Origin of the sequence: Noviherbaspirillum aridicola (assembly GCF_019656455.1) — a bacterium.
Lineage (GTDB): Bacteria > Pseudomonadota > Gammaproteobacteria > Burkholderiales > Burkholderiaceae_D > Noviherbaspirillum > Noviherbaspirillum aridicola.
On sequence record NZ_BPMK01000016.1, the window covers coordinates 1 to 57,671 of the forward strand.

Here is a 57,671-nt window from a genome sequence, read left to right on the forward strand (position 1 = left end):
TCCCGAACAGGACCGTGAAACGACTCCGCGCCGATGATAGTGCTGCAACCAGTGTGAAAGTAGGTCATCGTCAGGCTCTTACCCCAGAAAAGCCCCGACTCAACCGAGTCGGGGCTTTTTGCTTTGCAGCGACGATTTGCAGCCACGGCTGGCGGGGTGCGCGGGAAGGCGTTCGAGGATGTCCTTCAGATACGCATGCACGTCGTGCCCGTTGAGCCGGGCCGAGTGGATCAGGCTCATCACCGCCACGGCACGTTGTCCCGCACCCAAGCTGCCGGCGAACAGCCAGTTGTTGCGGCCGATGGCAATCGGACGGATCTGGTTTTCGACCCAATTGTTATCGATCGGGATGGCTCCGTCGCCGAGATAGCGCGTCAGCGCATCCCAGCGTCCCAGGCTGTAGTCGATGGCTTTGGCCGTCGCACTGCCGTCCGGCACCCGTTGCCGTTGTGCCAGCAGCCATACATGCAAGGTATCGGCTGCCGGACGCCCCTTTTGCTGCCGGAGGTCTCGCCGGGCAGCCGGGTCCCACTCCCGCGCTTCACGCTCGACGTCATACAGTGCGCCAAACAGCCTGAGCGCCTCGCCGGCGAGATGGCTGCTGTGGTTGGCCCACAGTTCGTGGAACTTGCGCCGGGCATACGCCAGGCAGCCGGCTTCGGTCACGCCCCTCTTGAACAGCGCCTTGTAACCACTGTAATCGTCGCAGACCAGCGTGCCGCGCAAGTCGCCCAGGAAGGCGTCGGCGTGACGGCCGCCCCGGCTATCGGCGAAGTCGAAGACCACGCCCTGGATGGCACTGTAGGCCGTGCTGCAATAGCTTCACAGGAAGGCCCGATGGTTCTTGCCGTTGCCCGGTTTGAGCATCGCGACCGGCGTCTCGTCGGCGTGCAGGACCGGCTGTGCCAGCAGCGCTGCGTGCAAGGCATCGACCAGGGGTTGCAGGTGGACGCCGCAGGCGCCGACCCACTGCGCGAGCGTGGAGCGACGATGGAATCCGATCACCGCAACCAGCCCTGCAGCCATGTCGCGCACTCCGCCGCAGCCGTTCCTGGCTTCGCGGCCTCGCATGTCTTCTCTTTGCCGTCGGGCGCGCCGGACCACGGATTTGATCACGTCAAGATCGTGGCGTGACGGGGGCGTGCCTGGCATCTGATCCTGCATCGGATCCATCCTCAGGGGCTGACAAAACTTCAGCGAGCCAAGTCCACTGGAGAAGCTGTCGGCCTGACCTGAAGTTGACGCGTCGCAAGAGTCTATTTGTAACTAAGCTTTATCTTGACCCGACCCCAGCAAAGAAGTCGGCACTAGTACTGCCATCGACGCCGTTCGCCCGCCGCATTCCTGCAGCTGGAATTTCTCCCTTCAAATACAACGTAAACCTCGGAGTTCAGCCTATGAATGCGCGCGTCCTCATCGTCGCCTCGGAAGCCATCCCTTTGATAAAGACCGGCGGCCTGGCGGATGTGATTACTGCTCTCGCACGAGCGCTGCGCGCTGAGGGCATTGATGCGAGCGTGATGATCCCCGCCTATCCGGCGGCGGTAGCGCGCGCAGGGAAGCTGAGAGAAGCGGCGAGGATCGATGACCTTCCTGGCGGCCCGGGGACGCTTCTGACGGGCGTGATTCCCGACACGGATGTGCCCGTGGTGATGCTGCATAACAGTTCCTTCGAGCGGCGTAGCGCCAATCCATACGTTGACACCGACGGGAATGAATTTGCTGATAATGCCGTGAGCTTTGCTGCGCTTGCCCATGCAGCGGTGGCAATCTGCGCGGGCGAGACGACGTTGCCTGTGCCGAACGTCGTACATGCGAATGACTGGCATGCAGGACTGATTCCGACGCTCCTCAAGCTCAAGGGCGTGAGCAACGTGGCGAGCCTTCTCACGATTCACAACCTCGCCTTCCAGGGCAATTACGCGATGGCGATCGCGCAGAGCATTGGGATACCGGAGGAATTGCTGCATGCCGATGGCCTTGAGTTCTGGGGGAGGCTCAGTTATCTGAAGGGCGGGCTTCTCCATGCGGATCGCATCTCGACCGTGAGTCAGTCGTATGCGGAAGAAATCCTGACCCCGCGCTTCGGCCACGGCATGGAAGGAATACTGAATGCACGACGGGAGGACCTGAGGGCGATTCCAAACGGGGTGGACACCAATTTCTGGAATCCGACCGCGGACAGCCTGATTGCTCGTACCTTTGAGCGTGACGACATGCGAGGCAAGAGCGCCTGCAAGCGCGAGCTGCAGCAGCTGTTCGGCTTGCCGCACGAGCCCTTCGCGCCACTGCTTGCCATCGGCAGCCGGATAACGCATCAGAAGATGGCGGACGTGGCCTTGCGGGCTTTGCCGAACGTACTCGAGAAATTTCCGCGCGCGCAGGTCATCATCCTTGGTTGCGGTGAACGGTCATATGAAGACGGATTCCTTGGTCTGGCAGAGGCGTTTCCGGGCAGGGTGGCGGCGCATATCGGCTACGACGAGCGTCGGGCACACGCGCTGCACGCAGGTGCCGACATGCTGCTTCACGGTACGAGGTTCGAGCCGTTCGGGCTGACACCGCTCTATTCGATGCGTTACGGCACGGTCCCGATCGCGTCGCGGGTCGGAGGCATGATTGATTCAATTGTCGATGCGGGCGCGGATGGGCCGCTAGCGCCGGGCGCGCGAGGAATTCTGTTTGACGGCGAAGAGCCCGAGGACATGGTGCGCGCGATTGCGCGGGCATTTGAACTCTACGCGCGACCCGTGGACTGGCACGCGATGCAGCGCGAAGCGATGTCGGCCGATTTTTCGTGGGAGGGGCCCGCCAGGCGCTACATCAGCGTCTACTCGGAAATCTCGCCGGCGTTCTCGACACGCGAGACGCCTCGCGCCCCGGCAGCGGAAGTTGTCCCGGCGCCGCTGTATCTGACCGCCTGAGCTGACTTCATGCGATGCACGCCGCCGCAACGCCAGCGCGGTGGCCTGTGCGCGTCCCGTCCCGCTCGAAACAACACACGGCATATGAAAAATGTAAATGTTAGTCACGGATAGATCGAATTCATCCGAACGAAGTCTGATCCAAACGGGTAGATGACCTGGCAATGCAAAGCCACGTACGGCGCGGCATGACGCAAGATCGAATTTTTTGATGCTGAGTCTGCAAAGACTTGCGTGCGCGAGAAGCCGTCATTGATCTGTTTCCGTAGCGACTCATCTGTTTGAGATTATTCAACCTCCGCTGCGGCCACACGTGGTCTCCTAGGCACCAGTCATTACCTGTATGAATAGTTTAATTCTTCGAGGCCAAACGAATATGAAAGCAATGATTCTTGCCGCTGGAAAAGGCACCCGAGTGCGACCGCTGACCTATGATCTGCCGAAGCCCATGATCCCGATCCTCGGCAAACCCGTTATGGCGTACATCGTCGAACACCTCGCGGCATGCGGCGTGAAGGACATCATGGTGAATGTCAGCTGGCTGCATGAAAAGATCGAGAGCTATTTCGGTGAAGGCCGCCGCTTTGGCGTGCGCATCGGCTACTCCTTCGAGGGCTACGTCGACGGCAGCGGAGAAGTCGTCGCCGAAGCCCTTGGCTCGGCGGGCGGCATGAAGAAGATCCAGGAGTTCGGCCGCTTCTTCGACGAGACGACGATCGTGCTGTGCGGCGATGCCATCATCGACCTCGACATCCAGGCTGCGGTGGCGGAGCATAAGCGCAAGGGCGCCATGGCCAGCGTCATTACGCGCGAGGTGCCCTGGGACAAGGTCTCCGACTATGGCGTGGTCGTCGCCGACGGCGACGGCAAGATCCAGAAGTTCCAGGAGAAACCCAAGCAGGAGGAAGCCCTGTCCAATCTGGTGTCGACCGGCATCTACATCTTCGAACCCGAGGCGATCGATCTGATTCCTTCCGGGCAGGTGTTCGATATCGGGTCGCAGCTGTTCCCGCTGATGGCGGAGAAGGGCCTGCCCTTCTACGCGCAGAAGCATGAGTTCCAATGGCTGGATATCGGCAGCGTCACGGATTACTGGAGCGTGTTGCAGAGCGTGCTGACCGGAGAAGTCCCGGGGATGGAAGTGCCCGGCGCGCAGATCCGCGACGGCGTGTGGGTGGGTCTGAACACGCGCATCGAATGGGAGGGCACGACCATCGAAGGACCGGTGTACATCGGCGCGGGCTGCCACATCGAAGCGGGAAGCAGGATCGTCGGGCCGACGTGGATCGGGCACGGCAGCCATGTCTGCGCCGGCGCGGAAGTGCACCGCAGCGTCCTGTTCGAATACACGCGCGTCCTGCCGGGCACGAAGCTGGAGGAGGCGATTGTCTGCGGCGACTACAGCGTCGACCGCAAGGGGAACATGGTGCGTATCGACGAGGACGATGACATCGGCCTCAACAATGCGCGCGACCGTCGCATCCTGCCGCGCACCGACGACGAGGACGCTGTCGTGCTGCAGGGGCGTCGTACGAGCGTGGCCGCGGAGCAGGGCACGTACTCCTATTCGCGCTGATCCGAAGGCGATGTGACAGAGGCGCGGAAGTCCGCGCCTTTTTCATTTTGCCAGCGCCGGCAGCACGTGTTCCGCGAATTGCGCGATGAATGAAGCCTGGTCGCGGTGCACGTTGTGCAGGTACAGCCTTTCAAATCCTAGTTCCATATCCGATGCGAGCCAGTCGACATGCTGCTGCAAGCTGGACGAGATCCTGATGCCCGTCGCCACATCCGCTGGCCGGAGGCGGGCCGCGGCGCGTGCGAAATCCTGCGGGCTATCGAGGTCGGAAAGCTCGTCGCTCTGCAGTCCGGCCTGCGGCCATTCGCGGCATGCGGCCTGCAATGCTTCCTCCTCCGACCCGGCACAGCTGAGCGCGACCTGCAGATACATCGGCTTGCCCTCGCCGCCGCCGCTGCGAAAGGCATCCACGACTTTTCTGAGACTGTCGGGATCCTGGGCCACGGTCACCATGCCGTCGGCCCAGCCGCCCATCCAGCGCGCGGTTTCCGGACTGAGGCAGGCGCCGATGATGAGCGGCGCAGTGGCAGGCAAGGAGTAGAGACGGGCGTTGCGTACGCTGACCATGCCCTCATGGCTGACGGTCTCGCCGGACCAGAGCGCGCGCATGACGTCCACGCATTCCCTGAGGCGCTGATTGCGCTGCGCCTTGTCGGGCCAGGGTGCGCCCGTGATGCTTTCATTGAGCGCTTCGCCGCTGCCGACCGCCAGCCAGAAACGACCGGGGAACATGCCGGCGAGCGTGGCCGCCGCCTGCGCGATGATGGCGGGATGGTAGCGCTGCCCGGGCGCGCACACCGTGCCGAAGGAAAGCGGCGAGGCCTGCATGGCGGCGCCGAGCCACGACCAGGCGAAGCCGCTGTTTCCCTGTTGTTCGGTCCACGGATGGAAATGGTCGGAGCACATGGCGGCGCCGAAGCCGGCCTCGGTCGCGAGCTGCAGGTGCCGCAGCAACTGGGAGGGCGGGTATTGTTCGTGGGAACAGTGGTAGCCGATCAGGGCCATCGCGAATCTCCGTCTGGGGTGCAAAAAACGATAGACAGCGATTCGCGCGAAACATCCGGCGTCGCGGGAGGACTCGTTGACGGCGGGCAGCCGGCAGAGCTGCCCGCCGGCGCATCAGCCTTCGAGCAGGCAGTAGCCGCTGACGCCGAGCGTGAGCGTCTCGCGTGCGAGGTCCAGGTGCTGCGACAGAAGGGACGAGGCCCAGCCCAGGTTGGGCAGGCGTTTCGGCGACGTATCCATGTTGAAGAAGCAGGTGATGCTGCCATCCCGGTGCCGCCGTGTGAAGGCGAGCACGCCCTCGGGGGCATCGAGCAGGCTGATCGTGCCCTGCGTCAGTTCGGGGCGTTCCCTGCGCAGCGCGATCATGGCGCGAGTGAAGTGGAGCATCGACGCGGGGTCGCTCTCCTGCTCGCTGACGTTCATGTCGATGTGCCTGGTGTCGACGGGAAGCCAGGGTTCGGCGCGGCTGAAGCCACCGTGAACCTCGCCGTTCCAGGGCATCGGCGTGCGGCAGCCGTCGCGGCCCTTGAATTTCGGCCAGAAGGAAATGCCGAAGGGATCCTGGATGCGCTCGAACGGCACGTCGGCCTGCGGCAGGCCGAGCTCCTCGCCCTGGTACATGCAGATGTCGCCGCGCATGCAGAACATCAGCGCAAGCGATTGCTTTGCGGTGTCCAGCATGTCGCGGCCGTTCTGCCAGCGGCTCGCCACGCGCGGCTTGTCGTGGTTGCTCATCGCATAGCAGGGCATGCCCGGAGGATGAATGCTGTCCTCGAGCGTCCGTATCACGTTGCTGACGTATTTCGCACTGCTGTCGGGCTGCATCAGCGCGAAACTGTAGGCGGAGTGAAGCCGGCCGGCATGGGTGTACTGGCCCATCAGCTTGAGTGCGTCGTGGCCGCCGACCTCGGCCAGGCTGAAGGCCTTGTAGGCGTCGAGCAGGCGCCGGATTTTTTCCAGGAAGGGCAGCATTTCGGGCCGCGCCTGGTCGTAGACGTGCAGCTGGAAACCGTAGGGATGCAGGGCGGCGCTGGTGTCCTCGCGCGGCGGGTTGTTGCGCAGCAGCTGGTCCTGGAAGATGTGGTTGCAGGCGTCGAAGCGAAAGCCGGACACGCCGAGATCGAGCCAGTATTCCATTTCCCTGAGCACCGCCTCCTGCACCCGCGGATTGTGCATGTTGAGGTCGGGCTGGCTGGAGAAGAAGGAGTGGAAATAGTACTGCCGGCGTTCGGCATCCCAGCGCCATGCGGGGCCGCCGAAGACGGAGACCCAGTTGTTGGGCGGACTGCCGTCGGGCCTGGGATCGGCCCACAGATACCAGTCCGACTTGTCATTCTGCCGGGCACGGCTTTGCTTGAACCAGGTGTGTTCCTCGGAGGTGTGCGAGATCACCATGTCGACGATGACGCCGAGGCCGAGCTGCTTCGCGCGGCGCATCAGGCTCCTGAAATCGTCCATCGTGCCGAAGATCGGGTCGACCGCGCGGTAGTCGGAGACGTCGTAGCCGAAGTCTTTCATCGGCGACTTGAAGAAGGGACTGATCCAGATGGCGTCGACGCCGAGGTGCTTGATGTAGTCGAGCTTCTGTTCGATGCCGGCGAGGTCGCCGATGCCGTCGTCATTGGAATCGAAGAAGCTGCGCGGGTATACCTGGTAAATGATCATGACTGTGTCTCGCGTGTTGTGCCCGGTCGCGCCCATTCTATTTCCGGAGATCACGAACCGGTTGCGGATAGAGCGGGACAAACACCGCTTTGTTCCTCACGAGCAACGAAAACACGGAGGCGGGTTGTCAGGCTGGAAGCGGTGCCGAGGATGAGGCGCCGCAAACTTGTGCTTTCTGCATTCCCGGCAGCGAACAAATCGTCATGGCGGATGCTCTATCCGGAATGTCAACCCGGCGCGAGCCCGGGGTTCTTACCGAATCAACACATCCAGCGAAGAAGATCAGAAGATGGATAAAGCGACGCCGTATCTTCCCCGAATCTGCTCACTCGACCCGACCCTCATTCCGTCCGCACTGGACGCCGCGCTGCGGCGCTGCGCGGAAATGGGCTTCGACCATGTCCTGCTCGTCGGCGGGGACGATGAGGCCATTGCGCGCGCAGGGAGCGCGTGCCGCACGCACGGCCTGCAGCTGCTGGTCGACTTCGATCCCGGCGCGGCGGGCAATGACCGTGCGCTGGTAGCGCGCCAGGCGGAATGGTTCGAGCATCCCGGCATGCACGACGACCTGCCCGATCCGCGACGGCGGCCGCTGCAGCATGTGCGGCGGCGCCTGCGCTATGAGCGACCCGAGGTGCTCGATGCGGTCCTGGCCCACTGGTCGCAGCGTCTGCAGTCATGGATAGCGAATGGCGTGGCGGGTTTTCGCTGCCTGCGGATCGCGGAAGCGCCCGCCATGTTCTGGCGACGACTGATCGAGCAGCACCGCGACGCGCGCTTCCTCGCCTGGACGCCGGGCTGCACGCCGGAACAGATCCAGGCGCTCGCCGGCTGCGGATTCGATGCCAGTTTTTCTTCGTCCGCATGGTGGGACTACCGGTCGCGCTGGCTGGCGGACGAGCATGAGCGGCTCGCCGCACTCGCGCCGCCGATCGCCTTTCCCGATTCGCCGGACGAGCCGGTGGTCGAGCGCATCGCGGGCAACGAAAACACCGATGCGCGCTGCCGCATCTATCGGCGAGCACTGATGCTGGCGGCGGCGACCGGCAACGGCATCCTGGTGCCGTTCGGTTTCGAGCAGGGGCTGCCGAGGGGACGGCCGGACGAGGGGGCGTCGCCGGCCTTCGATCTCGGCCGGGAAGTGGCGCAGGCCAATGCCCTCGTCGCCGACAATGCCCGCTTCCATTGCGGCGCGCTGCGCATACTGAACGGCGCCGACTCGGGCGTGGGCATACTGCTGAGGCAGAGCCGGGAGGGCGATGCGCTGCTGCTGGTGGCGAACGCGGACATTGCGCGCAGCTGCGGCGTCAACGAACCCGAACTGCTGCGGCGGGCCGACGGCTATATCCGCACCCGCCGCCTGTGGCCCGGCCAGGATGGCGCCGCGCTGCATGACGTGGCGCTGGAGCCGGCCGATCTGCAGCTCTTCATCGCGCAGCGTCAGCCGCCGGTCCTGCTGCCGCCAGGACGCGGCAAGCAGGCGGTCACCGCCGCGGCGCGCTGCCCGCGCATCGCGATCGAAACCATCACCCCGGCGGTCGACGGCGGCCAGTTTCCCGCCAAGCGCACCGTGGGCGAGACCGTGCAGGTGGAAGCGGACGTGTTCACCGACGGCCACGACAAGCTGGCGGTGGCCCTGCTGTGGCGCGCGGCCGACGAGGCGGAGTGGAAGGAGGTGCGCATGCACCCGCTGGGCAACGACCGGTGGGGTGCGATCATGCCGCTGAACCGCATCGGCCGCCACCTGTTCGCGGTGGAAGCCTGGCGCGACGTGTTTGCGACCTACCGGGACGAGCTGGAGAAAAAGACGACGGCAGGGCTGAACGTGTCGCTCGAGCTGGAAGAGGGACGGCTGATGGTGGAAGCCGCGGCGGCGCATGCCCAGGAACAGGACATGGCGGTCGCCGAAACCCTCAGGACACTGGCGAAGACGCTCAAGGCCAGCCGCGAAAAAAGCAAGGCTGCCGCGCGCGATGCCGAGCGGGTGGCGGCACTGCTGTCGGAGCCGACCGCCGAGGCGATGCGGCTGGCGGACGCGCGCCCTTTCGCAGTGCGCAGCGAGGCCCTGCGCATCGACGTCGAGCGCACCGCGGCACGGTTCTCGAGCTGGTATGAACTGTTCCCGCGGTCGCAGAGCGGCGACCCGCGCCGTCACGGCACCTTCGCCGACGTCATCGCGCGCCTGCCGGCGATACGCGAGATGGGATTCGACACGCTGTACTTCCCGCCGATTCATCCCATCGGCAGGAAGCATCGCAAGGGACGCAACAACAGCCTGGAGGCGGGGCCGGACGATCCGGGCAGCCCCTATGCGATCGGATCGGACGAGGGCGGGCATGATGCGATCCATCCCGAGCTCGGCACGATCGAGGATTTTCGCCGGCTGCGCGACGAGGCCGCGCGGCACGGACTGGAGCTGGCGCTGGATTTCGCGATCCAGTGCTCGCCCGACCATCCCTGGCTGAAGCAGCATCCGGAATGGTTCGCCTGGCGGCCCGACGGATCGATACGCTATGCGGAAAACCCGCCGAAGAAATACCAGGACATCGTCAACGTGGATTTCTATGCGGAGGGCGCCATTCCTTCGCTGTGGATGGCGCTGCGGGACGCGGTGCTGTTCTGGGTGAAGGAGGGCGTGCGCGTGTTCCGGGTCGACAACCCGCACACCAAGCCGCTCCCCTTCTGGGAGTGGATGATCGGCGACATCCGCGCGCGCTATCCGGATACCATCTTCCTGTCCGAAGCCTTCACCCGTCCGCGCATGATGTACCGGCTGGCCAAGATCGGCTATTCGCAGTCGTACACCTACTTCACCTGGCGCCATACCAAGGAGGAGTTCACCGACTACATGACGGAGCTGACCACGACCGAGGTGCGCGAATACTTCCGGCCGCATTTCTTCGTCAACACGCCCGACATCAATCCGTATTTCCTGCAGCGGTCCGGCCGCCCGGGCTTTCTGATACGGGCCGCGCTGGCGACGACGCTGTCAGGCCTGTGGGGCATGTACAGCGGCTTCGAGCTGTGCGAGGGCACGCCGGTGCCCGGCAAGGAAGAGTACCTGGACTCGGAAAAATACGAGATCCGCGCCTGGGACTGGCAGCGGCCGGGCAACATCATCGCCGAGATCAGCCGCCTCAACCGCATCCGCAAGGAGAACCCGGCGCTGCAGACGCACCTCGGCATCCGCTTCCTCAATGCGAGCGACGGCAACATCCTGTTCTTCATGAAGTCCACCGGGCCGGCCGACAGCTGCCAGCGCTTCGGCGACAACGTGGTGCTGGTGGCGATCAATCTCGATCCTTTCACCGCGCACGAGACGGACCTGGAAGTGCCGCTGTGGGAATTCGGACTGCCTGACGACGGCGAGCTGGAGGTCGAGGACCTGATCGGCGGCGCTCATCTGCACTGGCATGGCAAGCACCAGCACCTGCGGCTGGATCCGTTCGCCTGTCCGTACGCCATCTGGCGGGTGAGGCACAAGGGAGCATGAGGGAGCACGACATGGACAGGCGCAAGACCGCACGACAAACAACGAGCCCGCAAGCAATGCGTTTTTCAGACGATCCGCACTGGTACAAGGACGCAGTCATCTACCAGCTGCATGTGAAATCCTTCTTCGACGCCAACAACGACGGGATCGGCGACTTTGCCGGGCTGATCGATAAACTGGACTACATCGCCGATCTCGGCGTGAACACCATCTGGCTGCTGCCTTTCTATCCGTCACCCCGGCGCGACGACGGCTACGACATCGCGGAGTACCGCGGCGTGCATCCGGACTACGGCACGATGGCCGACGCCAAGCGTTTCATCGCCGAGGCGCACCGGCGGGGCCTGCGCGTGATCACCGAGCTGGTGGTCAACCATACCTCCGACCAGCATCCCTGGTTCCAGCGGGCGCGCAAGGCCAAGCCCGGCTCGGCCGCGCGCGACTTCTACGTGTGGTCCGACAATGACGAGGCTTATGCGGGTACGCGCATCATCTTCTGCGACACCGAGAAATCCAACTGGACCTGGGACCCGGTGGCCAATGCGTTTTTCTGGCACCGCTTCTACTCCCACCAGCCCGACCTGAACTTCGACAACCCGCAGGTGCTCAAGGCGGTGCTGAGCGTGATGGCGTTCTGGCTGGACCTCGGGGTCGACGGCCTGCGTCTCGACGCGGTGCCTTACCTGATCGAGCGCGAAGGCACGAGCAACGAGAATCTGCCCGAGACCCATGCCATCCTCAAGCGCATCCGCGCCGAGCTCGATGGCGCCTATCCCGGCCGGATGCTGCTGGCCGAAGCCAACATGTGGCCGGAGGACGTGCTGCAGTATTTCGGCGACAACGACGAATGCCAGATGGCCTTCCACTTCCCGCTGATGCCGCGAATGTACATGGCGCTGGCGCAGGAAGACCGTTTTCCGGTGGTCGACATTCTGCGGCAGACGCCGGAGATCCCGGCCGACTGCCAGTGGGCGATCTTCCTGCGCAACCACGACGAGCTGACGCTGGAGATGGTGACCGACCGCGAGCGCGACTACCTGTGGGACTACTATGCGTCGGAGAAGCGCGCGCGCATCAATCTCGGCATCCGCCGCCGCCTGCTGCCGCTGCTCGAACGCGACCGCCGGCGCGCCGAACTCCTCAACAGCTTCCTGCTGTCCATGCCGGGCACGCCGGTCATCTATTACGGCGACGAGATCGGCATGGGCGACAACATCCATCTCGGCGACCGCGACGGGGTGCGCACGCCGATGCAATGGACGCCGGACCGCAATGGCGGATTCTCGCGGGCCGATCCGGCGCGCCTGGTGCTGCCTCCGATCATGGACCCGGTGTACGGTTTCCAGGCGGTGAACGTCGAGGCGCAGAGCAACGACCCGTATTCGATGCTGAACTGGACCAAGCGCATGCTGGCGGTGCGCAAGCAGCATTGCGCGTTCAGCCGCGGCAGCATGACGCTGCTGTACCCGGCCAACCGCCGCATCCTCGCCTATCTGCGCGAATTCCAGCCACCCGAAGGCGACGGCACCGAGACCATACTCTGCGTCGCCAATGTCTCGCGCTCGGCGCAGGCGGTGGAGCTCGACCTGTCGGCCTACGCCGGCCGGGTGCCGGTGGAGATGGTGGGCGGCTCGGCCTTCCCGCCGATCGGCCAGCTGCCCTATCTGCTGACGCTGCCGCCCTACGGTTTCTACTGGTTCCTGCTGGCCTCGGAGGCGCGCATGCCCGCCTGGCATTCGCCGTCGCCGGAGCCGCTGCCGGAACTCAACACCCTGGTGCTGCGGCAGAACGTGGCCGAGGTGCTGCAGCCGCCGCGGCGCACGGTGCTGGAACGCGAGGCGCTGCCCGCCTATCTGCCGAAGCGCCGCTGGTATGCGGCCAAGCAGCAGACGCTGCAGTCGGTGCGCATCGGTCTGGCGACGCTGCTGCCCGGCGCCCAGGTGCGTCCGAACGTGCTGCCGAGCATGCTGGCCGAGATCGAGACGGTGACCGAGGCCGGCACCGACCGCTATCTGCTGCCGCTGGGCTTCATCCGCGAGGAAGACATCGTCACCGCGCTGCCGCAGCAGCTGGCGCTGGCGCGCGTGCGCCGCGGCCGCAACGTCGGCCTGCTCACCGATGCATTCGTGCTCGATTCCTTCGCGTATGCGGTGCTGGAGCTGCTGCGCGCGCGCGCCGTGGTGCCGACCGAGGATGGCGAGGTGCATTTCATCCCGACGCCCGCGCTGGATGCGATCGATGTCGGCGCCGAGCCGGCGATCCGGCGCATGTCCGCCGAGCAGTCGAACAGCTCCATGGTGCTGGCCGATGCGATGGTGCTGAAGGTGATCCGGCGCATCCTGCCCGGCGTGCATCCGGAGGCGGAGATGGGTCGCTACCTGACTTCGCTCGGCTATGCGAACGCGCCGGCGATGCTGGGCGAGGTCACCCGCATCGGCGGCGATGGCAGCCGCCATACGATGATCATGCTGCAGCAGTTCATCCACAACCAGGGCGACGCATGGCAGTGGGTGCTCGATACCGCGACCCGCGCGATACAGCATGCGGCGGTGGAGGGATCGGCGACCTCCGAGCTGAGCAACGAGATTTCCGAGCCGAAGGAAGAGCTGCGCCATCTCGCGGTCAATCTGGGCAAGCGACTGGGCGAGCTGCACGTGGCGCTCGCCACGCCGACCGACGACCCGGACTTCGCGCCCGAGCAGGCGGCCGAGACCGATGTGCAGGCATGGATCGACGGCGCGCGCGCGCAGCTCGAAGCGGCCTTCGAGGTGCTGCGCGGACGCGGCGAATGGCCGAGCGAGGCCGAGGCGCGCCGCGCGGCGCGGCTGGTGGAGCAGCGCGAACGTATCCTGTCGACGCTCGAGAGGATGGCGCGCGCGGGCATCGGCACGCTGCGCATCCGCATCCACGGCGACTTCCACCTCGGCCAGGTGCTGGTGGCGCACGGCGATGTCTACATCGTCGACTTCGAGGGCGAGCCGGCCAAGCCGCTCGAGCAGCGCCGCGGCAAGAGCAGCGCGCTGCGCGACGTCGCCGGCCTGCTGCGCTCGTTCGACTACGCGGCCGCGTTCGCCGCGCGCAGCGGCCCGGAAGACCTGAGCGAGACGGCCGAACTGCGCAAGCAGGAACTGCTGCAGCATTTCGCGCCGTCGTGCCAGTCGGCCTTCCTCGAGGCCTACCGCGCGGCGGTCGCCGGCAGCCCGCTGCAGGCCGGCGCCGAGGCCGAGCAGGGCCTGCTGCAGCTGTTCGTGCTGGAGAAGGCGGCCTATGAAGTGTGCTATGAAGCGGCCAACCGGCCGAGCTGGCTGCCGGTGCCGATGAACGGCATGGCCAAGATCGCGGAAGAACTGCTGCAGGACCGGGCGCAGTCGTAAACAACAACAGGAGCACAGGGGAATGAGCGAACTCACCGATGAACTGATCGGGGTCGATGAAGCGGCGATCGCCGCTGTCGTCAACGGACGGCTGGAAGATCCTTTTGCCTTCCTCGGTCCGCACCGGGTCGGCGACCGCATGCTGGTGCGCACCTTTCAGCCGGGCGCGCGCGCGGTGGACGTGGTGGCGCGCGCCGACCGGGACGGCGAAGGCCGGGTGATCGAATCGCTGTACAACGTCAACCAGACCGGCCTGTTCGTCAGCGCCGCGCCCATGCTCGGCGCGGTCGAGGAATACGCGCTGCGCATCTTCTGGCCGGACGCCGACGGCGGCGAGCATGTGCAGTACACCGAAGACCCGTACGGGTTCGGCCTGCTGCTCGGCGATCTCGACATGCATCTGCTGGCGGAGGGCAATCACCTGGAACTGGCGCGCTGCCTCGGCGCCAATCCGATGACCATCGATGGCGTGGCCGGCACCCGTTTCGCCATCTGGGCGCCGAATGCGCGCCGGGTATCGGTGGTCGGCGACTTCAACATGTGGGACGGCCGCCGCCATCCGATGCGCAAGCGGGTGGAGGCCGGCGTGTGGGAGCTGTTCATTCCGCGCGTGGGCAGCGGCACCCGCTACATGTACGAGATCGTCGGTCCGGACGGCAACGTGCTGCCGCTCAAGGCAGACCCGGTCGCGCGCGCCACCGAGGCGCCGCCGTCGACGGTTTCGCTGGTGGCGTCCGACGTGCCGTTCCGCTGGACCGACGAGTCCTGGATGCAGGGCCGCGCGGCGCGCCACCGGCCGGACGCGCCGCTGTCCATCTACGAGGTGCATGCCGGCTCCTGGCTGCGCGTGCCGGAGGAGGACAACCGCTCGCTCGACTGGCATGAACTCGGCGACCGGCTGATCCCCTATGTCAGCGGCATGGGCTTCACCCATATCGAATTCCTGCCCATCATGGAACATCCGTTCGGCGGTTCCTGGGGTTATCAGCCGCTCGGCCTGTTCGCGCCGAGCGCGCGCTTCGGCACGCCGGCGGGCTTCGCCTCCTTCGTCGACCGCTGCCACGCGGCGGGCATCGGCGTGATTCTCGACTGGGTGCCGGCGCATTTCCCGTCCGATCCGCACGGACTGGCGCGCTTCGACGGCAGCGCGCTGTACGAACACCAGGACCCGCGCGAAGGCTATCACCAGGACTGGAATACGCTGATCTACAACCTCGGCCGCAACGAGGTGGTGGGCTTTCTGATCGCCAGCGCGCTGGAATGGCTCGAGCATTTCCATGTCGACGGCCTGCGGGTCGATGCGGTGGCTTCCATGCTGTACCGCGACTACAGCCGCAAGGCGGGCGAGTGGGTGCCCAACATCTATGGCGGCCGCGAAAACCTGGAGGCGGTGGCCTTCCTGCGCAAGCTGAACCAGACCATTGCCCGGCGCTGCCCGGGGAGCCTGATGATCGCCGAAGAGTCGACCGCCTGGCCGGGGGTGTCCAAGCCGGTGGAGGAAGACGGTCTCGGCTTCACCCACAAGTGGAACATGGGCTGGATGCACGACACGCTGCGTTACATCGAGCAGGACCCGCTTTACCGCCAGCATCACCACCACGACATGACCTTCGGCCTGGTGTATGCGTTTTCCGAACGCTTCGTGCTGCCGATCTCGCACGACGAGGTGGTGCACGGCAAGGGCTCGCTGCTCGGCAAGATGCCGGGCGATGTCCACCAGAAGCTGGCCAACCTGCGCGCCTACCTCGGTTTCATGTGGACCCATCCCGGCAAGAAGCTGCTGTTCATGGGATGCGAGTTCGGTCAGCACCGCGAATGGAATCACGACGGCTCGCCGGAATGGGATCTGCTCGACGACGCCGGGCATCGCGGCCTGCAGCGGCTGGTGCGAGACCTGAACCGCATCTACGCCGGGGAGCCCGCGCTGCACCGTTTCGATGCCACGGCCGAGGGCTTCGAATGGGTGATCGGCGATGACAACCGCAACAGCGTGTTCGCCTTCCTGCGCAAGGGCGGCGACGGCGATGCGCCGCTGCTGGTGGTGCTGAACATGACGCCGGTGCAGCGCGACAATTACCGCATCGGCGTGCCGCAGGCCGGCGCATGGCGGGAACTGCTCAACAGCGACGACCAGGTCTACGGCGGCTCCGGGGTGTCCAATGGCGAGATCCGCAGCGACGAGCAGCCCGCCCACGGCAAGCCGCAGTCGCTGCTGCTGCGGCTGCCGCCGCTGTCGGCACTGGTGCTCAGGCCCGCGGGCGCATGAGCGCGGTCACGCTGCCGCTGCCCGCGATCGAAGCCGGAGCGCCCTATCCGCTCGGGGCCAGCTATGACGGCAACGGCACCAATTTCGCCGTGTTTTCCGCGCATGCGGTCAAGATCGAACTCTGCTTCTTCGATCCTGCCGGCCGCCATGAAATCGCGCGCGTGCCGCTGCCGGAATGCACCAACGAAGTCTGGCACGGCTATCTGCCCGGCGTGCATGCCGGCGCGCTGTACGGCTATCGCGCTTACGGCCCCTATCGCCCGGAAGAGGGCCATCGCTTCAATCCGAACAAGCTGCTGCTCGATCCCTATGCGCGCCAGCTGCACGGCCATGTGCGCTGGACCGACGCGCTGTACGCCTATCGCTTTCATTCGCCGCGCGCCGACCTGTCCTTCGACCGCCGTGACAGCGCGCCGGCGATGCCGAAGGCGGTGGTGACCGACACCAGTTTCAACTGGCATGACGACCGCGCGCCGAATGTGCCGTGGGAAAAAACCGTCATCTACGAAACCCATGTGCGCGGCATGACGATGCGCGCCGAGGCGGTGCATCCGAGGCAGCGCGGAACCTTCGCCGGACTGGCTGATCCCTTCGTGATTGATCATCTGACACGGCTCGGCGTGACGGCGGTCGAATTGCTTCCGGTGCATGCCTACCTGCAGGACAGGCGCCTGGTGGCGATGGGGCTGTCGAATTACTGGGGCTACAACACGCTGTCCTATTTCGCCCCCGAGCCGCGCTACCTGTCGGATGGATCCCCCAATGAAATGCGGCATGCGGTCCGCCAGCTCCATGCCGCCGGCATCGAAGTGATACTCGACGTGGTCTACAACCATACCTGCGAAGAAAGCGAGCTCGGCCCCACCATCTCCCTGCGCGGGCTGGACAACGCGAGCTACTACCGGCTGCAGGCGGGCAATCATCGTCATCTCGTCAACGACACCGGCTGCGGCAATACCCTCAACATGTCGCATCCGCGGGTCATACAGATGGTCATGGACTCGCTGCGCTACTGGGTGCAGGAATTCCATGTCGACGGCTTTCGCTTCGACCTCGGATCGACGCTCGGGCGCGAGCACTACGGCTTCGACCCCGGCTCCGGCTTCTTCGACGCGCTGCTGCAGGACCCGGTGCTGGCGCGGGTGAAGCTGATCTCGGAGCCCTGGGACATCGGACCGGGTGGCTACCAGGTGGGCAACCATCCGGCCGGCATCGCCGAGTGGAACGACCGCTTCCGCGACGACGTGCGGTCGTTCTGGAAAGGCGACAGCGGCATGCGCGGTCCGCTCGCCGGGCGCCTGCTCGGCTCGCCGGACCTGTTCAACCACCATCGCCGGCGCGCCTGGTCGTCGGTCAATTTCGTCACCGCGCATGACGGCTTCACGCTGCAGGACCTGGTCAGCTACTCGCGCAAGCGCAACGAGGCCAACGGCGAACACAACCGCGACGGCAGCGACCACAACCGCAGCTTCAACTGGGGGCATGAGGGGCCGAGCGACGACCCGGCGATCGTCGCCGTGCGCGAGCGCGTCAAGCGCGCGATGCTGATGACGCTGCTGTTCGCCAACGGCACGCCGATGCTGCTCGGCGGCGACGAGTTCGGCCGCACCCAGGACGGCAACAACAATCCCTATTGCCAGGACAACGAGCTGTCCTGGTTCGACTGGACACTGGCCGACGGCGAGGCGGGCCGCAGCCTGACCGACTTCGTGCGGCGCTGCATCGCGCTGCGGCATGCGCACGCGAGCCTGCGCAGCGCCCGCTTCCTCGCGGCCGGCGGCAAGACGCTGCACGGCGTGCCGGACATCGGATGGTTCGACGAGACCGGCGCCGAGATGACGCCGGAGCGCTGGCATTTCGCCGAGGGCCGGCTGCTCGCCCTGCGCCGCATCGCGCCCGACCGCGCGGGCGGACGCATCTGCGCGACGCTGCTGCTGCTCAACGCGTTTTCCGAAGACCGCGAATTCCAGCTGCCGGCCCCCGCCATGTCCTGGCGCACCGCCATCGACGCCGCCGAAGGACAGCGGCCCCCGCAGCAGCCGCAGGATAACCGCATTATTGTCGCCGCCCACAGCGCGGTATTACTGGTGACCGACCATGCATTCGATTGAGTACAGTTTCGGGGCGCAATTGCTGGCGCCCGACCGCGCCCGCTTCCGCCTCTGGGCGCCGGGCAGGCAACAGGTGAGCCTCGAGGTCGAGGGCCGGCCGCCGCAGCCGATGCAGGCCATGCCCGACGGCTGGTTCGAGGCGCAGGCCGACTGCGGCGCCGGCAGCCGCTACCGCTACCGGGTGAGCGAGGACCTGGCGGTGCCCGACCCCGCCTCCAGGCTGCAGGCCGGCGACGTGCACGATGCAAGCGTGGTCTGCGACCGCGATGCCTATCAGTGGAAGCGCAAGGACTGGACCGGCCGGCCGTGGCACGAGACCGTGCTGTACGAGCTGCATCCCGGTGTGCTCGGCGGTTTCGACGGCGTGCGCAGGCAGCTGCCGGCCCTGGCCGAACTCGGCTTCACCGCGATCGAGCTGATGCCGATCGCCGACTTTCCCGGTCCGCGCAACTGGGGGTATGACGGCGTGCTGCCCTATGCGCCCGACACCGCCTACGGCACGCCCGAGCAGCTCAAGGAACTGGTCGACGCCGCGCACGAACTCGACATGATGGTCTTCCTCGACGTGGTGTACAACCATTTCGGGCCCGACGGCAATTACCTCAATGCCTATGCCGGCGACTTCTTCCGCGACGACCTGAAGACGCCGTGGGGGCAGGCGATCGATTTCCGCCGCCGGCAGGTGCGCGACTATTTCATCGAGAACGCGATCTGGTGGCTGGATGAATACCGGTTCGATGGCCTGCGCTTCGACGCGGTGCATGCGATCAGCGAAAAGGATTTCCTTGCCGAGATGGCGCAGCGCGTCCGCGAGGCCTTTCCGCCCGGCCGCCGCATCCACCTGGTGCTCGAGAACGACGACAACAGCGCCGCGCTGCTCGCGCGCGAACCGCAACCGCTGTACGACGCCCAGTGGAACGACGACATGCATCATGTGCTGCACGTGATGCTGACGGGCGAACATGAAGGCTATTACGCCGGCTATACCAACCAGACCGCGGAGCGCCTCGCACGCGGCCTGACCGAGGGCTTCGTCTACCAGGGCGACGCCTCGCTCTATCCGGGCGGCGAACCGCGCGGCGAGCCGAGCGGCCATCTGCCGCCGACATCCTTCGTGCTGTTCCTGCAGAACCATGACCAGATCGGCAACCGCGCGCTCGGCGAGCGGCTGACGTCGCTGGCCGACCCGGACGCGCTGCGCGCGGCGGCGGCCCTGATGCTGCTGGCGCCGCATGTGCCGATGGTTTTCATGGGGGAAGAGATCGGCGCCACCACGCCCTTCCTGTACTTCACCAGCCATCTGACCGAGGAACTGGCGGATGCGGTGCGCAAGGGGCGGCGCGAAGAGTTCGCCCGCTTCCCCGCATTCTCGGCGCCGGAGACGCGCGAGAAGATCCCCGACCCGAATGCGCAGGCGACTTTCGACGCGTCCATTCCCGTCGCCGATCCGGTGGTCGCCGCCAGCTGGCGCGACTGGTACAAGAGCGTGATCGCGATCCGCCATGCGCAGATCGTGCCGCGCCTGGCCGGCGCGCGCGCGCTCGATGCCGCGGTGCTCGGGCCGAGGGCGGTGAAGGCGCGCTGGACCATGGGCGACGGCGCGGTGCTGATGATCGCGGTCAACCTCGGCGCGGCGGCGGTGCCGGTCAGCTACGAAGGCCTGGCGGACGGGCGCGGCGGCACGATTCTGTTCGAGACCCGCGACGCCACCGGCGCCTCGCTCGACGGCGAGCTGCCGGCGCGTTCCATCATCGTGTTGCTGGAGCCCGGGTCATGAACGACAACAAGCTGCACCGGCTCGCGGACGCGGCCGGGCTGATGCGGGACTGGCAGAGCTTCAACGGCGAGCCCAGGCAGGTCAGCGACGAGGGCATGCGCCGCATACTCGGCGCGCTCGGCCTGGCCTGCGGCAGCGACGAGGAGTGCCTGCAAAGCCTCGCGCAACTCGAAGGCGGACGCCTGCCCGCGCTCGTCACCGCCACCGTCGGCCAGCCCTTGCGCCTGCACCTGCCGCCGGCGCTGGCGCGCAGTCCCTACCGGATCGACCTGGAGGGCGGCGGCCATGTCGACGGCCGCTTCGGCGACGATCTGTCGCATGGGACCGCGCTGGCGGCGATCGACGCCTGCGGTTACCACACGCTGCACACCGACGACGGCGATGTCTGCCTCGCGGTCGCGCCGCCGCGCTGCTTCGGCGTCGCCGATGCGCTTGCGCAGCATCCGCAGGCGGCGAGGGCATGGGGCATCGGCGTGCAGCTGTATTCGCTGCGGCGCGACGGCGATGGCGGCTATGGCGACTACACCGCGCTGCGCGAGCTGGTGCGCCGCGCCGCGGGCCGGGGCGCCGCCGCGGTCGCGATCAGCCCGGTGCATGCGATGTTCTCCGCCGATGTCCATCGCTTCAGTCCCTACGGCCCGTCGAGCCGGCTCTTTCTCAATGCGCTGCATGTCGATCCGGCCGAAGTGCTCGGCATGAATGCGCTGCATGAGGCGTTGTCGGAAGAGGGCGGCGACGCCGCGCAGCAGCTCGCCGCGCTGGAACGGCAGGAACTGATCGACTGGCCGGCGGCGGCGGCGCTGCGCCTGCGCCTGCTGCGCCGTCTGCACGACATGTTCCTGCGGCGCGGCGACCGCCATGCCTTCGATGCCTTCCGCGCGCGCGAGGGCGTCGCGCTGCGCGACCATGCCTGCTTCGAGGCGATCCACGCCTGGCGCCTGGCGCAGGGCGAGAACGGCGACTGGCGCAGCTGGCCGGACGGCCTGCGCGATCCGCGCGCGCCCGAGGTGGCGCAATTCGCGCGCGAGCACGCGGCGGAAGTGGACTTCCATGAATTCCTGCAGTGGCAGGCCGCGCGCGGACTGGCCGCCGCGCAGCAGGCGGGCCGCGAGGCGGGCATGCCGATCGGGCTGATCGCCGATCTTGCCGTCGGGGCCGACAGCGCCGGCAGCCAGGCCTGGAGCCGCCAGGATGAAATCATCAACGGCCTGTCGGTCGGCGCGCCGCCGGACCAGCTCAACACGCGCGGCCAGAGCTGGGGCATCGGCGCGTTCTCGCCGCATGCGATGAAGGCCAGGGGCTTCGGCGCCTATCTCGAGATGCTGCGCGCCACCTTCTCGCACGGCGGCGGAGCGCGCATCGACCATGTGCTCGGACTGGCTCGCCTGTGGCTGGTGCCGCACGGCGCCTCGCCCGAGGACGGCGCCTATCTGCGCTATCCGATCGACGATCTGCTGCGCCTGATCGCGCTCGAATCCTGGCGCCACCGGGCGATCGTGATCGGCGAGGATCTCGGCACCGTGCCGGCGGGATTCGATACCCGGCTCGCCGACGCCGGCCTGCTCGGGATACGGGTGCTGCAATTCCAGCAGGACGGTCGACGCTTCTTCGGCGCGCGCGAATATCCGCGCAGCGCGATCGCCACCACCACCACCCATGACCTGCCGACCATGGCCGGGTGGTGGGCCGGACGCGACATCGACTGGCGGGTGAAGCTGGACCTGCTCGAACCGGGGCAGACCGAAGCCGCCGCGCGCGATGCGCGCGCGCACGAGCGTCACACGCTGTGGGCGGCGCTGCGCAACGAGGGCCTGGTGCACGGCGAGCCGAGCGACCAGCCGCGCCAGGTGCTGGACGCGGCGGCCGCGTTCATCGCCGCGACCCCGGCACCGCTGGCGATCCTGCCGGTGGAGGACGCGCTCGGCCTGGTCGAGCAGCCGAACCTGCCCGGCACCATCGACGAGCATCCGAACTGGCGCCGCCGCCTGCCGCAGCCGGTGGAGAACCTGCTCGACGCGCCCGAGGTCGCCGCTCGCCTGGCGCAGCTGAACCGGACCCGAAACGACCAAGGAGAGCATTGATGGCGATTCCCCGTGCAACCGCCCGGCTGCAGCTGCACAAGGACTTTACTTTCGACGACGCGATGGCGGTGGTGCCCTACTACGCATCGCTCGGCATCAGCCACATCTATGCCTCGCCCATCCTCACCGCGCGCGCGGGATCGATGCACGGCTATGACATCGTCGACCCCACCCGCATCAATCCGGAACTGGGCGGCGAGGAGGGCCTGCGCCGCCTGGTCGAGCGCATCCGCGCCCACGGCATGGGCCTGATCCTCGACATCGTGCCCAACCACATGGGTGTCGGCCCGGAGAATCCCTGGTGGCAGCATGTGCTGGAATGGGGCGAGCACAGCCCCTACGCGCGCTGGTTCGACATCGACTGGCGCCCCGCCGACGAAACCCTGCACGGCAAGGTGATGGCCCCCTTCCTCGGGCAGCCGTACGGCGACATACTCGCCGCCGGCGAGATCAGGCTGGAGTTCGATGCCGCGCGCGGCCGCTTCTTCGTCAGCTACTATGCCCACCGCTTCCCGGTCGCGCCCGAGACCTACGCCGACATCCTGCGCGCGGCCGGCGCGGAACGCCTGGCCCCGGTGCTCGCCGTGTTCGAGCATGACGCCGGCCAGCAGAACGCGCCGCGCGGCTTCGGCATGCTGTGCGAGCTGGCGCAGGACGCCGAGGGCGCGGCGCTGATCGCCGCCGCCATCGGCGCTTTCGCCGGCAATACGGCGGAGGGCATGGAAAGGCTGCACGCGCTGCTGGAGCGCCAGCACTACCGCCTCGCCTGGTGGCGCTGCGCGGCCGATGGCATCAACTGGCGCCGCTTCTTCGAAGTGACCGAGCTGGCGGGCGTGCGGGTGGAACAGGACGATGTGTTCGAAGCCATCCATGCGCTGATTTTCCGCCTCTACACCGAAGGCCTGATCGACGGCGTGCGCATCGACCATGTCGACGGCCTGGCCGATCCCGGCGCCTATTGCCGCAAGCTGCGCGCGCGGCTGCAGGCGCTGTCGACGCAGCGGCCGCCCGAGCTGCCGCCCGCGCCCGCCTGGATCGTGGTCGAAAAGATCCTGGCGCACGACGAACAGCTGCGCGGCAACTGGGACATCGACGGCACCAGCGGCTACGACTTCATGGACCGCGTCGGCGCGGTCCTGCACGACGCCGACGGCGAGGCGCCCCTCGGTGCGCTGTGGACGGAACTGACGGGACAGCCGGACGATTTCCTGGCCGAGGTGCGCGCCGCGCGCCGTCGCCTGCTGGCCAACAACCTGTCCGGCGAGTTCGAGGCCGCCTCGCGCGCGCTGCACGCGCTGGCCCGCACCGACCTGCGCACCCGCGACTTCTCGCTCGGCGCAATCCGGCGCGTGTTCACCGAATTCCTGGTCGCCTTCCCCGTGTACCGCACCTATGTGGACGCCAACGGTTGCGACGAGACCGATGCGCAGGTGATCGAACGCGCGCTCGAGCATGCGCGCCAGTGCGTGGATCGCACCGAGCGGCCGCTACTCGACGTGCTGGCCGGCTGGTTCGGCGGCGCCGCGCCGCGCGACGCCGCCACGCCGCGCATCCGTCACCTGCACCAGCGCGCCATCACCCGCTTCCAGCAGCTGACGCCGCCGCTGGCCGCGAAGTCGGTGGAAGACACCGCCTTCTATCGTTATGGCCGCCTGCTGTCGCGCAACGAAGTCGGATCCGATCCGGGCCAGTTCGCGCTGGACGTGGCGGCGTTCCACGACGCCAACCGGCTGCGCGCCGAGCGCTTTCCGGCTTCGCTGCTGGCTACCGCCACCCATGACCACAAGCGCGGCGAAGACGTGCGCATGCGCATCGCCGCCCTCAGCGAGATGCCGCGCGACTGGGCGGAGACGGTGCGCGCGTGGATGGCGATGAACGCGCCGCTGCGCGCCGCGCTCACCCCGGACGACGACACGCCGCCCCACGCACCGCAGGCGGGCGATGAACTGATGCTGTACCAGACCCTGGTCGGCGCCTGGCCGCTGGCACTGCAGCCGTCCGACGCCGAGGGTCTGAGACGCTTCGTCGAGCGGGTCGACCAGTGGCAGACCAAGGCGCTGCGGGAGGCCAAGCAGGTCAGCAACTGGGTGCAGCCGAACGAGGCCTATGAAGCGGGCTGCCGCGCCTTCCTGCAGACGATACTCGACCCGGCGGCCGGCCACGGCTTCCTGCCCGCGCTGTGCGCGTTCGTCGAGCGCATCGCGGCGGCCGGCGCCGCCAAGAGCCTGGCGCAGACCCTGCTGCGCATGACCTGCCCCGGCATACCCGACCTGTACCAGGGCACCGACATGTGGGACTTCAGCCTGGTCGATCCCGACAACCGCCGGCCGGTCGACTATGAGCGCCGCCGCGCCGCGATGGACGATGCCGGCACCGGCCTGCAGGCGGACGACTGGCACAGCGGCCGGCTCAAGCAGCAACTGGTGGCGCGCACCCTGGCGCTGCGCAAGCGCGATCCCGAGCTGTTCGAACGCGGCGAGTATCTGCCGCTGGCCGTCGACGGCCCCGGTGCCGGGCGCGTGATCGCCTTCCTGCGGCGCGCGGGCAGGCGCACCCTGCTGGCGGCGGCCATCCGTCTTCCCTGCGGCACGCTGGCGGATCCGTCCTCGGTGGCGCCGGATACCGAAGCCTGGCGCGATACGCTACTCGTGCTGCCCGCGGAGTGCGGTCCGCAATGGGCCGACACGCTCGGCGATCTCCCCCTCACCGCCGCGGACAACCGCCTGCGGCTGTCGGACGTGTTTGCACGGCTGCCGGTGGCGCTGCTAATGCAGGACGGCGCCGGCGCCTGAGCGCGCTCGCCCGCCCAACCCCTCCCGCCCGCGCGCCGCGACGGCCCGCGGGCGAACCGTCTTTTCCCGTAGCGCCCGCGCTGTCCGACCGCCGCCGATGGGATAATGGCGCGCGGCCGTCGCCGCACCCGTGCGACGATTTTCAGGAACAAGAGCAGCCTGCATGGACTGGAACGATACATTGGGAGGGCTGGTGACGGCCCTGGGACTCGGACTGCTGATCGGCGTCGTGCGCGAGCGCCGCCATCCTGCCCGGCCGGGCGTGCGCAGCCACGCGCTGGCGGCGGTGCTCGGCTACGTATGCTGGCGCCTCGGTCCGGCGCCGTTCGTCGTGGCCCTGCTGACCACCGGCGTTTTCGCCCTGGTCAGCTATATCAGGGCCGACGCGGAAGACCGGGGCATCGCCGGCGAGCTTGCGCTCGTGCTGACGCTGGTGCTGGCGGCGCTGGCGCATCAGAGCCCCCCGCTGGCGGCGGCGCTCGGCGTGCTCACCGCGATCCTGCTGTATGCGAAACAGGGCCTGCGCTGGTTCAGCCGCGAACTGATCAGCGAACAGGAAATGCGCGACGCGCTCATGCTCGCGGCCGCCGCGCTGGTGGTCGCGCCGCTGCTGCCGGGCGAGGCTATCGATCCCTGGGGCGTTCTGAACCCGACCACGCTGTGGCGCATCGTCGTGCTCATGATGGCCGTCGGCATGCTGGGCCATGTCGCGCGCCGCGCGGTGGGCGCGCGCGCCGGACTGCCGGTCGCCGGCTTCTTCTCCGGTTTCGCCTCCTCCACGGCGACGGTGGCGAGCCTCGGGCGGTTGGCACGCGAAAAGCCGGCGTTGACCGGGCTGGCGGCGGCCGCCGCCCTGCTGGCCAATCTGGCATCGCTGCTGCTGCTGGCCGCGGTCATCGGCGCCGCCTCGCCGGCATTGCTGGATGCCCTGATCTGGCCGCTGGTCGCCGCCGGCACCGGGCTGGTGGCGGTGGCCCTGCTGCTGCTGCGGCGCGATCCGCAGCACCAGGATCTCGGCGACGCTTCGGCGGCGCGGGCCTTTCAGCTCGTCCACGCCCTGAGCCTCGCGGCCGCGATCGCGGCGGTATCACTGCTCTCGGCGTGGCTGGGCGAACTGTTCGGCCGGGCCGGCGTACTGGTGGCGGCCATCTGCGTGGCGCTGGTGGAGTTGCAGGCCGCCGCCGTCAGCGTGGCCCAGCTCGGTGTCGCCGGCGGTATCCCGGCGGAGACGGCGCAATGGGGCATCGTCGGCGTGCTCGCGGCCAGTGCCGCGGCCAAGGGCGTGCTGGCGTTCTTCGCGGGCGGACGCCGCTTCGGCGCGCTGGTTGCCGCCGGCCTGGCCGCCATGGGCGCCGGCGCCGCGCTGCTGATGATGGCCTGAAGACCGGACGCGCCCTCAGCCCATGTTCAGCTGTCTGAGCCTGCGGTACAGCGTGCGCTCGCTCATTCCCAGCGCCGCGGCCATCTGTTGCCGCGTCCCGGCAAAGCCGGCGGCGAAACGCGCGAGATCCTCGTCCGCAAGCCTGCCCGCGGCCGCGCCCGCTTCACCCTGCGCGCCCATCGTCGGCGCCGGATTGCGGCCGGCCGGCGGCAGCTGCGCCAGTCCGATACGGCCGTCGTCCGCGAACAGGCTGGCGCGCTCGAGCACGTTGCGCAGTTCGCGGATGTTGCCCGGCCAGTCGTGCGCCTGCAGGCGCGCCATGGCTTCCGGCGCCACCGTCAGACGGCGCCCGTTCCGCGCCAGCCGCTGCAGGAAGGACTCGACCAGCAGCGGAATGTCATCGCGCCGCTCGCGCAGTGCGGGCAGATGGATCGGGAAGGCGCTGACGCGGTAATAGAGGTCCTGGCGGAAGCTGCCCGCCGCCATCATCTTTTCCAGCGGCTTGTGGGTCGCCGCCACCAGCCGGAAATCCGCATGCAGGGTTTCCACGCTGCCCACCCGGCGGAAGGTGCCGTTCTCGATCAGGCGCAGCAGCTTGACCTGCATCGCCAGCGGCACGTCGCCGATCTCGTCGAGGAACAGGGTGCCGCCGCGCGCGGTTTCGACCAGGCCGGGCTTGCGGGTATTGGCGCCGGTGAAGGCACCCTTTTCGTAGCCGAACAGCTCGCTCTCGAACAGCGTCTCGGTCAGGCCGGAACAGTCGACCACCACGAACGGCCCCTTGGCGCGGTCGCTCGCCTCGTGCAGGGCGCGCGCGAACAGCTCCTTGCCGGTGCCCGATTCGCCGAGCAGCAGCACCGGCAACATCGACGGCGCCGCGCGCTGCAACGCCGAAAGCGCGTCCATGAAGGCGGGAGAGCGGCCGACCAGCCCGTCGTTGCTCGCATGCGCATGCGCGCTGCGTACGGTGGCGAGCCGTTCCACATAGGCCACCACGTCGCGCTGCCCGTCGAGAATGGGGCGAAGCTCGACATCCACGTGTTCCGGCCCGCGCGGCGTGTGATGGATATGCAGGATGCGGTCGGCGCCGCGCTTGTCGAATGCGGCCTTCATCGGGCAATGCTCGCCCGCCTGGTCGCAGGGCATGCTGTAGTGGTGCGAGACGTGGAAACACTTCTCGCCGACGATGCTGCGGCCGGCGATGCCGAACTGCCGCTGATAGGCGGTGTTCCGCGCCAGGATGTTGTAGTCGGTGTCGAGCACGATGGCGGGCTGCGCTTCCTGCTCGAGGTAGGAGATCAGGGCCTGAACCTGCGGGGCGGGGAGTTCGGTGGGCATGGCCGTCTTCCAAGAGTGAACTGACCGGATGGTCGCGTCATTATCGCGCCGTCACCGCACTCTGCCAATGGCAGTCGTACCGCTGGCAGCGGACTGCCAGAACGGTGCCGGCCTGCCCGGACGTGATGCCTACTGCGATTCCTTGATCAGGCGACCGGCCGGCGACTGCACCGGGCGGGCGTTCATCGGATACAGCCGCGAGAAGATGCCGATCTGCTGCGTCGACGCCTGCACCGGTTCCTTCAGCACGATCCACAGCACGCCCTCGGAGCAGGGCGGCGTGGTCAGCGAGCCCATGTAGGTGTAGTACTCGCGCCGTTGCGGCAGCAGTTGGCTGACATCGATCAGCGACGGCGGCGTGACCGGCTCGTTCTTTTCCAGCGGCAGATTGTTCCACACGGTCTGCATCAGCGGATGCGCGCTGCCGCTTTCGATCAGCACCGCGATCACCGCCAGCCTGCCCTCGGCATCCTTGTGCACCAGGTGGGCGACCATCTCGAAGCCCCGGCCGTTCACCTTCTCTTCGGCGGGACGATGGAAATGAAACTGCTGCAGCTCGTAGCTGCGGCCCGTCAGCGATATGCGGTTGCCCGGCCCGAGATTGACCTGCACCGTATGCCCGTTGTCGATGACGCTGAAGGCCACCGGCTTGTAGTCGAACGCCACGGGTTCCAGGTCGACCGGGATGCCGTCGCGGATGTCGATCGGCGACTGGCGGTTGCCGGCGCCGCACCTGGTCCACTCCGGCCGCAGCCTGCCCCAGTGCTCCGGGCCGGTCTCGCCTTCATAGCTCCAGCTCGCATGACGCGCGGCCTTGCCGGTGGGGACGCCGTCGTCCTCGGCCTGCTGGCGGCTGCGGCTGGAAGCGACGCGGGTGCCGGTCTCGCGCCGGATCGCTTCCCTGCGCGCGCGCAGCATCGCCTCGATCTCGCGCTCGGTCTGCTCGTAACGTGCCCGGGCCGCGGCTTCCTCGGCGGCGCGCGCGAGGTTCGTGGCGGACTTTCCGTCGGCCGCGGCCATGGCGGCGGTGGAACACAGCAGGGTGGCGAGCAGGAGATGTCGGAGTCGGGGATTCGGCATGGCGTCGGAATGGGATGAATGGCGCCAGCAATGCTACCGGCCTGCCCGCCCGAGGGCAACCTTCGCCGGCGTCAGTGTGGCAATCGTGCGGCAGCCTGCTCGTCCGCGCTGTCCAGCATCAGCGGAGCCAGCGGCCGCAGCTCCGGTAAATCTTCGAATTCTTCGATAGGCATCGGCTTGCCGAACAGGTATCCCTGGAAGTGGCTGCAGCCGCGCCGCAGCAGCAGCTCGCGCTGCTCTTCGGTCTCCACGCCCTCGGCGATGACCTGCATGCCCAGGTTGTATGCCATGGCGATGATGGTCTGCACCAGCACCAGGTCGTCCGGGTCGGCGGCGATGTCGGCCACGAAGCTCTTGTCGACCTTGAGCTGATCCAGCGGCAGTTTCTTGAGATTGGAAAGCGACGAATAGCCGGTGCCGAAGTCATCCATCGAAAAATGCACGCCAAGGGCGCGCAGGGCATGCATGCGCTGCGCGGTCTCGTCGATATCGTCGTGCAGCAGGGTCTCGGTCAGTTCAAGCTTGAGCCGGCCGGGATCGATGCCGCTGGCCGTGACCGTGGCGATCACCTGCTGCACAAAGCCGGGGTGGCGGAACTGGCGCGCGCTGACATTGACCGCCAGATCGAGGTGGCATTTGCGCAGGTCCGATTCCCACCGCTTGAGGCAGGCGCAGGCGGTTTCGAGCACCCAGGCGCCGATGGCGACGACCTGCCCGGATTCTTCGGCCAGCGGAATGAACTCATTCGGCGGCACCAGCCCGCGCGCCGGGTGCCGCCACCGGACGAGCGCCTCGGCCCCGACCACCATGCCGCTGCTGTCGACCTGGGGCTGGAGGTACACCTGGAACTGGCGCAGCGCCAGCGCCTGCGCCAGCCCGCGCTCGATTTCGGCGCGCGCTTCCACCGCCGCCTGCATGTCCGGGTCGAAGAAACGGAAGCTATTGCGGCCGGCCTTCTTTGCCTGGTACATCGCGATGTCGGCGCGCTTGAGCAAGCCTTCCGGCGTCATCAGGTGATCGGTGAACAGCGCCGCGCCGATGCTCGGCGTGCTGCGGTATTCATGCGTGCCGAGCAGGAAGGGATGGTTCAGCGCGCCGAGCATGCGCGCGGCGAAGGCCTCGGTCTGGTAAGCCGCGTCGCGCGCATCGCCGCCCAGTTCGTGCAGGACCACCACGAACTCGTCCCCGCCCAGCCGCGCCACCGTGTCGCCGTCGCGCACGCAGGCAGCGAGTCGCTGCGCGACCTGCAGCAGCAGCATGTCGCCGACGTCGTGGCCGAGCGTGTCGTTGAGGGTCTTGAAGTCGTCGAGGTCGATCAGCAGCAGCGCGCCATTCTGTCCGCTGCGCGCGCTCGCGGCGAGCGTGCGCTGCAGGCGGTCGATCAGCAGGCGCCGGTTCGGCAGCCGCGTGAGCGGATCGTAATAGGCGAGCATCTGTATTTCTTCCTCGGCCGCCTTGCGTTCGCTCAGATCGGTGAGTACCGCGACATAGTGGCTGATCGCGCCGTTGTCGCCCCTGACCGCCGTGATGGTCACCCACGCCGGATATGCCTCGCCGTGCCTGCGCCGGATCCACACCTCGCCCTGCCATATGCCGTTGCGGCGCAGGTCCTTCCACATCGTTTCGTAAAAGCCGGCGGCGTGGCGGTCGGATTTCAGGAAGTGCGGCGTTTGCCCGACCGCTTCCGCGGCAGCATGACCGGTAGCGTTCACAAACCCCTGATTGACGCGCAGGATGATGCCGGCGGCGTCGGTGATCAGCATGCTTCCATGGGTGTCGAAGGCGGTTGCCGCGATGCGCTGCTCGACGCCCTGCTGTTTTTCGGCGGTCGCGTCCCACACCGTGAAAACGATGCCGCCATCGGCTGTCGGGCGCCGCGAGACCCGCAGCGTCCGGCCGTCGGGCAGCGTCTGTTCATGCTCGGCTTCGGCGGCCCCGCACCGGTTCAGCGCCCACTCCACCCAGCTGTCGTGCTCGCGTTCCCCGGCAGCGGGCAGCACCTGGACGGCGGTCGCCTCCAGCACCCGTCGATAAGGCAGGCCCGGCGCGAGGACGGGTTCGAGCCAGGGGTATAGCGCGAACAGCCTTCCGTTCCATGTCACCACCTTGCCCTCGCCGTCGAGCAGCAGAAAGCCTGTCGTCATCGCGCCCAGTGCCTGGTCGAGCAGCAGGCGGGAGCGCTCGGTCTCCGAACGGGCCGCGCGCAGGCGCTGGAGGTAGGTCCTGGCCAGGATGGCGGTGATGACGAACAGCGCGGCGAACAGTGCGGCGCCGGCGATCACCCTGTCGCGCCTGGTATGCCACGCGGCGAGCGCGATGCGGTCGGGGATGGCGGTCACCACGAGAATGTCGCGGCCGGGGACGGGTCGCGCGGCGAGCAGCGCCGGGACGGCGCTCAGCCGGCTCGTGGCGTCGCCGGACGACACGGCGCTGGCGGCGGGTCCCGTCGGCAGGGCGATCGGCGGCAGGCGGCGGCCGACAGGAGACCGCGCGCGACCGCGGTTTCCGCGGTGGCCGCGGTGCGCGACAACTGCTCGCTCGCGGCGTCGAGGGCGTCGCGCCGACCGTTGACGATCAGCGTCGTCGACACCGCGAGCACGCCGCACAGGAACAGGGCGACGATCCCGCAGATCGCGACATCCTGTGCGCGGTTTTTCAGCGCGTGCATCAGCGCGGTCCCGTGCGGACGCCGATCGAGGAGCGCGAAGCGCGGCGCGGGCGTGAGAGAAGCCGTGCCCGGTCAGCCGTTGCGAGGCAGCCTGTGATCCACATACCGCACCTCCCTTTCAGTCATCGACTGCCGGCGTCATTCCGGGGTCTGCGGCGAGCCGCTCCCGATGTCGGGAAATCTTACCCTCGCGAACTGTTGCTTACAACACTTCTTTTCTTCGGGGTAATCCCGCTGTCATAAGCTGCGGGAATAGGTGGTATTCATAACCGAAAGAGGAAAGTTTTTGTGCGGTGCAGTACCATTCATTCGTCTCCTCCAACTCTCCTTGAATTGGATTCACCCGCAGCCGCAAGGTCTGCGGGTTTTTTTTGCCTTTTTTGCCTGCGTCCATGCCGTGTCCGGCGGCCTTCCCCTTCCGGCGGCCCGCATGAAACACTGCCTCTCCCCCAATGTCTACATCAGGCGGCGCGACCCGCCCGCAACCCTCTTGCGCAGACAGAAAGGACAGCCCATGGACACCGGCCCGGATTTCGAACTGCTGAAAGACGCCTACGCCATCATCGACGGCATCCCCGAGACAGCCATCGATCTGGCCAGCCTTTGTTCCGCGCGTGGCGCGAGCCTGGAGCACGGCACGGTCTGCTCGCCCGCCGGCTGGCTGGCCCGTCATCCCGATTTCAATGCGCTCGGGCTGGCGCCGTCCGACGACGACGGCACCCTCGTCTTCAAGGGCGAGGCCGAGGGCAAGACGGTCGCCGAAGTCATGGCCCAGGTATTCCGCCTGCCGCCGGCCGATGCCGGGCATCTGTTCGGCGATCGCAATACCTATACCCTCGGCGACGATTCCGGCCTGAGCGACAAGCGCCTCTGGCTGCGGGAAGTGCGCGATTACCTTCGCGCGCACGGGCAGCTCGAAGCCAGCATCGAAGACAGGCTCGACAGCCGCGCGCCCTTCGCCGAGCCGCCGCCGCCGCAACAGACGCGGGCGCTGTAGCCCCTTCCCGTCATCCTCCTCCCGTCCCGCGGCCGGACAGTCGCGGGATTGACAACGCGCAACTGGACCGCGCGCCTCGTTGCCGCTGCCGCAACCCGATCCGCGGCTGAATCCTGCCAAATAGCTGAAACAAAGGCAGCGCACCGCCTGTCTCACCTTATCAAAATGGAAATGATGCCCGCAGATGACGTCCCGCGCCAAGGAAAAAGCCCTTGCCAACCTGTTGCCTGAGCAGCGAGCGCTGCTCGCACTGGCCCGCACCGGAGACTTCGCGCACATCATCTTCGATCCGCGCGGCGTCATCACCGACTGGAATCCGGCGGCCGAGGCCGTCCTCGGCTGGCGCCGGGAGGAGGCCGTCGGGCGCAGCGTCGACATGCTTTTCACGCCCGAGGACGCCGCCGCCGGAGCGCCCGACGCGGAGCGGCGCGAGGCGCAACGCCATGGCGTGACCGCTGACGAGAGATGGCACGTCCGCAAGGACGGCAGCCAGTTCTGGGCGCTGGGCCAGACCACGGCGCTGCACCTGGACGGCGAACTGGCGGGTTTTGCCAAGATACTGCGCGACAGGACGCAGGAGCGCCTGATCAAGGAACACCTCGATGTGGCGCAGCAGGCCGGCGAGGTCGGGACCTACGAATACACGCCCGCCACCGGTACAGTGGTCGCATCGGACCAGTTCTGCCAGCTGTGGGGCATTGAAAGGCGCGAGCGTTTCCAGGCGGCCGAGCTGGCCGTCGTCCTGCATCCCGACGACCGCGAGCGCTTCTTCGCGGTCGACGAGTCGGGCGTGGTTCGCCGCGACTGGTATCTCGAATGCCGTCTCGCGCAGGCGGGCGCCGGCCGCCAGCGATGGCTGGCACGCAAGGGGCGCTTCGTGCGCGAGCTGCGGGACGACCACGAGCGATTCGTCGGCGTCTGCTACGAAATCAGCGCGTTCAAGCAGATCGAAAACGAGCTGCGGGAGGCCAACAGCCGCCTGCAGGCGAGGGAATCCCGTTTCCGCCAGCTCGCCGAATTCGCGCCGGGCATTACCTGGCTGGGCGACGCCAGCGGCAACCTCACTTATCTGAACGGACAGTGGACCCGTTATTCCGGCCAGGCGATCCAGGATGCGCTGCAGGATGGCTGGGCGCGCGCCCTGCATCCCGCCGACAAGCCGCGTGTCCTGGCCGCCTGGAACGAAGCGCTGCGCAGCGGCCAGTTCTACGAGACCGAGGCGCGCCTGCGCAGCCGCAAGGGCACCTACCGCTGGTTCCTGATACGGGCCGAGGCGCTGAGGGACGACGCCGGCCAGGTGGCGGAATGGTTCGGCCACAGCGTCGACATCCACGACAGGAAGATCGCCGAAGCCGCCCTGCAGCTGTCCCAGCGGCGCCAGTCGCAGCTGCTGAGCTTCGACGACATGCTGAGGAGCCTGGCCGACGTCGACGAGATCCGGCGCACCAGCGCGGCGCTGATGCTGGATTACCTGCGGGCGCCGCTCGCGGTTCTCGCGCAGCCGGTGGCGGGCCGCGCGGAGGCGGACGCCGTCGTCGCCACGCCCGGCTCGGTCGCGACGGCGCGCGTGACGCCGGACGCGCTCGTGCCGGCCGGCCTGGAGCCGCTCGTCAGCGGCCGGACCAGCGTGGTCGACTACGCGGGACGAAGCGGCGCCGACAGCTTCTCGCGCCACCCGGCGCGCATCGCCGTGCCCGGCCGCGGCGGCGCGCTGTTCGTCGTGGCCGATGCCGCCGACAGGCTCTGGGAACCCGAGGACATCGCGCTCGCCGAAGAGCTGGCCAAGCGCGCCTGGCATGCGCTGGAAAAAGCGGCCGCGTCGCAGGAACTGGAACGCCGGGTGGCGGCGATCGCCGCCGAACGCGACCAGATCTGGCAGACCGCGCCCGACCTGCTCGTCGTGCTGACGGTCACCGGCCGGCTGATGGATGCCAATCCCTCCATCGTCGCCGTGCTTGGCTGGACGCGGGAAGAGTTCGTGTCGAAGCATCTCGGGGACATCGTGCATCCCGACGATCTGCAGCGGACCTTCGACGAGATCGGGCGTCACGCCGGGGGCGGCTACCAGACGCTGCGCTTCGAGATCCGCTGCCGCCACAAGTCGGGCGAGTACCGCTGGCTGACCTGGACCGCTTCGTCCGCCGGCAAGCGCGTCTTCGCCATGGCGCGCGACATCACCGACATCAAGGCCCAGGCGCAGGCGCTGCAGATGACCGAGGAAGCGCTGCGCCAGTCGCAGAAGATGGAAGCGGTGGGGCAGCTGACCGGCGGCATCGCGCACGATTTCAACAACCACCTGCAGGCCATCGTCGGCTCGCTCGAACTCATTTCCCACCTCGCGCGGGCCGGACGCATCTCGGAACTGTCGCGCTATGTGGAGACTGCCGCCACCGCCGCCAGGAAGGCCGGAACCCTCACCCATCGCCTGCTGGCGTTCTCGCGGCGGCAGCCGCTCGATCCGCGCCCCACCGACGTCAACCGCCTGATCCGCGCGATGGAGGATCTGCTGCGGCGGGCGCTGAACGCGTCGATCGAGCTGACGATACGCGAAAGCGAAGAGTCGTGGCTGACGTCGACCGACAGCAATCAGCTCGAGAACGCGCTGCTCAATCTCGTCATCAACGCCCGCGACGCGATGCCGGAGGGCGGGCAGTTGCTGGTGCGGGTGGAGAACGCCGTGTTCGACGCCGGCCATCCCGCACCCGGCCCCTACCTGCCTTGGGGCGAATACGTGGGCATCGAGGTCAGGGACACGGGCATCGGCATAGACAGGGAGGTGCTGAACCGCGTGTTCGAACCCTTCTTCACGACCAAGCCGGCCGGCCGCGGCACCGGCCTGGGACTGTCCATGGTCTACGGTTTCGTCAAGCAGTCGGGCGGCGCCGTCGACATACGCAGCGAGCCGATGCAGGGTACCCGCGTGCGCATCTATCTGCCGCGCCATACCGGGCCGGCGGAGGATGAGTCCGCCGGTACGCACGACGCCGGGCTGGCCGCCGGCGCCGGGCGCCAGACCGTGGTGGTGGTCGAGGACGACGACCAGGTGCGCACCCTGGTCAGCGACACGCTCAGGGAACTCGACTACCGCGTGCTGCTCGCGTCAACGGCCAGGGAAGGGCTGGCGCTGCTCGACGAGCAGACCGATCTCCTGCTGACCGACGTCGGCCTGCCCGACATGAGCGGCATCGAGCTGGTGAAGGCCGCCGAGCAGACTCTGCCGCGGCTGCGCGTGCTCTACATGACCGCGTATGCCGAGCACATGGCGAACCGCGGCGAGTTTCTGAAGCCGGGACAGGAGCTGATCCGCAAGCCGTTCAGCCTGCACGAGCTGTGCGAACGCATACGCCGGATGCTGCAATAGCGCCCGGCGCGGCATGCGCGAGCCTGCTTACTTGAGCGCGAAGCGGACGTTCACCGGCTTCCTGTCGGCCAGCGTCACCGAAGCGATCGCTTTGGCGCCCGCGCCCAGCCTTGCATCCCCCTTCGCAACGAGCGCATTCCCGCCGGCCGGTTCCAGCGGGACTTCCGCCCTGGCGCCGCCGTGGAGGACGGTCAGCTTGCCGGAGGCGCCGGCGGTCGGGACCGGCTTGCCGTGGTCCTCCACGTAAAGCAGGGTCTTGCCGTCCCGGTTCACCAGTTCGAGGCTGATGCCGCTGCTCGACTCCTGCACGATGCCGCCATGCCTGGCCGCTTCCCCATGCGCGAGCGCCTGGCCGGACGCCGCGATCGTTGCTGCCATGGCCGCCAGGGCCAGAACTTTTTTCATTGCTTGCTCCATGTGGATTCTGCAGCGGCTCTTCTGCGGGCGCCGCCGCAATGGCCCGCTTTCAGTACGCTTCCCGTGTCTTGCCGGCGACGATGCGCTCGAGCGGCCCGCGCCCGACCAGCCAGAAGATCAGCGGGGTCAGCAGCGTGTCGAGCAGGGTCGAGCTGACCAGTCCGCCGAAGATCACCACGGCCACCGGGTGCAGGATTTCCTTGCCCGGCGCGTCGGCGGCCAGCAGCAGCGGCACCAGCGCAAACGCCGCGACGAGCGCGGTCATCAGCACCGGCGTGAGCCGCTCCAGCGAGCCGCGCACGATCATCTGCGTGCCGAAGCTTTCACCCTCGAACTTGCACAGGTTGATGTAGTGGCTGACCTTGAGGATGCCGTTGCGGGTCGCGATGCCGGTCAGCGTGATGAAGCCGACCATCGACGCCACCGACAGGGAAACGCCCGCCACCCACATCGCCACCACGCTGCCGATCAAGGCGAACGGGATATTGCCCATGATGACGAGTGCAAGCGCCGCGGATCTGTAGCGCGAGTACAGCACCAGGAAAATCATCGCCAGCGAGACGAGCGACAGGCCGACGATGAGCCGCGTCGCCTGCTCCTGCGCCTGGAACTGGCCCTCGATGCTGACGAAATAGCTGCCCGGCAGTCGGGTGGCGGCGACCGCCTCGCGGATGTCGCCGATGATGCGGGACATGTCGGAGCCGTCCGTGTTCGCGTACACGACGATGCGGCGGCGGCCGTTTTCCCGGCCGATCTGATTCGGACCGTCGCCTTCCTCGACCGTGGCGATGGCCGACAGCGGCACGCGGCCGCCGGGGCTGTCGAGCATGACGCGCGCGAGATCCTGCGGCGACCGGCTCTGGTCCGGCAGGCGCACCACGAGGTCGAAGCGGCGCGGGCCGTCCACCAGCTGCGTCATGCGGTCGCCCTCGGACAGCGTCTCCAGCGACTTGAGCACCTGGCCCGGCGACAGGCCGTACTGGGCCGCCTTGCGATAATCGATCCGCACCTTGATCTGCGGGATCAGCACCTGGCGTTCCACCGCCAGGTCCACCAGTCCGTCCACGCTCGAAAGCCGCCCGCGCAGGCCCTCGGCCAGGCCGCGCAGGGTGTCGAGGTCGTCGCCGTAGATCTTCAGCGCGATCTGCGCGCGCACGCCCGACAGCAGGTGATCGAGTCGGTGCGATATCGGCTGACCGATGGACACCGAGGCCGGGATCACCGCCATCTTCGCCCGCAGGTCGGCCATCACCTGTTCACGGTCGCGCGGCGAGCGCTTCAGGTCCACGTCGATCTCGGACGAATGCACGCCCTCGGCATGCTCGTCGAGTTCTGCGCGGCCGGTGCGGCGGCCGACCTTCGCCACCTCCGGCACTTCCCCGATGAGGGTTTCGGCCAGCGCGCCCATGCGGTTGGCCTCGGCGAGCGACGTCCCCGGCGTAAAGCTCATGCCGATCACGAGCGAGCCCTCGTTGAACGGCGGCAGGAACGCGCGAGGGAAGAACGGCACCGAGGCGGCGGCCGCGACCACCAGCAGGGCGGCGGCAGCGAGGATGGGCCGCGCGCGGGGAAAGGACCATGCCAGCGCCCGCGCATCCCATGACTTGAGCCGGCGGACGAGCGGACTGTCCCCGTGGCCGAGCTGCTTCATGCGCGGCAGCAGGAAGTACGACAGGACCGGCGTCACCGTCATCGAGACCAGCATCGACGCCAGGATGGACACGATGTAGGCGACTCCGAGCGGTGCGAAAAGCCGTCCCTCGATGCCCGGCAGCGCGAACAGCGGCACGAAGACCAGCACCACGATGGCCGTCGCGTAGACGATGCCGGAGCGGACTTCGACGGACGCATGCCAGATCGTGTCGAGCACCAATGAAGGATGCGCCTCGCGCTGGCGCTGCTTCAGCCGCCGCAGGATGTTCTCCACGTCCACCACCGCGTCGTCCACCAGCTCGCCGATGGCGATCGCCAGGCCGCCGAGGGTCATCACATTGATGGACTGGCCGAGCAGGTGGAACACCAGCGCGGTGACGGCGAGCGACAGCGGAATCGCAATCAGCGAGATGGCGGTGGTGCGGACGTTCAGCAGGAAGGCAAACAGCACGATGGCGACCATGATCGCGCCGTCGCGCAGGGCTTCGACCACGTTGCCGATCGATGCCTCGATGAAGTCGGCCTGGCGGAAGAGGACTTCCGGCGTCGACAGGCCAGCCGGCAGGCCCTGCCTGAGTTCTGCGAGCGCTGCCTCGATTTCCCTGGTCAGCCTGACGGTGTCCGCCGCCGGCTGCTTCTGAACACTGACGATGACCGCGGGCTTGCCGTTCATGCCGGCGTCGCCGCGCTTGAAGGCCGGCGCGTAGCGGACCGACGCGACCTGCTCGAGCAACACGGGCGTGCCGTTGCGGAAGGCGACCGCGATTCCCTTCACATCCTCGACACGCGTCGTACGGCCGAGGTTGCGGATGAGGTATTCGCGCGCATTCAGGTCGATGAAGCCGCCGCTGGTATTGGTGGCGAAGCCCTGCAGCGCGCCGGCGATCTGGTCGAGCGACACCCCGAACTGGGCCATGCGCTGCGTGTCCGGCTCGACGCGCAGCTGGCGCATCTCGCCGCCGATGGGAATGACCTGGGAGACGCCGGGAATCGACAGCAGTCGCGGACGGAGCACGAAGTCCGCGTATTCGCGCGCCGCCATCGGGCTTGCCTTCGACACGTCGATGGGCAAGGCGATGAGCATGATTTCGCCCATGATGGACGAGACCGGCCCCATGACCGGCGTGATATCGCCAGGCAGCTGTTCCTTGACCAGCGTCAGCCGCTCGGCGACGAGCTGGCGGTTGCGGTAGATGTCGGTGCCCCAGTCGAACTCGGCGTAGACGATGGAAAGTCCGACGCCGGACACCGAGCGCACGCGCGTCACGCCCGGCATGCCGTTGAGCGAGGTCTCCAGCGGGAACGACACCAGCTGCTCGACTTCCTCGGGCGCCATGCCGCCCGCCTCGGTCATCACCGTCACGACCGGCTTGTTCAGGTCGGGGAAAACGTCCACCGGCGTGCGGGCGGCCATCAGCGCGCCGTACACCACCAGGATGAAAGCGGCCGCCAGCACGAACAGCCGGTTCGACAGACTCGAACGAACAATCCAGTTGAACATAGATGTCCTTATCGGATCTGGTTGATCAGCGCCGCGCCGGAGACCACGACGCGGTTGTCCGCGCCGAGCCCCTTGACCACCACCACGCGCGTCGCGTCCAGGGGGCGAGTTTCGACAGGCTGGGCGACGAAGCGCTCCGCGCCGGATTTGATCCAGACGATGGGTTCGTTGGACGGATTGCGGACCACGGCTTCGGCCGGCACGGCGATGCCTTTGACGACCTCCCTGAGCCTGGCCACCACGGTGACCGGCTGGCCCACCGCGAGTGCCGCATCCCTGGTGCTCGCGCGGAAGTTCAGGGGCAGGGCGCCATCGCGGAGACTGCGGCCGCCGCCCAGGAAACTCAGCTCGACGCCGGGGATGTTCGCCAGCGTGGCCGATTCGACGCGGGCGGCGAGAGAAGGGTCCGCCGTCGCCGCTTCGACCATCAGGCGGCCCGGGTCGATGATGTCGAAGAGCACGTCGCGGGCCTCGACGATCTGGCCGCTCAATGCATCGGCGGTGGCGATCACGCCGGAGGCGGGCGCGGTGACGGCTTCGCTGCCGCTGACGGTGCCGGCCACCGCTTTTTCACGGCCGATGAAGCTCGCCAGCTCGGCGCGCGCGGCCTCGATTTCTTTCTGCGGAACGGTTCCTTCCAGCGACTCGAGGCGCTTGACGCGCTGCTCCGCGAGACGGCGTCCGGTCTGTATCTCGACCAGCTGCGCCTGCTGGTTGCCCCGTTCGATGGCGGCGGCGACGGGGCGCACATACAGCAGCACCTGCCCCTTCTCGACGCGCTGGCCCGCTACCGGCAGTCCCTTCGGCCCCGGCTCGATACGGCCGGCGAACGGCGCCTGCACCCGGCCGCCCGCGTTCGGGTCGATACCCACGCGGCCGTTCAGCTCCACGGTCAGCGGATGGTCGCCTGCCCTCGCGACAAGGGTACGGATGGCCATGCGCCGCTGCGCGAGCTTGGGGACGTTGACGCTGCCATCCGGCAGGCGTGCGAGGCCGGTGGCGCCGGCGGCCGCCGGCGCATCGAGATGCTCGCCGTTGGGGCCATGGGCGCCCGGACCCGCGACGGCCGTGTGGGAAAACAGTCCGGCCGCGACCAGGCCGAGGATGGAAAGTGAGAGCCTGTTCATGATCAGTTTCCGGTGGAAGGCTTGCGGCGTGCGAGCGCGATGGCGATCGCCGTCAGGATGAGAGTGAGTACGATGCCGGCGATGGCGGCGGTCCTGAGCGAGACAGGCGGCGCGTTCGTGCCCGCGGCGCTGCCCGCATCATCGCCGACAGCCATCGTGGCTTCGATGAGGTCCATCTCATCGCCGGCGGAAATCGTGAACACCAGCGAATGCGTGCCGGGGCTGGCCAGCGTCCTGATGAATGCTTCGTCGCTCACCGCGTAGTCTCCGTGGTCGGCGTGGTACGTCGCGATCGCTTTCCGGCCGTTCAGCTCGACCTCGACGTTTCCATCCAGGACAGGCTCATTGGTCTCGAAGCGGTCGATCAGCAGTGACAGCTCGCCGTCCCGCAAATGGCCGACGATTTCGAAGCTCTCGGTCGCGGCCTCGATGCGCGGATGTCCGGCCGCAGCGGTTCGGGCGCCCGGTGCCTCATCGTGGCTGTGGTCTTCGCCGCCGTGCGCGAACGCGAGAACCGGGAACAACAGGGAGAGCAGGATGAGTTTCATCGCGAATGTCATCGGTTTCATGGCGTGATTCCTAATGCTTGATTGAGCCGGGCACGGGAGAGGCCCACGGCAATGCGGTGCTGGCGTTCGGCGACTTCGGCTTCGTGCAGCAGGCTCCGGGCGCGCAGCATCTCGTTCAGGCCGCGTTCGCCGAGACGGAACGCCTTCTCGATCAGTTGCGCGTGTTCGCGCGCCAGCTCCGCCCTGGCGGCGGCCGCATCGAGCGCCTGCTCCGACGCGGCGACCTGTTCGCGTGCGAGTTCGATTTCGGCCTGCAGGGCAGCCGCCGACTGCATCGCTTCCGCCGATGCCGTGGTCAGCTGGGTTCTCGCCGCGGTCTCCAGCGGACGGTTCCGCGCCGCGGTGCCGATCGGAATTTCGATGCCGAGCGTGACGCTCGACGCGGATTCACTGCCGGACGCATCCCGTTCGCGCCGGTAGCCGACGCCGACCGTGGGCGGTTCGCTCCGGGTCTTGCTCACCACGTCGAGCGCCGCCTGCGCATTCCGGATGGCTGCGGTGGAGGCAAGCAGGCGCGGATGCGGCTCGACCGGCATGGCGGCCAGCGGCTCCGGGGCGGGCTCGGGGATGTCTTTCAGGCCGGTCAGGATCGTGAACTGGAGCAGCGCATCGCGCACCTTCAGCTGTGCGTCGACGACGGCCGACTTCGCGGCCAGGGCTTCCTGCCGGGCGAGCATGCCGTCGGTCCGGGCCAGGTCGCCGGCCTTCACCCGGCGCATCACGTCGTCCGCGGTCGCGTCAAGGTACGTCTGTCTGTTGCGGGCTTCCGCCAGGATTTCCCTCGCGGCGGCGACCGCCCACAGGCGCTCCCGCACTTCTCCCGCGAGGGCGAGCCTTGCCTGCGCAATCCGGGCCTCGAGCTCCGCGGCGCTCGCTTCGGCTTGCGCGCGCCGCGCCGATACCTGGCCCGGCATCCAGACCGGCGCGGCGACGGCCAGTTCTCGTTCCCGCGAACCCGCCTTGTCCGTCCAGCGGTCGCTGCGCTCGGAGAGGCCGACCGACGGCGAGCCGGCGAGCCAGGAACGGGCCGCTTCCTGGCCGGCCAGGATTTCATCGCGCTTTGCCTCGAGGGTGCGGGCCTGCGGCGACCGTTGCCATGCCGCGTCGACCGCGGCCTTCAGGCTCTCAGGGAAGGTCTCCGAGAGCGCAAGCGGTGAGCCCAGGGCAAGCACGGCCGCGACAAGAACAGGATGAATCAAAAAGTGAGCACGCATGCCATCTCCATTCGGTAACAGACGAAGCTGGCCGAAGGCAGATGCACAGGGCGCGAGTACGCGCGGACGCTAATGCGTGATGAAAAGCTGGGACAGGTGCGGGTATGCCCTCGGCGGATCAACCGAGGGATGCGGGCGGACGCTGCAGGCGCTGCGGGAAGGGGTCGGGAATGTAGTGCTGAGGCTGGATCTCCGTCGTCCGCGTAGCCCGGGCTGCGATCAGGGGCGTGACGCTGGGCGGGATGGCGGCACAGCCGTGGGCTGCCGCGTGGTCGCTCAGATGCTCGGCCGATGCCTCGGAGTCGTCATAGTGGACCGCCCCGGATCCGTGATGGTCATCATGATGATGGGCGGCGCCGATGAGGTGGTCGATTTCATGCGCGATGCTGTAAGCCGCTTTTCCGGACCAGTACCAGCCGCCCTGCATGGCAAAGGCATGCATCGGCAACAGCACCAGCAGGAACAGGCAAAGCAGCTTGCGCACGGTGAAATCGGGGAAAGAAGTTGAGCGCCGATTATAGCACCGGGGTTTTATCGTTCAGGGCAGGAGTGACGCCATCCCGCATGCCGCTTTGTCAATCCACGGGCGGCGCGGATGGGCTCGGCCCGCGGGTTCCGCCTGTCGTTCACGAAGTACTTGACCTTATCCATGTGGGAAGGTTTATGCTTTGACTGTGAGTCGAATTTCGCCCTTGCGATGACACTGAACCGCGTTCTCAGGACTGTGCTGCTGTACCTGCTGATGGCTTTGCTGCCCCTCGGCGGCATGGCTAACGTCCGCGCGGCCTGCGGCAAGCCGCAGGCGGCATCGGCGGAGGCGACCGCGCACATCCCTTGCGACAAGCCGGGCGCCGCGCACACCGGCCATGACACTTCAAAGCCTGACAAGTCGTCGCACTCCCATGCCTCGGCGAACTGCGGCATGTGCTTCGTCAGCACCCCTGCGCCCGCAACGGCGTCGCTTCATGTAGCCGTCGCGGAGTCCCGATCGGCTTTTCCGCCCGCGTCCAGCGCCTTCGCTGAATTCATTCCTCCCGGTCCCGACAGGCCTCCGCGGTAACGCATTTCCTTTCGTGTTTCACGGCCAGGGTCTCCTGTTGCCGGATGCCGCGCTCGCTGGTCCGCTGCCAGCGCGAGCGCGACGACCCGCGTCCTTGCCGCCGTCGGCGTTGACGCAATACTGATAATGAATCGAAGGAAATGTGATGGAAATGAAATATCCGAACCGCCTCCTGTCCGCCGTGCTGGCAACGCTTTTCATGTCCGGTGCCTGGGCCCATAGCGAACATGAGCATCCGCGCGGGTCGCCGGTGACGGAGATGTCCAGCCCGTCCGTGGACGCTGCCGCGGGCAAACCCGGCGACGCGAAAAAGGTCGCCCGCACCGTCACCGTCGACATGTTCGACAGCATGCGCTTCGGCCCGTCCGACATCGCCGTCAGACAGGGTGATACCGTCCGCTTCGTCGTGGTGAACAAGGGCGTGCTGCCGCATGAGCTTGTTCTCGGCACCCGGGCGCAGCTCAAGGCCCATGCAGAAGCGATGCGGGAAAACCCGCACGGCGCGCATGAGGACCCGGGAGCGGTGCGTGTCGAACCCGGTCAGAAGAAGGAATTCGTCTGGGAATTCACGAAGGCAGGCGTGGTGGACTTCGGCTGCCTGCTGCCCGGTCACTTCGAGGCAGGCATGGTCGGCAAAGTGAAGGTTGCGAAAGCCTGACGGCAATACCCGGGCGATCCGATGGACGTTTCCGGAAACAGAAGATTCCGGCTTATCCCACATTCTCAACAACCAGGAGGACTTATGCGTGTATCCCATCTCACTTCGATCGCACTCGTGTCTCTGGCGCTTGCCGGTCCGGTCTTTGCCCAGGGCGGCCACGCCGGCATGCACGGCGATGCCCATGGCGGCAAGGGGCCGATGAGCCATGACACGATGAAAAGCTCGCCCAATGCGGCCAGGGCTGCCTTCGACCATCAGTTCATCGACACGATGATCGTGCATCACCAGAGCGCCATCGACATGGCGCAACTCGTGGATAAACGCGCCGGGCATGACGAACTCAAGCAGATGGCCAGGAAGATGATGGACGACCAGCAGAGGGAAATCAGCCAGCTTCAGGACTGGAAACAACAGTGGTACGCGGGCAAGGGCGATGCGGTCAACATGGCGATGCCGGGCATGGCCGAATCGATGAAGGGTATGCCGATGGAGAAGATGGCGTCCGCCTCCGGGGCCGATTTCGAGGCGCTTTTCATCGACGCCATGGTCAGGCACCACCGTGGCGCGGTCCGGATGGCCGAACTGGCGCAGAAGAAGGCCGGGCATCCGGAGCTGAAGAAGATGTCGCAGGACATCATCCGGGAGCAGAAGAAGGAAATCGCCGACATGCTGAAGTGGAAGAAGGAGTGGAAGCTGACGAAGAAGTGAGTCGCCGTAAACCCTTGACCTTCCCTCGTTGGGAAGGTCTACGCTGCGAGTACAGTCAAGGAAAGGAGTACCCGATGTTTGAGCTTCAAGTCGAAAAGATGACCTGCGGCGGTTGCGCAAGCCGCGTCAGGCGGGCTGTTCTCTCTCTCGATGATGCGGCGAACGTCGACATCGATCTCGCCGCCAGGCGGGTCCGGATCGATGCCGACGTGGGGCTCGAGGAGCTGAAGGCGGCGATTTCAGGGGCCGGTTACCCGGTCACGGCGGTGCGCGCGCTCTGAGACGGCTCGCGTATCCAATGGCAGCTTTTCCCCAAGGAGGGGATCATGGAACACCGAACACACGACCATCGCGACCATCGCGACCATCGCGACGATGGCGACCATCGCGACCATAGGCATGAGCATGCCGCGCACGCGCACGGCGAGCCTGGACATCATCATGGTCATGCTCATGGTGACCATGACGGCGCGCACGTCGTCGACAAGCCCTTCACCGACCCGGTCTGCGGCATGAAGGTGTCGGCCGATCGGGACAGGACGGTCGTGTATCAGGGCGAGTCCCATCACTTCTGCAGCACCAGGTGCATGGACAGGTTCAAGGCGGATCCAGAAGCCTACCTGCAGCCGCAGCCGTCGGCACCCGTCGCGATGCCGGCGCCGGAAGGAACGGTCTATACCTGCCCGATGCACCCGGAAATCCGCCAGCCGCAGCCGGGCAACTGCCCGAAGTGCGGCATGGCCCTCGAGCCCCTGATGCCCTCGCTCGAGGAGGAAGAGAATCCGGAACTGGCCGACTTCCGCCGGCGCTTCCGGTGGACCCTGCCGCTGACGGTCGTCGTCACCATCCTGGCGATGTTCGGACACCGGATCTTCCCGAACGGCCTGCCGGGCCAGAGCTGGCTGGAACTCGTCCTTGCCACACCCGTCGTGCTGTACGCCGGCTGGCCATTCTTCGTGCGCTGGGCGCAATCCCTCGCCAACCGGAGCCCTAACATGTGGACGCTGATCGGTACCGGCACCGGCGCGGCGTACGGCTACAGCATCCTGGCGACCGTCGCGCCCGGGCTGTTCCCGGCCACGTTTCAGATGCATGGCCGGGTCGGGGTCTACTATGAAGCCGCGGCGGTCATCATCTCGCTGACGCTGCTGGGCCAGATTCTCGAGCTGCGCGCACGCTCCCGGACCTCGGCGGCCATCAGGTCGCTCCTGGGACTGGCGCCCAGGACCGCAAGGCGCATCAACGCCGACTGCGTCGAGGAAGACGTGCCGCTTCATCACGTCCATATCGGGGACGTCCTCCGTGTCCGCCCGGGAGAAAAAGTCCCGGTCGACGGCGAGGTGCTGGAGGGGGAGAGCGCGCTGGACGAATCCATGCTGACCGGCGAACCGGTGCCGGCGACGAAGCGCCCGGGCGACAAGCTCATCGGCGCGACGATCAACACGAGCGGCAGCCTCGTGATGCGGGCCGAGAAGGTCGGCTCGCAGACCATGCTTTCCCAGATCGTGCAGATGGTCGCCAATGCGCAGCGCTCCCGCGCGCCGATGCAGCGCCTGGCGGACGTGGTCGCCGGCTATTTCGTGCTCGTGGTGGTGGTCATCGCCGCCCTGACCTTGCTCGGCTGGGGCGTCTTCGGACCCGAGCCGAGCTGGGTCTATGGTTTCGTGAATGCGGTCGCCGTGCTCATCATCGCCTGTCCGTGTGCCCTGGGACTGGCCACGCCGATGTCCATCATGGCCGCCACCGGCCGCGCCGCGACGCAGGGGATACTTTTCCGCGATGCGGCGGCGATCGAGGCCATGCGCAAGATCGACACTCTCATCGTCGACAAGACCGGCACCCTTACCGAGGGCAAACCCGCATTCGACCGCGTTGTCGCCGCGCCCGGCTTCGACGGCGTCGACGTACTGCGGATGGCGGCCAGCATCGACCAGGGCAGTGAACATCCGCTGGCTCACGCCATCATGGATGAAGCGAGAAGGCGCGGCATCTCGCTGGACAAGCCGCAGACCTTCGAATCTTCCAGCGGCATCGGCGTGCGCGGCACGATCAGCGGACGCCGCATCGCCCTCGGCAATACTGCGCTGATGGAGCAGGAGAAGATCGACTGGAAGGTGCTGGCGCGCGAGGCGGAGAACCTGCGCGCGGAGGGTGCGAGCGTGATGTATCTGGCGGCGGACGGTCAGCTCGTCGGGCTGCTGGCGGTATCGGACCCTGTGAAGATCACGACGCCCGAGGCGCTTCAGACCCTGAGGGAGGCCGGCCTGAATGTCGTCATGGCCACCGGCGACGGGGTGACGACGGCCAGGTCGGTGGCGAAGCGACTCGGCATCGCGCAGGTGTATGGCGAGGTCAAGCCGCAGGACAAGTTGCAGCTCGTCGAACGCCTGCAGAAACAGGGCAAAGTCGTGGCGATGGCCGGAGACGGCATCAATGACAGTCCCGCGCTCGCACGGGCCGACGTGGGCCTGGCCATGGGCACCGGGACGGACGTGGCCATCAACAGCGCTCACGTCACGCTGGTCAAGGGCGACCTGCGCGCGATCGCGCGAGCACGGCTGTTGTCGGTGGAGACGGTGCGCAACATGCGCCAGAACCTCGGCTTCGCCTTCATCTACAACGCGCTGGGCATACCGCTGGCGGCCGGCCTGCTGTACCCGTTCACGGGGCAGCTCCTGTCGCCGATGATCGCGGCGCTGGCGATGAGCCTCAGCTCTGTATCGGTGATCGCGAACGCGCTGCGCCTGCGGGGCGCCGGGCGCTAGCCGCCGCAAGCCGGCCGGATGCGGCGGGCGGGCCAGTGCGCCGCCGGCACCCGCAGCGCCGCCGGCACCCGCAGCGCCGCTCACAGCGCCGGCCGGGCCATCAGTGCCGCCACCGCGTCGCCGGGGACGGCCGGCGAAAAAAGGAAGCCCTGCACTTCGTCGCAGTTGAGCTTGCGCAGCATGGACAGCTGTTCCGGCGTTTCCACGCCCTCCGCGACGACGCACATGTCGAGTGCGGACGCCATGGATACGATGGCCTGGAAAAGCACCTGGCCCTCGGTGCCGGACGTGAGCGCGTCGGTGAACGCCTTGTCGACCTTCAGGACGTCCACGTCCAGCCTGTGCAGCTGCGCGAGCGAGGAATGGCCGGTGCCGAAGTCGTCGACCATCAGCTTCACCCCGAGCTCACGCAGCTCCTGCAATTCCCGGATGACGCCGCGGCTCTGGTCGATGACCGCCGATTCGGTCAGTTCCACCTCGACCAGTCTGGCCTCGACATCGTGGCGGCGCAGGCAGGCGGCGAGATAGCTGCTGACATTGCCGACCTTCAGCTGATGCGGCGAGACGTTCACCGAGACCGGGGAGACATGCAGGCCCATCCGCTTCCAGGCGGCGAGCTGCGCGCAGACTTTCTCGATCACCAGCTCGCCCAGCCGCACGATCAGTCCCGTGTCTTCCGCGACGTCGATGAACTCGCCCGGGTACAGCAGGCCGCGTTCCGGGTGCTGCCATCGCACCAGCGCCTCCATGCTGCTCATGCGCCCCGACTGCACGCCGTAGCGCGGCTGAAAGTACACCACGAATTCATCATTCTCCACCGCGTGCCGCACCGCATGCTCGCGGCTCAGCCGCGTGATCAGCGATTCCGACAGATTGGGGTGGTAGAAGTGATACCTCCCCTTCCCGGCGGACTTGGCCGCGTACATGGCGACATCGGCGTGCTTGAGCAGCGTCTCGCCGTCGCGCCCGTTATGCGGATAGGTACTGATGCCGATGGAGGCGTGTATGCGCTGGCCGGAAATTCCCTTGACGGTGAATGGCGCGCCGAGGGACTTGATGATCTGGTCCGCCACGCGCGAGACGTCGCTCGCGCCCTCGAGATGTTCCAGCACCACGGTGAACTCGTCGCCGCCGAGGCGGACCGCATGGTCGCTGGCGCGGATCGTTTGCCGCAGGCGCAATGCCACTTCATTGAGCAGCTCGTCGCCGGCGTCGTGGCCGAGCGTGTCGTTGATGTTCTTGAAGTCGTCGAGGTCGATGAAGAGAACGGCGAGCTGCTTCATTGCATTGCCGGCCCGGGCGAGCGCGAGCGGCAGGTAATTGACGAGCCAGTGCCGGTTGGGCAGGCCGGTGAGGGCATCGGTGTTGGCGAGCTGCACGAGTTCCTGTTCATGCGCCTTGCTGCTCGAAATATCGCGCACCACCATCGCAATGCCGCCCGCCGAACGCATGAAACGCCGGTAGAGCCAGGCGGGCTGCCGGCCTTTCAGTGCCGGCACCCGGAATTCCTCTTCCAGGAAGCCGGTCTCCATCACATTGCGCAGGATGCGCAGGGTATCGCGCTGATATTCGACGGGCAGCGCTTTCGAAAGTACCAGGCCGAGCATGTCCGTGCGCTGCATGCCGGCGAAAGCCGCGGCGCGTTCGTTGCAGTCTTCTATCCGGAAATCGAGCGCATAGCCGGTGCCGTCCATGATGGGCCTGAGCATGTAAAACCCTTCCTGGGCGGCGTCCACGGCGAGGCGATAGGTCTCTTTCGTATCCTCAGCCTGCCGCTTGCGCTCGCCGAGTTTCCGCGAAAACCACATGCCCACGACGGCCACCGCCGCAAGGAGTACGGTAACCAGGCTTGCCGCGAGGCGCCAGTCGGCCGCGCTCGCGCGATACGCTCCCAGAATTTCATCCGTCTTCAGTCCGACGATCGCCACCACCGGGTAGCGCGCCGATTTCTGCCATGCGACGAGCCGCTCGGCGCCGTCGACGAACTTGTTGCCGGGTTCGTTCAGCACGCCTTCGGTGGTGGAAAAGACCGGGTTGGCCCGATAGAAGATCGGCCGCTTTCCATCCTGCTGTCCGACCCGCGTCGCCAGCACGGAGCCATTCCAGAGCCGGATCGAGATGAACTCGCCCGGGTTGAGCTGGCCGGCGCCGTAGAAGGTCGTGAGATACGGAGGTTCGACGGTCACCCATGTGGCGCCGTCGAATTCGCCCGTCAGGGTCTCCAGCCGGCGGCTGAAGCGAATGATCGGCCTTCCGCTCCGCGGTCCGACTTCCTGCGGCGAAATCAGCAGCCCTAGCTTGCGGTCCGCCCGATGTGCCCTGAACCAGTCCCTGTCCGCGAAGTTGAGCGGGTTAGGCAGGCCGAAGGTGCTCGCGGTGACGTTGCCGTCCCGGGTGGCGACGGAGGCGTTGAAAAAATTGCTGGGGAAGATGCCGTTGCGGTAATAAGCCGCCAGGTTCAGCTCACCCTGCTTCTCTTGCCATAAGGTGCGCAGGAGCAGCGTCGTGCGGTCGATCTCATCCAGCGTGCGGCTTATCTGCTCCGAGTACGCATCCGAGAGCGCCGCGGCGCGCATCGCGCCGCGCTCCATGGCGGCCGCCCGCTCGTTGCTCAGCCTGGCTTCGGTGGCGATCCAGAGAACGGCAATCAGGATGAATGCAATGGCGAGCCAAGGAAGCTGAGGCGCCTCATTCCGCGGCATTGCCACGTTGTGATTCTTCTGAACCGGCTCTTTAATATCCTCTGGAACAGGCATCAATTCTTCTGCGGACGGCCGGGGGCAAGCCCTGGCAGCGGGCCGTCAAGTGAGTCGGAGATCCAGGGGGATGCAATTTGCAGACCCGCCGCGGAGCCCCCGGGTTGCACCCGATCCGGTGTTCCTTCGGAAAAAATGACCGCGCGTGCGGCAAGAATTGCGTCCGCCAATGAAAAAAGGCCCGCACTCTCGTGCAGGCCTCGTGCGCGCCTGACTGATTGCCGGCAGAACAGGAACGCCCGGCCATCTTATGCGGCGTCTCCCTTTGCTGCCTTGAGGAAAGTCAGCGCGGCGGTTTTTCCGCCTCGTCGGGGATGACGCCGTAGCGCATGCCGAGGCGCGCGAGCATGCGGCGATACGCGGCCGACAGGCGGTCGGCGCGTTGCGGCACCTCGATGCCGGGGCCGAGGGGCATGCGCTTCGGACGCTGCGATTCGAGCACCGCGAGGTCCTGCAGGAAAATGCGGTCCTGGAAGGCCCGCAGCTCGTCGTCGCCGGAGACGCTGTTGGTCATGGCGAGGATGATCCAGGCGCGGCAGTGTTCCTCGTCCATCGGCTGCACGTGCAGGCTGATGGCTTCATGAAAGCCGTCCTGCGCCTGGGGCAGCTTGGTCAGGATGGCCGACAGCGGACGCACGACCCGGTAGGTGTATTCCACCATCGAGCCGCCGGCCGCGAGCAGGTTGGCCTGCGGCTGCCAGGCGAAGCAGCCGGTCGCGATCACGCCCTTCATGCCGTCGTCGCCGAGTCCGTCGTCGAACTCCGCGACCTTGTAGTCGGTGATCTCGGTATGTTCCGCATCGCCGAGTATGCCCTCGTGGACAAAGCCGAAGTGGGCCATGTCGAGGAAGTTTTCGATGATGCGCGGGCCGCAGGCATGGACGAGGTAGGGACCGCATACCACCTTGCGCAGCGCCGGGTTGGCGTGCTCGGGGAAAGGCAGCAGCCGGCGCGGCGCCGTGCCGAGGCAGACCCAGACGAGGCCGTAGGCTTCCTGCGCGAGGAAGCGGCGGGTGCAGGCCGTCTTCGGCGGCGTGTCGCGGGGATGCGCCGGCTGCAGCCGGCACTGGCCGGCGGTGTCGAACTGCCAGCCGTGATACGGACAGACCACGCGGTCGCCGGCCACCCTGCCCAGGGACAGGCGCGCGCCGCGATGCGGGCAGCGGTCCTCCCAGGCATGCACCGAACCGTCCTGCGACCGCCAGACGATGAGGTCCTGTTCCAGCAGGCGTACCGGCTGCATCGCGCCCGCCTGCAGCGTCTCGCCGGCCGCTACCGGGTGCCATTCGTTCAACAGCAGTTCATCCATTGCTTTCATTTCCGTTCCAGAATCCTTCATGCGCCTGCGCGGCTTCCGCTGCCATCTCGGGCATCGGCCCCACCACCTCGATGGACCGCTGCCCGCGTGCGAAGACCTCGCGGCAGGGCAGGGACAGGGTGGGGTTTTCCGGGTGGTCGCCGGTGAGGCGCAGCAGCGCCTGTTCCGACATCGCGTACACCACGCGGCCGATGCCGCACCAGTAGATCGCGCCGGCGCACATCGCACACGGCTCCGCATTGCTGTAGAGCGTGCAGCCGGCCAGCGCCTCGGGCGTCAGGGCGCGCGCCGCTTCCGCCGCGGCGAGCCGCTCCGCGTGCTGGGTCGGGTCGCCCTCCGGCGGCATCGAATTGTTCATCGCCTCCGCCACCACGCGACCGTCGCCGTCGACCACGATCGCTGCGAACGGATGGCGTCCCCGCTCGCGGCTCCGCCATGCCAGCGCGAGCGTGCGCTGCATGAATATGCGGTCCTGTTCGCTTGCGGCGCCCGCCGGGGCGCCGATGCGCTCTTTCATGTCTTCTCCTGCGCAAAAAAGGGCCGTCCGGCAGTCCGGACGGCCCCGTGAGCATGCCACGTCCCGCTTATTTCGGGATCGAGCCCTCGACGCCCTTCACATAGAAGTTCATCCCCTTGAGCATGCCGATGTCGGCTTCCTTGCCGGCCGCCACCACTTCCTTGCCGGACTGGTCGACGATCGGGCCGGTGAAGACGATAGGCTTGCCCGCCGCGAGCTCGGCCTTGCGTTCCTCGACCAGTTTCCTGACGTCTTCCGGCAGCGCGGGATTCAGGCTGGCGAGGTCGATCGAGTTTTCCTTCACGCCCCACCAGGTCTCGCCGCTCTGCCACTTGCCGTCGAGCGCGGCCTGCACCGCCTGCTTGTAGTACGGACCCCAGTTGATCACGGCGGAGGCGAGATGCGCCTTCGGGCCGAACTTGGACATGTCGGAGTCCCAGCCGAATGCGTACACGCCCTTTTCCTCGGCCGCCTGCAGCGTGGCGGGGGAGTCGGTGTTCTGGATGAGCACGTCCACGCCCTGGCTGATCATGGTCATCGCGGCGTCGCGCTCCTTGGGCGGATCGAACCAGCTGGAGACCCAGATCGCGCGGGTCGACACCGCGGGATTGACCGACTGCGCGCCGAGCGTGAAGGCATTGATGTTGCGGATCACTTCCGGGATCGGGAAGGAGGCGACCACGCCCAGCTTGTTCGACTTCGTCATCTTGCCGGCGATGACGCCGGCGAGATAGGCGCCCTCGAAGGTCTTGGTCTCGTAGACCGACATGTTGGGCGCCGTCTTGTAGCCGGTCGCATGTTCGAACTTCACGTCCGGGAACTGCTTGGCGACCTTGAGCATCGGCTCCATGTAGCCGAAGGTGGTGCCGAAGACCAGCTTGTGGCCCTGCGAGACGAGGTCGCGGAACACGCGCTCGGCGTCGGCGCCTTCCGGCACCTTTTCGACGAACGTGGTCTTGATCCTGTCGCCGAACTCCGCCTCGATCGCCTTGCGGCCGGTGTCGTGGGCGAAGGTCCAGCCGGCGTCGGCGACCGGGCCGACGTAGACGAAGGCGACTTTCAGCGGCTCCGCCGTGGCGGCGGCGGCCGGCGCTGCCGCCGGTGCTTCGGCCGGCCGGGTTTCTTCCTTCTTGCCGCAGGCGAGCAGCATGAGTGCGGAGCCCGCGATGACGAGTCCTGTCTTGAGCGTGTGGCGCTTTTTCTGATCGAGCATGTAGTGTCCCTGGTTGAAAAGAGTGTGACGGCAGTGATGCATCGTAGCAATTTTCAGACCAGTCGTGTCGGCGCGCTTTACCGTCCATTACCGCCCATCGGCACCCGGCGCCCTTCTTGCTTGTGCGCGAGAATACCCGCCCGGCACCGGCGCGGTGCATCCCGCACTGAAAGGAAACAGAGATAGCAATGAAGCGCGTACTGGCCAGCACTCAGCCGCCCTGGGAAGTCAGGGCATCGGGCATACACGGCAACGGCGTCTTCGCCCGCCGCAGGATAGCGGCAGGCGACCCCATCATCGAATACCGCGGCGAACGCATCCATTGGCCGCAGGCGGAGGAGCGCGCGGCGCAGCGCGGCGGCCCGCTGAATCACACCTTCTTCTTCACGCTCGCCGACGGCCGGGTGATCGACGGCGGACGGCGCGGCAATGAAGCACGCTTCATCAACCATTCCTGCGAACCGAACTGCGAAGCGATGGAGCATGAGGACGGGCGGGTCTGGATCTATGCGCTGCGCGATATCGAGCGCGGCGAGGAACTGCATTACAACTATGCGCTGATCTACGAGGGGCGGCATACCGCGGCGGTACGGCGGGCCTTCGCCTGCCACTGCGGCGCGCCGTCGTGCAGCGGCGTGATGCTGCAGCCGAAGCGGCGGCGGGGATAGCCCGCTTCCGTATCCACGCCCCGGCGGGCAGGGCGCACCGGACAGCCGACCGTCGCCCGCGGGCGCTCAGTGCACCTGCCCGGGCCGCGACAGCACCTTCCCCTGCCGCAGCAGCCGCGACAGGTCGTCCGGCGGCACGGCGGGGCTGAGGATGTAGCCCTGCACCTCGTCGCACTCGTGCGATTGCAGAAAGCGGACCTGGTCTTCGGTGGTGACGCCCTCGGCCACCACCTTCAGGTCCATGGTGTGGGCAAGCGCGATGGTGGCCGAGACGATCGCGGCATTGTCGCGGCTGGCCGAGATGTCGCGGATGAAGGACTGGTCGATCTTGAGCGCATCCACCGGCAGGTGGCGCAGGTAGCTGAGCGAGGAATAGCCGGTGCCGAAGTCGTCGATCGAGATCGAGACGCCGGCGTCGCGGATCTCGACCAGCTTGGTGAGCGTGGATTCGACGTTCTGCATCAGGCTGCTCTCGGTGATCTCCAGCTCCAGCCACTTCGGGTCGAGCCCGGTCTCGCGCAGCGTATCCTGCACCGCCTGGCTGATCGAGGATTCGGGCGCGAGCTGGTGCGGCGAAATGTTGACCGAAACCTTCAGCGGCGGCAGGCCGCTCGCCTGCCAGAGGCGGTTTTGCCGGCACGCGGTTTTCAGGACCCAGGTCCCGAGCTCTTCGATGAGGCCGATCTCCTCCGCCAGCGGGATGAACTCGTTCGGCGGCACCAGGCCGCGCTCCGGATGCTGCCAGCGCAGCAGCGCCTCGGCGCCGACGATGCGCTGCTTGGCGATGTCGACCCGGGGCTGGTACCAGACCACGAGTTCGCCCTTTTCCAGCGCCAGCCGCAATTGGTGCTCCTGCAGCAGCCGCGCCTTGACGCGCTCGTTCATGTCCTCGCGGTAGAGACGGAAGGCGCCGCCGCCGGCCGACTTGGCTTCGTACATCGCGAGGTCGGCCGCGCGCAGCAGGGCGCCGGCGCTGCTGCCGTCCTTCGGGTACAGGCTGCAGCCTATGCTGCCGGAGACGACGAATTCATGCCCTTCGAGCGTGACCGGCTTTTCGATCTGGGCCAGCACGTTGCGCGCGACGATCACCACGTCCTGGGCGGTGGCGATGTTTTCGAGGACGATGACGAATTCGTCGCCGCCGAGGCGGGCCACGGTGTCGGCCTCGCGCACGCAGGACTTGAGACGGTCGGCGACGATGCGCAGCAGGGCATCGCCCATGTCGTGCCCCAGGCTGTCGTTGACCAGCTTGAAGCGGTTGAGATCGAGGAACAGCACCGCGACCCGGTGGCCGTCGCGTTCGGCCTGCACCAGCGCATGGCGCAGGCGGTCGTCCAGCAGATTGCGGTTGGGCAGCCCGGTCAGCGCGTCATAGGTGGCGAGATACTCGATGCGCCGTTCATAGCTCTTGCCATGGGTGATGTCACGGGCGATGCCGTGGACGCCGACGATCCTGCCGTCGACGACGATCGGCACCAGGGTCACATGCGCGTCGTACGGCGCGCTGTCCTTGCGCAGTGCGGTGGTCTCGAAATTGGAGGCGGTGCCGCGCACCGCGGCCTCGAAGCGTTCCCGCACCGAAGCCATGCAGTCGGGATCGATCAGCGCCTGCCAGCGGCAGTTCGTCAGCTCTTCGCTGCTGCGGCCCGTCAGTACGCAAAACGCCTGGTTGGCGGAGGTCAGCCGGCCGTTGAGGTCGAACGCGAACACTCCATCCGGATGATGCTCGAACAGCGAGTGGAAGCGCTGGTCGCGCTCGGCCAGCGCGTACGCCGCTTTCTTGCTGGCGGTGATGTCGCGCGCCACGCAGTAGAAGCGCTCGTCGGCGCGCGACCAGTTGACCGTCCAGCTGACATTCACGATGTCGCCGTTGCGCCCGAGGAAGCGAGCCTCGAGTGCGAGATCGGCACCGTCGCGGCGCGCGGTGAGCGCGGCATCCGCCAGCATCGCGCGGTCGTCGGGATGCGCGAGGTCGAGGAAGGACTTTCCGGCAAGCTCTTCCGGGCGATAACCCCAGACCCGCTGCGAGGCGGCGCTGACCTGCACGAAGCGATTGTCGGCATCGACGGCCGCGATCACGTCGAGCGAGTACTCCATCAGCCGCCGGTTCACGTGCAGCGCCGCTTCCAGCTCCGCCTGGCTCTGCCGCAGGCGGTCGAGCGCCTGCCGCAGTTCGGCCTGGTGCTGGCGCAGCTGGGTGTCGATCGTCCTGCGTTCGCGGTTGTCGCGGATCGAGGCGCAGAACAGCAGCGTGTCTTCCATCTGCACCGGCGTGATCGTGACTTCGATCGGCAGGCGCTTGCCGTCCTTGTTCAGCGCGCTCAGTTCCAGCCGCCGGTTGAGCGAGCGGTGGAAGCCGGTGGAGCGGAAAACCCGCAGCCCGCGTGCAAAGGCGACGCGCGCATCGGGAGGCAGGATCATTTCACTGAGACGCGCGCCGATCGCTTCTTGCCGGGACCAGCCGAAGATGCGCTCCGCCTCGGGATTCCATTCATGGATCAGATCGTCGTCGCCGACCACGATGAATGCGTCCATCGCATTCATGATCATTGCATTGAGCAGGGCAGCGAGACGGTCGCCGGATTCCAACAGGTTCATGTGGATATTGTTTAGCCTTGCGGAAAGGTGCCGCAGGGGTTCGACTTGCACGACGCGCAAGGGTTCGGTCGGGATGACGGCGCGCAATGGGCTATCGCGGGTCCCGCGTGCCGGACGGACTGTGGGCGCAGGTGTTCGTTCTTTATTTCTGCAGGGAGGGACGGGCGGCGGCAACCGGCAGCCCGGCAAACAGCTCGGTCTCGTTGAGCACGAGTTGCAGCTGGTACAGATCGAAGGGCTTGGGCAGCAGACGGAAATCGAAGTCGGTCTTGTCGGCGACGAGGAAACCGTTGCCGCTGACGAACACGACGCGCAGCCCGGGAAGCTTGCGCACCAGGATATCCGCCAGGCGGATGCCGGACATGCCCGGCAGGTTGATGTCGGCCAGCAGGATGGCGAAGCGGTGCCGCCCCTGTTCCACCATCGCCAGCGCCTCCTCGGCGCTGGCTGCGGCGCTGACCTGGTGGCCGAGCAGCACAAGCATCTCGGACATCAGGCTGCGCGTCGCGGGGTCGTCTTCGACGACGAGAATGGGGGCTGTTGCAGAAGTCATTTGAATGGGGCGGTCGCTTGCGTCTCCGGCGTCGTTGCCGGGTTCTCTGGTCCATATCATCCTTGTCCCCGACCTGCCGGCTTTGCGCCAGCTAAAGCTTCGACGACGAGGGATTCGAGAAATGGCAATCCGCGATTCTGTGTGGATTCGGGCAAGTTTTCAACGCCGCATCCGGGCAATGGCAGGGGGAATTGATCGCGCTCAACCCGCTTGCCATTTGTATAACGCTGCGGGAAGGAGGAAGGGGGAAAGGGAGCGGAGCGGGGGAGGGGAAGCGGGCCGGGAAGCCCCGGCCCGGGGGAATTACTTGACCTTGACCTTGGCGACCAGGGTCTTCAGCGCCGGGCTGGGCTTGAAGCGCACGCTCTTGGATGCCTTGATCTTGAGGGCTTCGCCGGTCTTCGGGTTGCGGCCCGTGCGCGCTGCGCGCTGGCTGACGGTGAAGGTGCCGAGGTCGGGGAAGGAGAAACGGCCTTCCTTCTTC

General features: G+C 67.1%; 38 protein-coding genes and 1 pseudogene (1 of these 39 running past the window's edge). 18 read left to right on the top strand and 21 right to left on the bottom strand.

The features are described from left to right. Positions 1–99 precede the first annotated feature (99 nt). Positions 100–987, bottom strand: a pseudogene (gene tnpC, locus NCCP691_RS16675) (IS66 family transposase); the annotation flags it as partial. A gap of 410 nt (positions 988–1,397) precedes the next feature. Between tnpC and glgA the strand changes: the two are divergent. Then, positions 1,398–2,924: a glycogen synthase GlgA gene (glgA, locus tag NCCP691_RS16680; protein WP_220809692.1), complete on the top strand. Its 1,527-nt coding sequence runs from the start codon at positions 1,398–1,400 to the stop codon at positions 2,922–2,924. Positions 2,925–3,309: 385 nt separating this feature from the next. Then, positions 3,310–4,500 (top strand): nucleotidyltransferase family protein, encoded by a 1,191-nt coding sequence (locus tag NCCP691_RS16685; RefSeq protein WP_220809693.1) that lies wholly within the window; start codon positions 3,310–3,312, stop codon positions 4,498–4,500. Between the two features lie 42 nt (positions 4,501–4,542). Here the strand turns inward: NCCP691_RS16685 and NCCP691_RS16690 are convergent, their stop codons facing one another. Beyond that, positions 4,543–5,505 (bottom strand): TIGR03885 family FMN-dependent LLM class oxidoreductase, encoded by a 963-nt coding sequence (locus NCCP691_RS16690; RefSeq protein ID WP_220809694.1) that lies wholly within the window; start codon positions 5,503–5,505, stop codon positions 4,543–4,545. Between the two features lie 114 nt (positions 5,506–5,619). After that, the gene (locus tag NCCP691_RS16695; RefSeq protein ID WP_220809695.1) at positions 5,620–7,170 is read right to left on the bottom strand and encodes an alpha-glucosidase; all 1,551 of its coding nucleotides are present in this window, start codon (positions 7,168–7,170) and stop codon (positions 5,620–5,622) included. Positions 7,171–7,459: 289 nt separating this feature from the next. Here NCCP691_RS16695 and NCCP691_RS16700 point away from each other — a divergent pair, with 289 nt between their 5' ends. The 8 genes from NCCP691_RS16700 to NCCP691_RS16735 all read left to right on the top strand — a co-directional run bounded on the left by NCCP691_RS16700 (position 7,460) and on the right by NCCP691_RS16735 (position 26,445). Beyond that, on the top strand, positions 7,460–10,663 hold the full coding sequence (locus tag NCCP691_RS16700) for an alpha-1,4-glucan--maltose-1-phosphate maltosyltransferase (RefSeq protein ID WP_220809696.1): 3,204 nt from the start codon (positions 7,460–7,462) through the stop codon (positions 10,661–10,663). Between the two features lie 11 nt (positions 10,664–10,674). Further along, a complete protein-coding gene (treS, locus tag NCCP691_RS16705) occupies positions 10,675–14,037 on the top strand; it encodes a maltose alpha-D-glucosyltransferase (protein ID WP_238482475.1) in 3,363 nt (1,120 codons plus the stop codon). A gap of 22 nt (positions 14,038–14,059) precedes the next feature. Further along, positions 14,060–16,303, top strand: coding sequence for a 1,4-alpha-glucan branching protein GlgB (gene glgB / locus NCCP691_RS16710; protein WP_220809698.1), 2,244 nt, complete (start codon positions 14,060–14,062; stop codon positions 16,301–16,303). After that, positions 16,300–18,414: a glycogen debranching protein GlgX gene (gene glgX, locus NCCP691_RS16715; protein ID WP_220809699.1), complete on the top strand. Its 2,115-nt coding sequence runs from the start codon at positions 16,300–16,302 to the stop codon at positions 18,412–18,414. Before glgB ends, glgX begins: the two co-directional genes overlap by 4 nt. Further along, entirely contained in the window at positions 18,401–20,191 is a 1,791-nt protein-coding gene (gene treZ, locus NCCP691_RS16720; protein ID WP_220809700.1) for a malto-oligosyltrehalose trehalohydrolase, read from the top strand. The genes glgX and treZ overlap by 14 nt, the downstream gene beginning before the upstream one ends. Beyond that, positions 20,188–22,272: a 4-alpha-glucanotransferase gene (malQ, locus tag NCCP691_RS16725; RefSeq protein WP_220809701.1), complete on the top strand. Its 2,085-nt coding sequence runs from the start codon at positions 20,188–20,190 to the stop codon at positions 22,270–22,272. The genes treZ and malQ overlap by 4 nt, the downstream gene beginning before the upstream one ends. Then, positions 22,272–25,064 (top strand): malto-oligosyltrehalose synthase, encoded by a 2,793-nt coding sequence (gene treY, locus NCCP691_RS16730; RefSeq protein ID WP_220809702.1) that lies wholly within the window; start codon positions 22,272–22,274, stop codon positions 25,062–25,064. The genes malQ and treY overlap by 1 nt, the downstream gene beginning before the upstream one ends. Positions 25,065–25,227: 163 nt before the next feature. Then, entirely contained in the window at positions 25,228–26,445 is a 1,218-nt protein-coding gene (locus NCCP691_RS16735) for an MgtC/SapB family protein (RefSeq protein WP_220809703.1), read from the top strand. A 15-nt stretch (positions 26,446–26,460) separates the two neighbouring features. Here the strand turns inward: NCCP691_RS16735 and NCCP691_RS16740 are convergent, their stop codons facing one another. The 5 genes from NCCP691_RS16740 to NCCP691_RS16760 all read right to left on the bottom strand — a co-directional run bounded on the left by NCCP691_RS16740 (position 26,461) and on the right by NCCP691_RS16760 (position 31,925). Then, positions 26,461–27,783, bottom strand: coding sequence for a sigma-54 interaction domain-containing protein (locus NCCP691_RS16740; protein ID WP_220809704.1), 1,323 nt, complete (start codon positions 27,781–27,783; stop codon positions 26,461–26,463). A 129-nt stretch (positions 27,784–27,912) separates the two neighbouring features. Beyond that, positions 27,913–28,863 (bottom strand): carbonic anhydrase, encoded by a 951-nt coding sequence (locus NCCP691_RS16745; protein WP_220809705.1) that lies wholly within the window; start codon positions 28,861–28,863, stop codon positions 27,913–27,915. Positions 28,864–28,934: 71 nt separating this feature from the next. Further along, a complete protein-coding gene (locus NCCP691_RS16750) occupies positions 28,935–31,289 on the bottom strand; it encodes a putative bifunctional diguanylate cyclase/phosphodiesterase (RefSeq protein ID WP_220809706.1) in 2,355 nt (784 codons plus the stop codon). Then, a complete protein-coding gene (locus NCCP691_RS16755) occupies positions 31,259–31,531 on the bottom strand; it encodes a hypothetical protein (RefSeq protein WP_220809707.1) in 273 nt (90 codons plus the stop codon). Before NCCP691_RS16755 ends, NCCP691_RS16750 begins: the two co-directional genes overlap by 31 nt. Before the next feature lie 202 nt (positions 31,532–31,733). Further along, a complete protein-coding gene (locus tag NCCP691_RS16760) occupies positions 31,734–31,925 on the bottom strand; it encodes a hypothetical protein (protein WP_220809708.1) in 192 nt (63 codons plus the stop codon). 120 nt (positions 31,926–32,045) lie between these two features. On the opposite strand from NCCP691_RS16760, the gene NCCP691_RS16765 reads away from it, so the two are divergent. Further along, positions 32,046–32,528, top strand: a complete 483-nt coding sequence (locus NCCP691_RS16765) for a hypothetical protein (protein WP_220809709.1) — start codon at positions 32,046–32,048, stop codon at positions 32,526–32,528. A 184-nt stretch (positions 32,529–32,712) separates the two neighbouring features. After that, the gene (locus NCCP691_RS16770) at positions 32,713–35,889 is read left to right on the top strand and encodes a PAS domain S-box protein (RefSeq protein WP_220809710.1); all 3,177 of its coding nucleotides are present in this window, start codon (positions 32,713–32,715) and stop codon (positions 35,887–35,889) included. Between the two features lie 27 nt (positions 35,890–35,916). Here the strand turns inward: NCCP691_RS16770 and NCCP691_RS16775 are convergent, their stop codons facing one another. The 6 genes from NCCP691_RS16775 to NCCP691_RS16800 all read right to left on the bottom strand — a co-directional run bounded on the left by NCCP691_RS16775 (position 35,917) and on the right by NCCP691_RS16800 (position 42,854). Continuing rightward, on the bottom strand, positions 35,917–36,294 hold the full coding sequence (locus NCCP691_RS16775; RefSeq protein ID WP_220809711.1) for a hypothetical protein: 378 nt from the start codon (positions 36,292–36,294) through the stop codon (positions 35,917–35,919). 61 nt (positions 36,295–36,355) lie between these two features. Further along, the gene (locus NCCP691_RS16780) at positions 36,356–39,460 is read right to left on the bottom strand and encodes an efflux RND transporter permease subunit (protein ID WP_220809712.1); all 3,105 of its coding nucleotides are present in this window, start codon (positions 39,458–39,460) and stop codon (positions 36,356–36,358) included. A gap of 8 nt (positions 39,461–39,468) precedes the next feature. After that, positions 39,469–40,587, bottom strand: a complete 1,119-nt coding sequence (locus tag NCCP691_RS16785; RefSeq protein WP_220809713.1) for an efflux RND transporter periplasmic adaptor subunit — start codon at positions 40,585–40,587, stop codon at positions 39,469–39,471. A gap of 2 nt (positions 40,588–40,589) precedes the next feature. Continuing rightward, positions 40,590–41,135 (bottom strand): hypothetical protein, encoded by a 546-nt coding sequence (locus NCCP691_RS16790; RefSeq protein ID WP_220809714.1) that lies wholly within the window; start codon positions 41,133–41,135, stop codon positions 40,590–40,592. A gap of 17 nt (positions 41,136–41,152) precedes the next feature. Continuing rightward, complete coding sequence (locus NCCP691_RS16795) at positions 41,153–42,370, bottom strand: TolC family protein (protein ID WP_220809715.1); 1,218 nt, start codon at positions 42,368–42,370, stop codon at positions 41,153–41,155. Between the two features lie 118 nt (positions 42,371–42,488). Further along, complete coding sequence (locus tag NCCP691_RS16800) at positions 42,489–42,854, bottom strand: hypothetical protein (RefSeq protein WP_220809716.1); 366 nt, start codon at positions 42,852–42,854, stop codon at positions 42,489–42,491. A 111-nt stretch (positions 42,855–42,965) separates the two neighbouring features. Between NCCP691_RS16800 and NCCP691_RS16805 the strand changes: the two genes are divergently transcribed. The 5 genes from NCCP691_RS16805 to NCCP691_RS16825 all read left to right on the top strand — a co-directional run bounded on the left by NCCP691_RS16805 (position 42,966) and on the right by NCCP691_RS16825 (position 47,564). Further along, on the top strand, positions 42,966–43,430 hold the full coding sequence (locus NCCP691_RS16805; RefSeq protein WP_220809717.1) for a DUF2946 family protein: 465 nt from the start codon (positions 42,966–42,968) through the stop codon (positions 43,428–43,430). Positions 43,431–43,575: 145 nt separating this feature from the next. Then, positions 43,576–44,088 (top strand): cupredoxin domain-containing protein, encoded by a 513-nt coding sequence (locus tag NCCP691_RS16810; protein ID WP_220809718.1) that lies wholly within the window; start codon positions 43,576–43,578, stop codon positions 44,086–44,088. A gap of 84 nt (positions 44,089–44,172) precedes the next feature. Beyond that, complete coding sequence (locus NCCP691_RS16815; protein ID WP_220809719.1) at positions 44,173–44,799, top strand: DUF305 domain-containing protein; 627 nt, start codon at positions 44,173–44,175, stop codon at positions 44,797–44,799. Between the two features lie 74 nt (positions 44,800–44,873). Then, positions 44,874–45,080 carry a heavy-metal-associated domain-containing protein gene (locus tag NCCP691_RS16820; protein WP_220809720.1) on the top strand — a complete coding sequence of 69 codons (207 nt, stop codon included), beginning with the start codon at positions 44,874–44,876 and terminating at the stop codon, positions 45,078–45,080. Between the two features lie 45 nt (positions 45,081–45,125). Continuing rightward, positions 45,126–47,564 (top strand): heavy metal translocating P-type ATPase, encoded by a 2,439-nt coding sequence (locus tag NCCP691_RS16825; protein ID WP_220809721.1) that lies wholly within the window; start codon positions 45,126–45,128, stop codon positions 47,562–47,564. Between the two features lie 80 nt (positions 47,565–47,644). On the opposite strand, the gene NCCP691_RS16830 is transcribed toward NCCP691_RS16825, so the two are convergent. From NCCP691_RS16830 to NCCP691_RS16845, 4 genes are all read right to left on the bottom strand, one after another. Then, the gene (locus NCCP691_RS16830; protein WP_238482484.1) at positions 47,645–50,266 is read right to left on the bottom strand and encodes a bifunctional diguanylate cyclase/phosphodiesterase; all 2,622 of its coding nucleotides are present in this window, start codon (positions 50,264–50,266) and stop codon (positions 47,645–47,647) included. A 337-nt stretch (positions 50,267–50,603) separates the two neighbouring features. Beyond that, entirely contained in the window at positions 50,604–51,638 is a 1,035-nt protein-coding gene (locus NCCP691_RS16835) for a Rieske 2Fe-2S domain-containing protein (RefSeq protein WP_238482476.1), read from the bottom strand. Further along, positions 51,622–52,155: a nucleoside deaminase gene (locus NCCP691_RS16840; RefSeq protein ID WP_220809723.1), complete on the bottom strand. Its 534-nt coding sequence runs from the start codon at positions 52,153–52,155 to the stop codon at positions 51,622–51,624. The genes NCCP691_RS16835 and NCCP691_RS16840 overlap by 17 nt, the downstream gene beginning before the upstream one ends. A 67-nt stretch (positions 52,156–52,222) precedes the next feature. Further along, a complete protein-coding gene (locus NCCP691_RS16845; protein WP_220809724.1) occupies positions 52,223–53,368 on the bottom strand; it encodes a BMP family ABC transporter substrate-binding protein in 1,146 nt (381 codons plus the stop codon). Positions 53,369–53,556: 188 nt separating this feature from the next. Here NCCP691_RS16845 and NCCP691_RS16850 point away from each other — a divergent pair, with 188 nt between their 5' ends. After that, positions 53,557–54,036, top strand: coding sequence for an SET domain-containing protein (locus NCCP691_RS16850; RefSeq protein WP_220809725.1), 480 nt, complete (start codon positions 53,557–53,559; stop codon positions 54,034–54,036). A 66-nt stretch (positions 54,037–54,102) separates the two neighbouring features. Here the strand turns inward: NCCP691_RS16850 and NCCP691_RS16855 are convergent, their stop codons facing one another. The 3 genes from NCCP691_RS16855 to NCCP691_RS16865 form a co-directional block, all read right to left on the bottom strand. After that, a complete protein-coding gene (locus NCCP691_RS16855; protein WP_220809726.1) occupies positions 54,103–56,634 on the bottom strand; it encodes a sensor domain-containing protein in 2,532 nt (843 codons plus the stop codon). Positions 56,635–56,776: 142 nt separating this feature from the next. Then, entirely contained in the window at positions 56,777–57,187 is a 411-nt protein-coding gene (locus NCCP691_RS16860) for a response regulator (RefSeq protein ID WP_220809727.1), read from the bottom strand. A 303-nt stretch (positions 57,188–57,490) separates the two neighbouring features. Next, positions 57,491–57,671, bottom strand: partial view of an HU family DNA-binding protein gene (locus NCCP691_RS16865; protein WP_220809728.1) — the 3' portion only. It continues 107 nt past the right edge of the window; the window shows 181 of its 288 coding nt (coding positions 108–288); its start codon lies beyond the right edge, outside the window — the gene reads right to left on this strand; the stop codon is at positions 57,491–57,493.

What these genes read in the sequence shown, in the direction of transcription:
- glgA (WP_220809692.1), top strand. Translation starts at nt 1,398, where the DNA reads ATGAATGCGCGCGTCCTCATCGTCGCCTCGGAAGCCATCCCTTTGATA.
- NCCP691_RS16685 (WP_220809693.1), top strand. Translation starts at nt 3,310, where the DNA reads ATGATTCTTGCCGCTGGAAAAGGCACCCGAGTGCGACCGCTGACCTAT.
- NCCP691_RS16690 (WP_220809694.1), bottom strand. Translation starts at nt 5,505, where the DNA reads ATGGCCCTGATCGGCTACCACTGTTCCCACGAACAATACCCGCCCTCC.
- NCCP691_RS16695 (WP_220809695.1), bottom strand. Translation starts at nt 7,170, where the DNA reads ATGATCATTTACCAGGTATACCCGCGCAGCTTCTTCGATTCCAATGAC.
- NCCP691_RS16700 (WP_220809696.1), top strand. Translation starts at nt 7,460, where the DNA reads ATGGATAAAGCGACGCCGTATCTTCCCCGAATCTGCTCACTCGACCCG.
- treS (WP_238482475.1), top strand. Translation starts at nt 10,675, where the DNA reads ATGGACAGGCGCAAGACCGCACGACAAACAACGAGCCCGCAAGCAATG.
- glgB (WP_220809698.1), top strand. Translation starts at nt 14,060, where the DNA reads ATGAGCGAACTCACCGATGAACTGATCGGGGTCGATGAAGCGGCGATC.
- glgX (WP_220809699.1), top strand. Translation starts at nt 16,300, where the DNA reads ATGAGCGCGGTCACGCTGCCGCTGCCCGCGATCGAAGCCGGAGCGCCC.
- treZ (WP_220809700.1), top strand. Translation starts at nt 18,401, where the DNA reads ATGCATTCGATTGAGTACAGTTTCGGGGCGCAATTGCTGGCGCCCGAC.
- malQ (WP_220809701.1), top strand. Translation starts at nt 20,188, where the DNA reads ATGAACGACAACAAGCTGCACCGGCTCGCGGACGCGGCCGGGCTGATG.
- treY (WP_220809702.1), top strand. Translation starts at nt 22,272, where the DNA reads ATGGCGATTCCCCGTGCAACCGCCCGGCTGCAGCTGCACAAGGACTTT.
- NCCP691_RS16735 (WP_220809703.1), top strand. Translation starts at nt 25,228, where the DNA reads ATGGACTGGAACGATACATTGGGAGGGCTGGTGACGGCCCTGGGACTC.
- NCCP691_RS16740 (WP_220809704.1), bottom strand. Translation starts at nt 27,783, where the DNA reads ATGCCCACCGAACTCCCCGCCCCGCAGGTTCAGGCCCTGATCTCCTAC.
- NCCP691_RS16745 (WP_220809705.1), bottom strand. Translation starts at nt 28,863, where the DNA reads ATGCCGAATCCCCGACTCCGACATCTCCTGCTCGCCACCCTGCTGTGT.
- NCCP691_RS16755 (WP_220809707.1), bottom strand. Translation starts at nt 31,531, where the DNA reads ATGCACGCGCTGAAAAACCGCGCACAGGATGTCGCGATCTGCGGGATC.
- NCCP691_RS16760 (WP_220809708.1), bottom strand. Translation starts at nt 31,925, where the DNA reads ATGGACGCAGGCAAAAAAGGCAAAAAAAACCCGCAGACCTTGCGGCTG.
- NCCP691_RS16765 (WP_220809709.1), top strand. Translation starts at nt 32,046, where the DNA reads ATGGACACCGGCCCGGATTTCGAACTGCTGAAAGACGCCTACGCCATC.
- NCCP691_RS16770 (WP_220809710.1), top strand. Translation starts at nt 32,713, where the DNA reads ATGACGTCCCGCGCCAAGGAAAAAGCCCTTGCCAACCTGTTGCCTGAG.
- NCCP691_RS16775 (WP_220809711.1), bottom strand. Translation starts at nt 36,294, where the DNA reads ATGAAAAAAGTTCTGGCCCTGGCGGCCATGGCAGCAACGATCGCGGCG.
- NCCP691_RS16780 (WP_220809712.1), bottom strand. Translation starts at nt 39,460, where the DNA reads ATGTTCAACTGGATTGTTCGTTCGAGTCTGTCGAACCGGCTGTTCGTG.
- NCCP691_RS16785 (WP_220809713.1), bottom strand. Translation starts at nt 40,587, where the DNA reads ATGAACAGGCTCTCACTTTCCATCCTCGGCCTGGTCGCGGCCGGACTG.
- NCCP691_RS16790 (WP_220809714.1), bottom strand. Translation starts at nt 41,135, where the DNA reads ATGAAACTCATCCTGCTCTCCCTGTTGTTCCCGGTTCTCGCGTTCGCG.
- NCCP691_RS16795 (WP_220809715.1), bottom strand. Translation starts at nt 42,370, where the DNA reads ATGCGTGCTCACTTTTTGATTCATCCTGTTCTTGTCGCGGCCGTGCTT.
- NCCP691_RS16805 (WP_220809717.1), top strand. Translation starts at nt 42,966, where the DNA reads ATGGGCTCGGCCCGCGGGTTCCGCCTGTCGTTCACGAAGTACTTGACC.
- NCCP691_RS16810 (WP_220809718.1), top strand. Translation starts at nt 43,576, where the DNA reads ATGGAAATGAAATATCCGAACCGCCTCCTGTCCGCCGTGCTGGCAACG.
- NCCP691_RS16815 (WP_220809719.1), top strand. Translation starts at nt 44,173, where the DNA reads ATGCGTGTATCCCATCTCACTTCGATCGCACTCGTGTCTCTGGCGCTT.
- NCCP691_RS16820 (WP_220809720.1), top strand. Translation starts at nt 44,874, where the DNA reads ATGTTTGAGCTTCAAGTCGAAAAGATGACCTGCGGCGGTTGCGCAAGC.
- NCCP691_RS16825 (WP_220809721.1), top strand. Translation starts at nt 45,126, where the DNA reads ATGGAACACCGAACACACGACCATCGCGACCATCGCGACCATCGCGAC.
- NCCP691_RS16830 (WP_238482484.1), bottom strand. Translation starts at nt 50,266, where the DNA reads ATGCCGCGGAATGAGGCGCCTCAGCTTCCTTGGCTCGCCATTGCATTC.
- NCCP691_RS16835 (WP_238482476.1), bottom strand. Translation starts at nt 51,638, where the DNA reads ATGAAAGCAATGGATGAACTGCTGTTGAACGAATGGCACCCGGTAGCG.
- NCCP691_RS16840 (WP_220809723.1), bottom strand. Translation starts at nt 52,155, where the DNA reads ATGAAAGAGCGCATCGGCGCCCCGGCGGGCGCCGCAAGCGAACAGGAC.
- NCCP691_RS16845 (WP_220809724.1), bottom strand. Translation starts at nt 53,368, where the DNA reads ATGCTCGATCAGAAAAAGCGCCACACGCTCAAGACAGGACTCGTCATC.
- NCCP691_RS16850 (WP_220809725.1), top strand. Translation starts at nt 53,557, where the DNA reads ATGAAGCGCGTACTGGCCAGCACTCAGCCGCCCTGGGAAGTCAGGGCA.
- NCCP691_RS16855 (WP_220809726.1), bottom strand. Translation starts at nt 56,634, where the DNA reads ATGAACCTGTTGGAATCCGGCGACCGTCTCGCTGCCCTGCTCAATGCA.
- NCCP691_RS16860 (WP_220809727.1), bottom strand. Translation starts at nt 57,187, where the DNA reads ATGACTTCTGCAACAGCCCCCATTCTCGTCGTCGAAGACGACCCCGCG.